At 73.7% G+C, this 57042-nt stretch carries 56 protein-coding genes (2 of these 56 running past the window's edge); 13 read left to right on the top strand and 43 right to left on the bottom strand.

All coding sequences use genetic code 11. The features are described 5' to 3' along the window. From Q6347_RS08155 to Q6347_RS08140, 4 genes are all read right to left on the bottom strand, one after another. On the bottom strand, positions 1-97 hold the 5' end (the start) of the coding sequence (locus Q6347_RS08155) for a TIGR03668 family PPOX class F420-dependent oxidoreductase (protein WP_304607113.1). 338 nt of this gene lie to the left of the window's left edge; only the first 97 of its 435 coding nucleotides appear in the window; the start codon lies at positions 95-97; its stop codon lies beyond the left edge, outside the window. A 6-nt stretch (positions 98-103) separates the two neighbouring features. Beyond that, positions 104-469, bottom strand: coding sequence for an iron chaperone (locus Q6347_RS08150; RefSeq protein ID WP_171248241.1), 366 nt, complete (start codon positions 467-469; stop codon positions 104-106). Between the two features lie 81 nt (positions 470-550). Continuing rightward, the gene (locus tag Q6347_RS08145) at positions 551-1930 is read right to left on the bottom strand and encodes an MFS transporter (protein WP_304607112.1); all 1380 of its coding nucleotides are present in this window, start codon (positions 1928-1930) and stop codon (positions 551-553) included. A gap of 63 nt (positions 1931-1993) precedes the next feature. After that, complete coding sequence (locus Q6347_RS08140; RefSeq protein ID WP_304604066.1) at positions 1994-2869, bottom strand: oxygenase MpaB family protein; 876 nt, start codon at positions 2867-2869, stop codon at positions 1994-1996. A gap of 47 nt (positions 2870-2916) precedes the next feature. Here Q6347_RS08140 and Q6347_RS08135 point away from each other — a divergent pair, with 47 nt between their 5' ends. Next, positions 2917-3876, top strand: coding sequence for an alpha/beta hydrolase (locus Q6347_RS08135; protein WP_304604067.1), 960 nt, complete (start codon positions 2917-2919; stop codon positions 3874-3876). Then, positions 3873-4679 (top strand): glycerophosphodiester phosphodiesterase, encoded by an 807-nt coding sequence (locus tag Q6347_RS08130; protein WP_304604068.1) that lies wholly within the window; start codon positions 3873-3875, stop codon positions 4677-4679. Before Q6347_RS08135 ends, Q6347_RS08130 begins: the two co-directional genes overlap by 4 nt. A gap of 77 nt (positions 4680-4756) precedes the next feature. Here the strand turns inward: Q6347_RS08130 and aroB are convergent, their stop codons facing one another. From aroB to Q6347_RS08075, 11 genes are all read right to left on the bottom strand, one after another. Then, positions 4757-5899: a 3-dehydroquinate synthase gene (aroB, locus tag Q6347_RS08125; protein WP_304607111.1), complete on the bottom strand. Its 1143-nt coding sequence runs from the start codon at positions 5897-5899 to the stop codon at positions 4757-4759. Further along, positions 5896-6423 (bottom strand): shikimate kinase, encoded by a 528-nt coding sequence (locus tag Q6347_RS08120; protein ID WP_304604070.1) that lies wholly within the window; start codon positions 6421-6423, stop codon positions 5896-5898. The genes aroB and Q6347_RS08120 overlap by 4 nt, the downstream gene beginning before the upstream one ends. Beyond that, complete coding sequence (gene aroC / locus Q6347_RS08115) at positions 6420-7637, bottom strand: chorismate synthase (protein WP_304607110.1); 1218 nt, start codon at positions 7635-7637, stop codon at positions 6420-6422. The genes Q6347_RS08120 and aroC overlap by 4 nt, the downstream gene beginning before the upstream one ends. A 77-nt stretch (positions 7638-7714) precedes the next feature. Continuing rightward, entirely contained in the window at positions 7715-8596 is an 882-nt protein-coding gene (locus Q6347_RS08110; protein ID WP_304607109.1) for a shikimate dehydrogenase, read from the bottom strand. Beyond that, complete coding sequence (gene mltG / locus Q6347_RS08105; RefSeq protein WP_304604073.1) at positions 8596-9744, bottom strand: endolytic transglycosylase MltG; 1149 nt, start codon at positions 9742-9744, stop codon at positions 8596-8598. Before mltG ends, Q6347_RS08110 begins: the two co-directional genes overlap by 1 nt. A gap of 42 nt (positions 9745-9786) precedes the next feature. Continuing rightward, positions 9787-10293: a Holliday junction resolvase RuvX gene (gene ruvX, locus Q6347_RS08100; RefSeq protein WP_304604074.1), complete on the bottom strand. Its 507-nt coding sequence runs from the start codon at positions 10291-10293 to the stop codon at positions 9787-9789. Beyond that, on the bottom strand, positions 10286-12982 hold the full coding sequence (gene alaS / locus Q6347_RS08095; RefSeq protein ID WP_304604075.1) for an alanine--tRNA ligase: 2697 nt from the start codon (positions 12980-12982) through the stop codon (positions 10286-10288). The genes ruvX and alaS overlap by 8 nt, the downstream gene beginning before the upstream one ends. 75 nt (positions 12983-13057) lie before the next feature. Then, positions 13058-13405 (bottom strand): hypothetical protein, encoded by a 348-nt coding sequence (locus Q6347_RS08090; protein ID WP_171248229.1) that lies wholly within the window; start codon positions 13403-13405, stop codon positions 13058-13060. Further along, positions 13402-13779: a DUF948 domain-containing protein gene (locus Q6347_RS08085; protein ID WP_171248228.1), complete on the bottom strand. Its 378-nt coding sequence runs from the start codon at positions 13777-13779 to the stop codon at positions 13402-13404. Before Q6347_RS08085 ends, Q6347_RS08090 begins: the two co-directional genes overlap by 4 nt. Positions 13780-13884: 105 nt before the next feature. Beyond that, positions 13885-14511 (bottom strand): 30S ribosomal protein S4, encoded by a 627-nt coding sequence (rpsD, locus tag Q6347_RS08080; RefSeq protein WP_171248227.1) that lies wholly within the window; start codon positions 14509-14511, stop codon positions 13885-13887. 234 nt (positions 14512-14745) lie between these two features. After that, the gene (locus Q6347_RS08075; RefSeq protein ID WP_304607108.1) at positions 14746-16137 is read right to left on the bottom strand and encodes a replication-associated recombination protein A; all 1392 of its coding nucleotides are present in this window, start codon (positions 16135-16137) and stop codon (positions 14746-14748) included. A gap of 184 nt (positions 16138-16321) precedes the next feature. Between Q6347_RS08075 and Q6347_RS08070 the strand changes: the two genes are divergently transcribed. Further along, the gene (locus Q6347_RS08070) at positions 16322-18097 is read left to right on the top strand and encodes an SLC13 family permease (RefSeq protein ID WP_171248225.1); all 1776 of its coding nucleotides are present in this window, start codon (positions 16322-16324) and stop codon (positions 18095-18097) included. 24 nt (positions 18098-18121) lie between these two features. Here the strand turns inward: Q6347_RS08070 and aspS are convergent, their stop codons facing one another. Next, positions 18122-19903: an aspartate--tRNA ligase gene (gene aspS, locus Q6347_RS08065; protein ID WP_304607107.1), complete on the bottom strand. Its 1782-nt coding sequence runs from the start codon at positions 19901-19903 to the stop codon at positions 18122-18124. A gap of 120 nt (positions 19904-20023) precedes the next feature. Here aspS and Q6347_RS08060 point away from each other — a divergent pair, with 120 nt between their 5' ends. Further along, positions 20024-20497, top strand: coding sequence for a PPOX class F420-dependent oxidoreductase (locus Q6347_RS08060; RefSeq protein ID WP_171248223.1), 474 nt, complete (start codon positions 20024-20026; stop codon positions 20495-20497). Between the two features lie 11 nt (positions 20498-20508). Here the strand turns inward: Q6347_RS08060 and Q6347_RS08055 are convergent, their stop codons facing one another. Further along, on the bottom strand, positions 20509-21573 hold the full coding sequence (locus tag Q6347_RS08055) for a hypothetical protein (RefSeq protein WP_304607106.1): 1065 nt from the start codon (positions 21571-21573) through the stop codon (positions 20509-20511). Positions 21574-21635: 62 nt separating this feature from the next. Between Q6347_RS08055 and Q6347_RS08050 the strand changes: the two genes are divergently transcribed. Beyond that, on the top strand, positions 21636-23039 hold the full coding sequence (locus Q6347_RS08050) for a hypothetical protein (protein ID WP_304607105.1): 1404 nt from the start codon (positions 21636-21638) through the stop codon (positions 23037-23039). A gap of 31 nt (positions 23040-23070) precedes the next feature. Here the strand turns inward: Q6347_RS08050 and Q6347_RS08045 are convergent, their stop codons facing one another. From Q6347_RS08045 to Q6347_RS08035, 3 genes are all read right to left on the bottom strand, one after another. Then, the gene (locus tag Q6347_RS08045; protein ID WP_369810821.1) at positions 23071-25212 is read right to left on the bottom strand and encodes an intein-containing Rv2578c family radical SAM protein; all 2142 of its coding nucleotides are present in this window, start codon (positions 25210-25212) and stop codon (positions 23071-23073) included. Between the two features lie 65 nt (positions 25213-25277). Then, a complete protein-coding gene (gene hisS, locus Q6347_RS08040) occupies positions 25278-26642 on the bottom strand; it encodes a histidine--tRNA ligase (protein ID WP_304604082.1) in 1365 nt (454 codons plus the stop codon). 55 nt (positions 26643-26697) lie between these two features. Continuing rightward, positions 26698-27426, bottom strand: coding sequence for an MBL fold metallo-hydrolase (locus Q6347_RS08035; protein ID WP_304604083.1), 729 nt, complete (start codon positions 27424-27426; stop codon positions 26698-26700). Between the two features lie 146 nt (positions 27427-27572). On the opposite strand from Q6347_RS08035, the gene Q6347_RS08030 reads away from it, so the two are divergent. The 4 genes from Q6347_RS08030 (at position 27573) to Q6347_RS08015 (ending at position 31769) form a co-directional block, all read left to right on the top strand. Then, a complete protein-coding gene (locus Q6347_RS08030) occupies positions 27573-28364 on the top strand; it encodes a peptidylprolyl isomerase (protein WP_304607104.1) in 792 nt (263 codons plus the stop codon). Next, a complete protein-coding gene (locus Q6347_RS08025; RefSeq protein WP_171248216.1) occupies positions 28361-29926 on the top strand; it encodes a DUF349 domain-containing protein in 1566 nt (521 codons plus the stop codon). Before Q6347_RS08030 ends, Q6347_RS08025 begins: the two co-directional genes overlap by 4 nt. 118 nt (positions 29927-30044) lie before the next feature. After that, a complete protein-coding gene (locus Q6347_RS08020) occupies positions 30045-30668 on the top strand; it encodes a hypothetical protein (RefSeq protein ID WP_304607103.1) in 624 nt (207 codons plus the stop codon). A gap of 24 nt (positions 30669-30692) precedes the next feature. Then, positions 30693-31769, top strand: coding sequence for a DNA polymerase domain-containing protein (locus Q6347_RS08015; protein WP_304604086.1), 1077 nt, complete (start codon positions 30693-30695; stop codon positions 31767-31769). Between the two features lie 9 nt (positions 31770-31778). On the opposite strand, the gene Q6347_RS08010 is transcribed toward Q6347_RS08015, so the two are convergent. The 12 genes from Q6347_RS08010 to pdxT form a co-directional block, all read right to left on the bottom strand. Continuing rightward, a complete protein-coding gene (locus tag Q6347_RS08010; RefSeq protein WP_304604087.1) occupies positions 31779-32330 on the bottom strand; it encodes a dihydrofolate reductase family protein in 552 nt (183 codons plus the stop codon). A 29-nt stretch (positions 32331-32359) separates the two neighbouring features. Then, a complete protein-coding gene (locus Q6347_RS08005) occupies positions 32360-33526 on the bottom strand; it encodes an ATP-dependent DNA ligase (protein ID WP_304604088.1) in 1167 nt (388 codons plus the stop codon). Between the two features lie 38 nt (positions 33527-33564). Continuing rightward, on the bottom strand, positions 33565-35916 hold the full coding sequence (locus tag Q6347_RS08000) for a bifunctional (p)ppGpp synthetase/guanosine-3',5'-bis(diphosphate) 3'-pyrophosphohydrolase (protein WP_304604089.1): 2352 nt from the start codon (positions 35914-35916) through the stop codon (positions 33565-33567). A 50-nt stretch (positions 35917-35966) separates the two neighbouring features. Next, positions 35967-36542: an adenine phosphoribosyltransferase gene (locus Q6347_RS07995; protein WP_304604457.1), complete on the bottom strand. Its 576-nt coding sequence runs from the start codon at positions 36540-36542 to the stop codon at positions 35967-35969. 11 nt (positions 36543-36553) lie between these two features. After that, positions 36554-37657, bottom strand: coding sequence for a protein translocase subunit SecF (secF, locus tag Q6347_RS07990; protein WP_171248210.1), 1104 nt, complete (start codon positions 37655-37657; stop codon positions 36554-36556). Next, complete coding sequence (secD, locus tag Q6347_RS07985) at positions 37657-39621, bottom strand: protein translocase subunit SecD (RefSeq protein ID WP_369810820.1); 1965 nt, start codon at positions 39619-39621, stop codon at positions 37657-37659. The genes secF and secD overlap by 1 nt, the downstream gene beginning before the upstream one ends. A 79-nt stretch (positions 39622-39700) precedes the next feature. Further along, the gene (gene yajC, locus Q6347_RS07980; protein WP_304604090.1) at positions 39701-40132 is read right to left on the bottom strand and encodes a preprotein translocase subunit YajC; all 432 of its coding nucleotides are present in this window, start codon (positions 40130-40132) and stop codon (positions 39701-39703) included. A 65-nt stretch (positions 40133-40197) separates the two neighbouring features. Further along, positions 40198-41301, bottom strand: coding sequence for a Holliday junction branch migration DNA helicase RuvB (ruvB, locus tag Q6347_RS07975; RefSeq protein WP_304604091.1), 1104 nt, complete (start codon positions 41299-41301; stop codon positions 40198-40200). Continuing rightward, complete coding sequence (ruvA, locus tag Q6347_RS07970; protein ID WP_171248208.1) at positions 41294-41917, bottom strand: Holliday junction branch migration protein RuvA; 624 nt, start codon at positions 41915-41917, stop codon at positions 41294-41296. Before ruvA ends, ruvB begins: the two co-directional genes overlap by 8 nt. Further along, the gene (gene ruvC / locus Q6347_RS07965; protein ID WP_171248207.1) at positions 41914-42510 is read right to left on the bottom strand and encodes a crossover junction endodeoxyribonuclease RuvC; all 597 of its coding nucleotides are present in this window, start codon (positions 42508-42510) and stop codon (positions 41914-41916) included. The genes ruvA and ruvC overlap by 4 nt, the downstream gene beginning before the upstream one ends. Positions 42511-42578: 68 nt before the next feature. Further along, complete coding sequence (locus Q6347_RS07960) at positions 42579-43337, bottom strand: YebC/PmpR family DNA-binding transcriptional regulator (RefSeq protein ID WP_304607102.1); 759 nt, start codon at positions 43335-43337, stop codon at positions 42579-42581. 7 nt (positions 43338-43344) lie between these two features. Continuing rightward, positions 43345-43977: a pyridoxal 5'-phosphate synthase glutaminase subunit PdxT gene (pdxT, locus tag Q6347_RS07955; RefSeq protein ID WP_304604092.1), complete on the bottom strand. Its 633-nt coding sequence runs from the start codon at positions 43975-43977 to the stop codon at positions 43345-43347. A 58-nt stretch (positions 43978-44035) separates the two neighbouring features. On the opposite strand from pdxT, the gene Q6347_RS07950 reads away from it, so the two are divergent. Continuing rightward, positions 44036-45409 carry a chloride channel protein gene (locus Q6347_RS07950; protein WP_304604093.1) on the top strand — a complete coding sequence of 458 codons (1374 nt, stop codon included), beginning with the start codon at positions 44036-44038 and terminating at the stop codon, positions 45407-45409. Here the strand turns inward: Q6347_RS07950 and Q6347_RS07945 are convergent. The 8 genes from Q6347_RS07945 to thrS form a co-directional block, all read right to left on the bottom strand. Then, complete coding sequence (locus Q6347_RS07945) at positions 45406-45984, bottom strand: NUDIX hydrolase (RefSeq protein ID WP_304604094.1); 579 nt, start codon at positions 45982-45984, stop codon at positions 45406-45408. The genes Q6347_RS07950 and Q6347_RS07945 overlap by 4 nt on opposite strands. Further along, positions 45981-46904: a pyridoxal 5'-phosphate synthase lyase subunit PdxS gene (gene pdxS, locus Q6347_RS07940; RefSeq protein ID WP_171248202.1), complete on the bottom strand. Its 924-nt coding sequence runs from the start codon at positions 46902-46904 to the stop codon at positions 45981-45983. The genes Q6347_RS07945 and pdxS overlap by 4 nt, the downstream gene beginning before the upstream one ends. A 105-nt stretch (positions 46905-47009) precedes the next feature. After that, on the bottom strand, positions 47010-47609 hold the full coding sequence (locus tag Q6347_RS07935; RefSeq protein WP_171248201.1) for a hypothetical protein: 600 nt from the start codon (positions 47607-47609) through the stop codon (positions 47010-47012). Next, the gene (locus tag Q6347_RS07930; protein ID WP_304604459.1) at positions 47606-48817 is read right to left on the bottom strand and encodes a glycosyltransferase family 4 protein; all 1212 of its coding nucleotides are present in this window, start codon (positions 48815-48817) and stop codon (positions 47606-47608) included. The genes Q6347_RS07935 and Q6347_RS07930 overlap by 4 nt, the downstream gene beginning before the upstream one ends. 8 nt (positions 48818-48825) lie before the next feature. Then, on the bottom strand, positions 48826-49776 hold the full coding sequence (locus tag Q6347_RS07925) for a phosphatidylinositol mannoside acyltransferase (protein WP_304604095.1): 951 nt from the start codon (positions 49774-49776) through the stop codon (positions 48826-48828). Then, entirely contained in the window at positions 49776-50411 is a 636-nt protein-coding gene (gene pgsA, locus Q6347_RS07920) for a phosphatidylinositol phosphate synthase (protein ID WP_304604096.1), read from the bottom strand. The genes Q6347_RS07925 and pgsA overlap by 1 nt, the downstream gene beginning before the upstream one ends. Before the next feature lie 68 nt (positions 50412-50479). Further along, a complete protein-coding gene (locus tag Q6347_RS07915; protein ID WP_171248337.1) occupies positions 50480-50977 on the bottom strand; it encodes an HIT domain-containing protein in 498 nt (165 codons plus the stop codon). Between the two features lie 67 nt (positions 50978-51044). Beyond that, positions 51045-53060, bottom strand: a complete 2016-nt coding sequence (gene thrS / locus Q6347_RS07910; protein WP_304604097.1) for a threonine--tRNA ligase — start codon at positions 53058-53060, stop codon at positions 51045-51047. A gap of 290 nt (positions 53061-53350) precedes the next feature. Between thrS and Q6347_RS07905 the strand changes: the two genes are divergently transcribed. The 3 genes from Q6347_RS07905 (at position 53351) to Q6347_RS07895 (ending at position 55211) form a co-directional block, all read left to right on the top strand. Further along, positions 53351-53827: an aromatic ring-opening dioxygenase LigA gene (locus tag Q6347_RS07905; RefSeq protein ID WP_304604098.1), complete on the top strand. Its 477-nt coding sequence runs from the start codon at positions 53351-53353 to the stop codon at positions 53825-53827. Positions 53828-53907: 80 nt separating this feature from the next. Next, the gene (locus Q6347_RS07900) at positions 53908-54678 is read left to right on the top strand and encodes a uracil-DNA glycosylase (protein ID WP_304604099.1); all 771 of its coding nucleotides are present in this window, start codon (positions 53908-53910) and stop codon (positions 54676-54678) included. Beyond that, positions 54675-55211 carry a DinB family protein gene (locus tag Q6347_RS07895; protein ID WP_304604100.1) on the top strand — a complete coding sequence of 179 codons (537 nt, stop codon included), beginning with the start codon at positions 54675-54677 and terminating at the stop codon, positions 55209-55211. The genes Q6347_RS07900 and Q6347_RS07895 overlap by 4 nt, the downstream gene beginning before the upstream one ends. A gap of 6 nt (positions 55212-55217) precedes the next feature. Here the strand turns inward: Q6347_RS07895 and Q6347_RS07890 are convergent, their stop codons facing one another. The 3 genes in view from Q6347_RS07890 to Q6347_RS07880 are tightly spaced (at most 7 nt apart) and all read right to left on the bottom strand, a layout consistent with a single transcriptional unit that may run on beyond the window. Then, positions 55218-56549, bottom strand: a complete 1332-nt coding sequence (locus Q6347_RS07890; RefSeq protein ID WP_304604101.1) for a chloride channel protein — start codon at positions 56547-56549, stop codon at positions 55218-55220. A 7-nt stretch (positions 56550-56556) separates the two neighbouring features. Further along, positions 56557-56889, bottom strand: a complete 333-nt coding sequence (locus tag Q6347_RS07885; RefSeq protein ID WP_171248195.1) for an SHOCT domain-containing protein — start codon at positions 56887-56889, stop codon at positions 56557-56559. Between the two features lies 1 nt (position 56890). Then, positions 56891-57042 carry the 3' portion of a DUF6325 family protein gene (locus Q6347_RS07880; RefSeq protein ID WP_304604102.1) on the bottom strand. 268 nt of this gene lie beyond the right edge of the window, so the window shows 152 of its 420 coding nt (coding positions 269-420); its start codon lies off the right edge, out of view; it ends in the stop codon at positions 56891-56893.

The following is a 57042-nucleotide window of genomic DNA, read 5'->3' as shown; positions in this document are numbered from 1 at the left end:
GCACCAGGTGCGGCACGTCGTCGGCGGAGGTGGCGAGCACCGCATGACGTGCCGCGGCGAACCGGCGGCGGCAGGTGGCCGCGTCGAGGGCCGGCACGGGCGTCTACACCGGCCGGCGCGTCCGGAGGGCGTCGATCTCCTCACGGCGCAGCGTCACCAGCCGGTCCACGACCTCGCCGGGCAGCGGATGGTCGGGCTGGAACGCGATCGACCCCTTCGTCACCCGGAAGTCGGCCAGCCGGTCGGCGAGCGCCACGATCGCCGCCGGGCTGAACGGATAGACACCGACGTGGTGCGCCCGGGCGACGACGGCGAGCAGCGGGCTGTCCCGGTACCGCAGCGCCGGCATGCCGTAGCCGACACCCTCGGTGGCCTCGGGCACGAGCCGACGCGCCCGGGCGACGACGTCGGCCACCGCGGACCGGTCGGGCTCGTCCAGGCCGGCCACGTACGCGGTCACCTGCCCCATGCGACCCATGCTGCGGGCGTCCCGCGTACCTCGCCAGCGGGTCGCACCGGCAGGTCCCGTGGGCAGGTCACGAGGGAGAGGTCAGCGCTCGGCGGGATCGGTGACCACGAGCATGAGCACCAGTCCGGCGAGCAGGACGACGACGATCGCGAGCGTGCCCCAGATCGTCGCACCGGTCAGGGCGATGACGGCGGTCCACAGCGCCGGGGTCAGGAACGAGACGGCGCGGCCGGTGGTGGCGTACAGCCCGAACACCTCCGACTCCCGGCCCGCGGGCGTGACCCGCGCCAGGAACGACCGGGAGGCGGACTGCGCGGGCCCGACGAACGCCGTCAGGGCGAGCCCGGCGACCCAGAACACCGGAGCCCCCAGGGGGTACAGCGCGACGATCGCCGTGCCGCACAGCACCAGGGCGGCCAGCGACCACAGGATCACCGTGCGCGGCCCCAACCGGTCGTCGAAGAGTCCCGCGGCCATGGTGCTCACGCCGGCGATGAGGTTCGCCGCGATGCCGAAGATCATCACGTCGTTGTCGCCGAAGCGGTAGGACACGGCCGCGACGATCGCGCCGAAGGTGAACACGCCGGCCAGCCCGTCGCGGTAGACGGCGCTGGCCAGCAGGAACCAGAAGGTCGTGCGCGCGGTGCGCCACAGGTCGACGACGTCCCGCCACAGCTCGACGTAGCCCGCGAAGAACCCCACCCGGGGCCTGTCCGCGGCCGGCGGGGCCTCGGGCACCCGGCGGAAGAGCGGCCAGGCGAAGGCGACGGCCCACAACCCGCACCCGATCGCGATCGCCCGGTAGCCCCAGCCGTCCGAGGTGTCCATCCCGAAGAAGTCCGCGCTGCTGGCCACGACCACCAGGACGAGCGCGACGATCCCGCCCATGTAACCCAGGCCCCAGCCCAGCCCGGAGACGCGACCCACGGTGGACGGCGTCGAGACCTGCGTGAGCATCGCGTTGTAGTTCACCCCGGCGATCTCCCCCGCCACGCTGCCCAGCGACACGAGCGCGGCCCCGAGCGCGAAGTACGCCGGCTCCGCCCGCACGAGGCCGAGACCGAACATCGCCACGACGAGCACGACCGTGCCCCCGGCGAGCCAGGCCTTGCGGCGGCCGGCCACGTCGGCCCGGCGGCCCAGCACGGGTGCGAGCAGCGCCACCAGCACCCCGCCGGCGGTGATCCAGGCGCCCAGCCCGCTGGAGAGCGTGGCCAGGGCGCTCTCCCGGGCCGGGTCGTCCGCGCCCAGCGCCGCCACGGACGGCTCCAGGAAGGCGTCGCTGGTCAGGTACAGGGCGGTGAAGACGAAGGTGACGATCACCGTGTTGAACGGCTGGGTGGCCCAGTCCCACAGGGCCCACGCCACCACGCGACGCCGCCGCTCGGTGGGCGGCAGCGTGGCGAAGGTGGCGGAGGCGTCGTCGTGGCCCGACGACGTCGTCGGTGTCGTGTCGCTCATGGTCGGTGAGTCTGGCGCATCCCGGGGGGTGGCGGGTAGCCCCGCGCGCTCGGGGTGCGGATCTCAGGCGGGTCGGCGGGGCGGCGGGTCTCCCGCGAGCGCCCACCGGATCGCGCGGGTGGCCAGGTGCCCGCCCGCCCGGACGGGCGCGGGCTCACCGCGCAGCGGCCACGGGGCCGGGGTCAGCTCCTGGGCCCACCGGGGCAGCGCCCCGTAGGAGGCCGCAGCGAGCAGGACGTAGGGGCCGCGGGCCGTCCACGGCAGCGGGGGTTCGGCGAGCAGGAACCGGGCGACGTCGCGCGAGGCGTCCGTGGCGGCGAGCTCGTCGCGGTACTCGTCCAGGGCCTTGCGCAGCTCGGTCCGCGAGCGTGGTGGCCGGTCCGCGCCGAGCCGCTCGGCGACGGTCGCGGTCTCGGCGAGGTAGGCGTCGCACCCGGCGTCGTCGAGCGGGCGGCGGCCGTACCGCTGGTGGGCGCCGAGGAAGCTGTCGACCTCGGCGACGTGCACCCAGCGCAGCAGCCACGGGTCGTCGGCCGCGTAGGGGCGTCCGTCGGGCGCGACGCCGGCGACGCGCGCGTGCACGGCCCGGACGACGTCGACCGCCCGCTGGGCGTCGTCCGCGGTGGCGAAGGTGGTCTCGGCGAGGAACGTGCTGGTGCGGCCCAGCCGGCCCCACGGGTCGCCCCGGTAGCCGGAGTGGTCCGCCACGGCCGCCATGGCCAGGGGGTGCAGCGACTGCAGCAGCAGGGCGCGGACCCCGCCGACGAACATGGAGGCGTCGCCGTGCACGCGGGCGATGGCGGAGTCGTCGGCGAACCAGCGCGGCCCGGGGCTCGTGTGGATGCGTTCGCGCGCGGCACGCCCGGCGCTGCCGCCGGAGACCTGTTCGAAGAGCTGCCGGCCGGCGCGGCGCTGGAGATGGCGCAACGGGGATCGCACGGACCCATTCTGCGCCAGGTCCGGGGATGCTCCGGTAGGTTGCCGGTGTGCGCGACGACACCGTGGCCACCACCTGGCGGCCGGACGAGCTGCTGGGCGGGCCGTTCGAGAGCACGCCGGTCGGCGGGGGCACGCTGGTGCGCTCGGCCACGGCTCCCCCGCGTCCGCGCGCCGTGGTGCTGCACCTGCACGGCTACAACGACTACTTCTTCCAGGACCACTTCGCCCGGGCGCTCGAGGAGCAGGGCGTCGCCCTGCTGGGCGTCGACCTGCCGGGCGCGGGACGCTCGCTGCGCGCCGACCAGATCCCGCACTTCGTCACCGACCTGCGCGAGCACGGCCCCGCGCTCACCGCCGCGGTGCACGCCGCCCGGGCGGCCGCGCACGGCGTCCCGCTCGTCCTGCACGCGCACTCGACCGGCGGGCTGCTGGCGGCGCTGTGGGCGCACGCCCACCGGGGCCGGGGCGACGTCGACGCCCTCGCGCTGGACAGCCCGTTCCTCGACCTGCACGCCTCGTGGCTGCAGCGCACCCTGGGCACCTGGGTGCTGGACGCCGTCGGACCGTGGTCGCCGACGGCGGTGCTGTCGACGACCCCGTCCGTGTACGCCACGCACCAGCTCGCGACGAACGGCGGCCGGTGGGACTTCGACGTGCGCTACAAGAGGCCCGAGGGTCAGCCGGTCCGTGCCGGGTGGCTGCGCGCGGTGCGCCGCGGCCAGGCCCGGGTGGCGCGAGGGCTGGCCATCGACGTCCCGGTGCTGGTGGCACGCTCGGACCGCTCCGGTCCGGACGTGGCGACCAACCCCGACCTCGACGTCCAGGACACTGTGCTCGACGTCGCGCAGATCGCCCGGCTGGCACCGCGCCTGGGCGATCGGGTCGACACCCTGACCGTGCCGGGCGGGGTGCACGACCTGCTGCTGTCCCGCGAGGAGCCCCGCCTGCGGTACCTCACCGGCCTGACGGGCTGGATCGACGACGTCGTGACAGGGTCGAAGCCATGAACGAGCACCGCAGCACCCACCCGTACCTCGACCCGCGCCCCGGCACCCCCGGCCGGCGAGTGGTCGCGCTGGCGCACCGGGGCTTCTCCCACGGGGACGAGAACCTGGAGAACTCGATGGCCGCGTTCGAGGCGGCCGTCGACCTCGGTTTCGGCTACGTGGAGACCGACGCGCACGGCACCCGCGACGGCGTCGCCGTCGCGCTGCACGACTCCTCGCTGGACCGCACCACCGACGGCAGCGGCGAGGTGGCCGACCAGACCTGGGACCAGGTGTCGCGCGCCCGGATCGGCGGGCAGGAGCCCGTGCCCCGGCTGGACGACCTGCTGGGCACCTGGCCGGACCTGCGGGTCAACATCGACGTCAAGGGAGACTCGAGCATCGAGCCCGTGGCCGAGGCGATCGAGCGCACCGCGAGCCACGACCGCGTGTGCGTCACGTCGTTCTCCCCGGGCCGGCGCCGGCGCACGCTGGCGAGGATGTCCCGGCCGGTGGCCACCAGCGCGGGCACGAGCGAGGTGCTCGGGTTCCTCGCCGGGGCACGGCTGCGGGTCCCCGGTCTCGTGCAGCGGGCGTTGCGCGACGTCGACGCCCTGCAGGTGCCGCCCGCGCAGGGCGGCGTCACGGTGGTGGACGCCGCCACGGTGGCCGCGGCGCACCGCGCGGGTCGGCACGTGCACGTCTGGACCATCAACGACCCGGACGAGATGCGCCGGCTGCTCGACCTCAACGTCGACGGCATCGTCACCGACCGCGCCGACCTGCTGCGCGACGTCCTGCGCGAGCGGGGCCTCTGGTCCTGACCGACCCGTTGTGGGCATGAAAAATGCGGGTTCCCGCTGCCGGGACCCGCATTTTTCATGCCCACAACGGGCGGGGGTCAGGCGCCGAGCTGGACGGTGACCCCCGGGTTGCCCGACGGCGGTTCCTTGGAGATCTCGGCGTAGGCGGCCGCGAGGACCGTCGGGTCGGGCCCCTCGAGCCGCACCGGCTTGGCGACGTCGTCGAGCACGACGAAGCGCAGCAGGTCGCCGCGCGTCTTCTTGTCGCGGCGCATGGCGGCCAGGAGCTGGTCCCAGCGGTCCCCGCGGTACGTCGTCGGCAGCCCGAGGGCCGTGAGGATCTCCCGGTGCCGGTCGACGACGGCGTCGTCGAGCTTGCCGCCGAGGCGTCCCAGCTCGGCGGCGAAGACCATGCCCACGGCGACGGCCGCGCCGTGCCGCAGCTGGTACCGCTCGACCAGCTCGATCGCGTGGCCCAGGGTGTGCCCGTAGTTGAGGATCTCGCGCAGGCCCTGCTCGGTGAGGTCCTCCCCCACGACGCGCGCCTTGACGCGCACCGACCGCTCGATGAGCTCGGTCAGGACGTCCCACGTCTCCTCGGAGGTGTTCGGTCCCTCCCACTCGCGGATCGCGTCGGCGTGCTCCTCGACCAGCTCCAGGATCCGCTCGTCGGCGATGAACCCGGTCTTGACCACCTCGGCCATACCCGCCACGAGGTCCCACCGCTCCAGCGACTCCAGCGCGGCCAGGTCGCACAGCACGCCGGCCGGCGGGTGGAACGCGCCGACGAGGTTCTTGCCCTCGGCGGTGTTGATGCCCGTCTTGCCCCCGACGGCCGCGTCGACCATGGCGAGCAGCGTGGTCGGCACGTGCACGACCCGGATGCCGCGCAGCCAGGTGGCCGCGACGAACCCGGCCAGGTCCGTCGTCGCGCCGCCGCCGACCGCGACGATCGCGTCCGAGCGGGTGAAGTCGGCCTGGCCCATGACCTGCCAGCAGAAGGCCGCGACCTGCGCCGTCTTCTGCTCCTCGGCGTCGGGGAGCTCGGCGGCGAACGCCTCGTACCCCTGCGCGGCGAGGTCCTCGCGCACGGCGTCCCCGGTGGCCTGCAGCGAGGCCGGGTGCATCACCAGGACCCGGCGCACCCCCTCCCCGAGCAGGGTCGGGATCTCCCCGAGCAGGTGGCGGCCCACGACGACGTCATAGGGCTTGTCACCGGGCACGGTCACGCGGACCGTCATGAGCGGACCTCCTGAAGGATCTCGTCGGCGACCTGCGCGGCGGTGCGCTCGTCGGACACCACCACCGTGGTCGCCAGTCGTTCGTAGGTGGGGCGGCGCGCCTGCATCAGCTCGGCCCAGCGGCCGCGCGGGTTGCCCACCAGCAGCGGGCGCGACCGGTTGAACCCGACCCGCGGGGCCGCCTGCGCCAGGGAGACGTCCAGGAACACGACGGTCCCCCCGTCGGCCGCGTAGCCCGTCAGGGCGCTCTGGGTGTGCGCGTCCATGACGGCACCGCCGCCCAGGGCCAGGACGCCGTCGTGGGTGGCGAGGGCCGTGGTGACGGCCTCGCGCTCGAGCTCGCGGAACCGGGGCTCGCCGTCGTCGACGAAGATGTCGGCCACCGCCTTGCCGGCCGTGCGCTCGACGTCGGCGTCGGTGTCCCGGAACGCGACGCCCAGGCGCTCGGCGAGGATCCTGCCGACCGTGGTCTTGCCGCTGCCGGGCGGGCCCGTGAGCACCACCCGCGGTCGCGTCGCCGTCATCGCAGCAGCTCGGGGATCGACGCCAGGTAGGCCTCGGCGTTGCGCCGCACCTCGGCGACCGAGTCGCCGCCGAACTTCTCCAGGGCGACCTGCGCGAGTTCCAGGGCGACCATCGCCTCGGCCACGACGGCGGCCGGCGGCACCGCGCACACGTCGGATCGCTGGTGGTGGGCGGTGACCTCCTCGCCGGTGGCGACGTCGACGGTCGCCAGGGCGCGGGGCACGGTGGAGATGGGCTTCATCGCGGCCGAGACCCGCAGCACCTCGCCGTTGCTCATGCCGCCCTCGATACCGCCGGCCCGGTTGGACCGGCGCACGATCCGGCCGTCGGCGTCCCGCTCGATCTCGTCGTGCGCCGCCGACCCGCGACGGCGGGCCGTGCGGAAGCCGTCGCCCACGCCCACGCCCTTGATCGCCTGGATCCCCATGAGGGCGGCGGCGAGGCGGGCGTCGAGGCGGCGGTCGGAGTGCGTGTAGGTGCCCAGGCCGGTCGGGACGTCGTAGGCGAGCACCTCGACGACGCCGCCGAGGGTGTCGCCGTCCTTGCGGCAGGCGTCGATCTCCGCGACCATCGCCTCGCTCGTGGGGCCGTGGAAGCAGCGCACCGGGTCGGCGTCCAGCGCGGCGACGTCGTCGGGCGTGGGCAGGTCGGCGTCCTCGGGGACCTCGACGGTCCCGATGGCGGTCACGTGGCTGACCAGCCGCACGCCGAGCGCCTGCTCGAGGAACTTGGCCGCGGCGGTGCCCAGCGCCACCCGTGTCGCGGTCTCCCGGGCGCTGGCCCGCTCCAGGACCGGCCGGGCGTCGTCGAACCCGTACTTGCGCATGCCCACCAGGTCGGCGTGGCCGGGGCGCGGGCGGGTCAGCGGCCGGTTGCGGGCGATCTCGCGCTCGTCGCCGGTGCCGGCGTCGCGCAGCAGCGCCTCGCGCGGCACGGGGTCGGCGGACATCACGTCGACCCACTTGGGCCACTCGGTGTTCGCGATCTCGATCGACAGCGGACCGCCCTGGGTCACGCCGTGGCGCAACCCGCCCAGGACGCGGACCTCGTCCTTCTCGAACTTCATCCGGGCGCCGCGGCCGTAGCCGAGGCGGCGCCGGGCGAGGGCGTCCTGGATGTCGGAGGTGAGGATCTCCACCCCGGCGGGCAGTCCGTCCATCAGGCCCACCAGGGCCTGACCGTGCGACTCCCCGGAGGTCAACCAGCGCAGCATGCTCGCGATTCTGTCACGCCCGCGGGGCGACCGACGTCGACGGTCGGATGGCGGACGTCACCCCCGGGCGGTCGTGCTCAGCCCGTCGGGGCTCCGAGCGCTCGCTGCAGCGCGGCGTCCATGGCCTCGACGGGCCCGGGGCGACCGGTCATCAGGCGCACCTGCTCCACCGCCTGGTGCAGCAGCATGCGCTCCCCGCCGACGACGGTCCCGCCGGTCGCCGCCCACGCCTGGGACACGGCGGTCGGACGCGGGTCGTAGACCACGTCGAGCAGCACGCCGTCGACGGCCGTCCCCCGCGATCGGAGCGACCCGGCGACCGGGTCCGCGGCACGGGCCGGCATGGTCGAGACCACGACGTCGGCGTCGGCGAGCACGTCGGGGGCCGTCGCGGTGTCGAGCACCTCGTACCGCGGCGTGACGCCCATCCGTGCGGCGGCCTCCTGCAACGGCACGGTCCGCCCGAGGTCACGCACGAGCACCAGCGGCGCCGTGCAGCCCAGCTCGCCGAGGGCGGCCAGCGTGGACGCGGCGGTCGCTCCCCCGCCGAGCACGACGGCGTCGCGCACCGGCACGTCGCGGGTGCCGTACCGCTCGGTCAGCCCCTCACGGACCGCCTGCACCAGCCCGTGCACGTCGGTGTTGGTCCCGGTGAGGGACACACCGGTCCTGGTCGGGGCGACGAGCACCGTGTTGACGGCACCGACCACCTGCGCCAGCGGGTCGACGTGGTCGACCATCCCCATCACCGCGTGCTTGAGCGGCATCGTGACGCTCAGGCCCGCCCACGCGAGGTCCAGACCGCGCACGACCTCGGGCAGCTGCTCCACGGTCGTGTCGATCGCGGAGTACTGCCACCCCTCGAGACCGAGAGCCTCGTAGGCCGCCGTGTGCAGGGTCGGCGACAGGGAGTGCGCGACCGGGTGTCCCACGACGGCCGCGCGCCTCACCGCTGCCATCAGTAGCCGTTCTCCGCTTCCCAGGCGCGCAGCTCCGCGACGTTCTGCTGGTGCTCCTCGAACGTCTCGGCGAACTTGGTCTCGCCCGTGTCGAGATTGACCGCGACCCAGAAGATCCAGTCACCCTCCGGCGGGTTCGCGACGGCCTCGACCGAGGCGGCTCCGGGGTTCGCGATGGGCCCCGGCGGCAGCCCGGCGTGCTGGTACGTGTTGTACGGGTTGCTCGGATCGTTGGTGTCGTCCCGGGTCAGCTCGGTGCCGGGGATCCCGAGACCGTAGGCGACCGCCGCATCGATCTGCAGACGCTGGCCGATGTCCAGACGATTCTCGATGGCCCGAGCCATCTTCGGACGGTCCTCGTCGGCCCGGGCCTCACGCTCGACGAGCGACGCCTTGATGAGCACGTTCTGCCGGTCGTCCTTGGCCACGCCCAGCGAGTCGAGCTCGGCCTTGGTCTGGTCGATCATCGTCGACAGCAGGTCGACGGCCGTGTCCCCCGGCTGGACGGCGTAGGTCTTGGGGAACAGCCAGCCCTCGGCGTCGCCGTCGGCCTCGCCGGGCAGCCCGATCTTCTTGGGCGAGTCCAGGGCCGCGGACAACTCGTCCTGCGTGATGGGCGTGACGGAGGCGATCTTGTCGACGACCTGCTCGACCGTGAACCCCTCGGGGATGGTCACGTTGGTCTCGACCTTCTCGTTCGCGACCAGCGCCTCGACCGCGTCGGCGGCACGCATCTGGGTGTACAGCTCGTAGGTGCCCGGCTGGATGCCGGACGCACCCGGCGTGGCGTCGAACGCCGCGTTGAACGCGCCCACGCTGGCGACCACGTCGGCCTCCACGAGCGCCGACCCCATCATCGCGCCCGTGGCGCCCTCGGGGATCTTGACCTGCACCGGGTCGACACCGGGTCCGGCGTAGTCCTCGGGCGCCGAGTCGAACAGGTCGAACCCCGACAGCGAACTGCCGAGCCGGTCGACGAGGAAGTAGCCGCCGACGCCGAGGACGCCGAGCAGCACCACGAGGATGACGGCCGTGCGACGCTGCCGCTGGCGCCTGCGCTTGCGCGCCGCGCGCTTGCTCGCCGCTGAGCGTCCCCGCGACGGCGAGGCGTGCCGCTGGACGGTGGTGGTCTCGAAGAGATCCGTCACGCCGGAAACATCCTTCTCATGGAACGGTCACTGGACATGCTCTCACGCCACCTCGACCAGCTCGCCGACCCGGTCCCCCGTGGTCCGCTCCGCCTCGAGTGCGTGTTGCAGAATGATAACGGCTGCGGCTTGGTCGATGACAGGGCGGTGCTTGGCCGTCTTCTTGCCCGCGGCCCGGAGCTGGGCATGGGCCGTCACCGTCGTCATCCGTTCGTCCACCAAGCGGACCGGCACCGGATCGACCGCGGCGGCCAGTCGGCCCGCGAACTCCCGGGCGTCCGTGGTCGCGGCCCCCTCGTTCCCCGACAGGTGCCGGGGCAGGCCGACGTAGACCACGGCGGCCGACCGCTCGGCGACCTCCGCAGCGATCCGCGCGACGTCCGCCGTCGGCCCCGGCGCACCGTCCGTGCCGGTCGGCACGGACAGCACGCGGCCCACGGTCTCGACCGGCGTGGCGACCAGCCCGTCCGGGTCGGACCCCGCCAGGCCGATCCGGGCCCTGCCGACGTCGACGCCGAGCCGGGCACCACGCGGCAGCGCGTCAAGCACCGGCGGCCTCGCGCACCTGGGCCCGGACGCCGTCGAGCGCCGCCGGGACCGCCCCGACGTCGGAGCCGCCGCCCTGGGCGAGGTCCGGCTTGCCGCCGCCCCCGCCGCCGAGGGTCCGGGCAGCGGTCTTGACGAAGTCCCCGGCCCGCAGGCCGGCGTCCCGCGCCGCCGCGTTGGTGGCGACGACGACGAGCGGACGACCGTTCGACTCCCCGGCGACCGCGACGACGGCGGCGTCCGACTCGCCGAGCCGGCCCCGGACGTCCAGCGCGAGCGTGCGCAGGTCGTCCGCGGAGCCGACCTCCCCGGCGTCGTGCGCGACGACCCGCACGTCGCCTTCGCGGGACGCCTCGGCGGCCAGCGTCGCGGCCTGCGCCAGCAGCTGTCCCTGACGCAGGGTGGCGAGCTCCTTCTCGGTGTCCCGCAGGCGGCTCATGAGCGAACCCACCCGGTCGGTCAGCTCCTCGGGCCGCGCGTTGAGCATGCCGGTCAGCTGACCGACCAGCGCGTGCTCCTTGGCGTGGAAGCCGTAGGCGCCGGCGCCGACCAGCGCGTCCACACGGCGCACCCCCGAGCCGATGGACGACTCCCCGAGCAGCGCCACCCGACCGACCTCGCCGGTCGCGCCGACGTGCGTGCCGCCGCACAGCTCGCGCGACCACTCGCCGCCGATGGAGACGACCCGGACGTTCTCGCCGTACTTCTCCCCGAACAGCGCCATCGCGCCCAGCTCCTTGGCCCGGGACAGCGGCATGACGGCGTCGGTGACCTCGAGGTTCTCCGTGAGGCGCTCGTTGACCCGCTCCTCGATCTCGCTGAGCTGGGCGGCCGAGACGGCCGTGGGCGAGCGGAAGTCGAACCGGACCCGGCTCGGCGCGTTCTCCGACCCGGCCTGGGTGCGGTCCTCGCCGACCATCTCGTGCAGCGCCTTGTGGATCATGTGCGTCGCCGAGTGCGCCCGACTGATGGCCACGCGCCGACCGGCGTCGATCGTGGCGGTCCCGGGGTCGCCGAGCGCCACGGTGCCCTCCACCAGACGGCCGCGGTGCACGGACAGCCCCGCCACGGGACGCTGCACGTCGTCGACCTCGATCGTGGCGCCGGAGTCCAGCGTGATGGTGCCCTGGTCCGCGAGCTGGCCACCGGCCTCGGCGTAGAACGGCGTCCGGTCCAGGACGACCTCGACGTCCGCGGGGGCCGTGGCGGCCGGCGCGGACGCGCCGTCCACGAGCAGCCCCTCGACGTGCACCGAGGCCTGGTGGTCGGAGTACCCGAGGAACTCGACGGGGGCCGAGAGCTTCTTGGACAGCTCCTCGTAGGCCCGCAGGTCCCCGTGGCCGGTCTTCTTCGCCAGCGCGTCGGCGCGCGCCCGCTGCTTCTGCTCCGCCATGAGGTCGCGGAACGCCTTCTCGTCGACCCGGACGCCCTGCTCGGCGGCCATCTCGAGGGTCAGGTCGATCGGGAACCCGTAGGTGTCGTGCAGCTGGAAGGCCTCGGCCCCGCCGAGGACGACCGGACCGCCCTCGGAGGTCTTCTTGGCGCGCTGCACCGCGGTGTCCAGGATCGTCGTGCCGGAGGCGAGCGTGCGCCGGAAGGCGTCCTCCTCGCCGTAGGCGACGTCGGCGATGCGCCCGAAGTCCGTCTCGAGCTCGGGGTAGGACGCCTTCATCGCGTCCTTGGAGACCGGCAGCAGGGCGGGCAGTGCCTGCTCGTCGACGCCGAGCAGTCGCACCGCGCGCACCGCGCGGCGGATGAGGCGCCGCAGCACGTAGCCGCGACCCTCGTTCGCGGGGCGGACGCCGTCGCCGATGACCATCAGCGCCGAACGCACGTGGTCCGCGACGACGCGCATGCGCACGTCGTCCTCGAGGTTCGCGCCGTAGCGCTTGCCGGTCATCTCCTCAACCGTGGCGATGACGGGGTAGACCTCGTCGATCTCGTAGAGGTTCTCCTTGCCCTGGAGGAGGTAGGCGATGCGCTCGAGCCCGGCGCCGGTGTCGATGCTCTTGTGGTCGAGCTCGCCCAGCAGCGGGTAGCTCTTGCCCTGTCCCTCACCGCGGACGAACTCGTCGAAGACGAGGTTCCAGATCTCCAGGTACCGGTCGCCGCCCGGGTCCACCGTCCCGCCCTCGGCCTCGGGTCCGTAGGCCGGACCGCGGTCGTAGTGCCACTCGGCGCAGGGGCCGGCCGGGCCGGGCTGGCCCGTGTCCCAGAAGTTCTCCTCGCGCGGCAGCCGCACGACGTGCTTCGGGTCCAGGCCGATGCCCTTCGTCAGGGCGTCGTAGGCCTCGGTGTCCTGCTCCCAGATGGTGACCCACATGCGGTCGCCGTCGAAGCCGTAGCCACCGGCGCCCTGCTCGGTCGTCAGCAGCTCCCACGCGAAGTCGATGGCCTCGCGCTTGAAGTAGTCGCCGAACGAGAAGTTGCCGTTCATCTGGAAGAACGTGCCGTGCCGCGTCGTGCGCCCGACGTTCTCGATGTCGTTGGTGCGGATGCACTTCTGCACGCTGGCGGCCCGGGGCCAGGGCGCCTTCTCGGTGCCGAGGATGTACGGGATGAACGGCACCATGCCGGCGATCGTGAAGAGGATCGACGGGTCCGGCGAGACCAGCGGGACGCTCGGGACGATCTCGTGGTCCTTCGAGCGGAAGTAGTCCAGCCAACGCTGGCGGATGTCGGCGGTGCGCATGGTGTCCTTCGTCAGAGTCGTTGCCTGGTGGCCCTGGGGCCATTGTCCCGCGCCGGAGCGGTGCCGGCGGCGGGCTCAGAACGAGTAGCCCAGCTCGTCCTCGTCGGCGCGCGTGGCGGCCTCCGGGTCGACGGCGGCGTGCCGGCCGCGGCGGGACCGGACGTCGACGTCGTCCGGGTGCGGCTGGCCCTCGGCGAGCAGCGCCGCGACGAGCTCGTCCTCGCGGGACTCGCGGGCCACGGAGAACTCGTGCCGGAACGTCTCCAGGAAGGTCCCGGTGCGGCGCGAGACGTCACGTCCGAGGTCCTCGGCACGTGCGGCGACGGCCTCGGGGGTGTAGCGGGCCACCAGCCGCCGACCACGCTGGATCACGACGACCGTGATCGTCACGCCCACGCCCACCCAGAACAGCCGCCGCGTCATCGCGACGCCCCGTTCCCGGTCGACGACCGCCAGGCCTTGCCCAGGCCCTGGCGCACGCCGTAGGAGAACGCGGCGACCTTGACCAGGGGGCGGCCCAGCGTCGAGGCGTACAGACCGGCCAGGGCCGAGACGTTCTCGCTCACCTGGGCGGCGGACGTCGTGATGACGTCGACCTTGACGAGCTGGTCGTTCGTCGAGGACACGGTGCTCGCGGCCTCGTCGAGGATCGGCACGGAGTGCTCCGTGAGCTCACGGATGCTGCGCGAGGTCTCGTCGAGCGTCCGCCCGAGCTTGACCAGCGGGACGGCCAGCAGGCCGACCAGCAGCACGAATGCGATGGCGGCGATCAGTCCCGCCACGTCCCCCACGGTCATCTCTCATCTCCTCGGTCGGGTGAGTCGCCACCCTATCCAAACGACGACGCCCCGTCCCCGATCGGGGGACGGGGCGTCGTGCCTGCTGAGCGCGGTGGCGCTGGATCAGCGGGCGTAGTACTCGACGACCATCTGGACGTCGCAGGTCACGGGGACCTCGGAGCGCTTCGGGGCGCGGGTCAGCGTCGTCGACAGCTTCTCCAGGTTGACGTCCAGGTAGCCCGGGACCTCGGGCAGCACGTCGCGGTGCGCACCGGCGGCGGCGACCTGGAACGGCGTCGTGGTCTGCGACTTCGGCTTGACCTGGAGGGTCTGGCCGGGCTTCACGCGGAACGACGGGCGGTCGACGATCTTGCCGTCCACCATGATGTGGCGGTGCGTCACGGCCTGGCGCGCCTGCAGGATGGTGCGGGCGAAACCGGCACGGAGCACCAGCGCGTCGATGCGGGTCTCCAGGTCCTCGACCATGACCTCACCGGTCAGACCCGGGTGCTTACGGGCGTTCTCGTAGACCTTGAGCAGCTGCTTCTCGCGCAGCGCGTACTGGGCGCGCAGACGCTGCTTCTCGCGCAGACGCACCGCGTAGTCGGACTCGGTGCGGCGACGGGCGCGGCCGTGCTCGCCCGGGGGGTACGGACGCTTCTCGAAGTGGCGGACGGCCTTCGGGGTGAGGGCCAGACCGAGCTTGCGGCTCAGGCGCACCTGGCGGCGCGACTTGCGGACTGCAGTCACAGTGTTCTTCCTGTCCTGTCGTGGTTCTGAGGTCACACCCGAGGCGCAGTGGTCCGTGGACCAGGACGTCGGGTGCGGGACCAGCCGACGGAACCCTCGTCGACAGCGTGACGATGTCGCAGGAGGAGTTCGCAGGGCCGAGGTCCCAGGTGGTCGCCGCGCGGGCAACCCGTCCATGCTACCCCATCGCCGCCGCGCCCCCGTGCCGGCCCCGCCGTCGTCACGCGACGCCGGTCAGGACCCGCCGTCGAGGATCTGCCGGATCCGGTCCAGCCGTTCACCGACCTGCCGCTCGAAACCCCGGTCGGTGGGTTCGTAGTACCGGCGCCCCGCCAGCTCGTCGGGCAGGTACCGCTGCGCGGCGACGCCGTGCGGCTCGTCGTGGGCGTAGCGGTACCCCTTCCCGTGGCCGAGCTTCTCCGCACCGGCGTAGTGGGCGTCACGCAGATGGGCGGGGACCACCCCGACGCGACCCGCCGAGACGTCCGCGAGCGCCGCACCGATCCCCGCGTACGCGCGGTTGGACTTCGGCGCCGTGGCGAGGTGGACCACGGCCTCGGCGAGCACGATCCGTCCCTCGGGCATCCCGACGAGCTGGACGGCCTGCGCCGCGGCGACGGCCGTCTGCAGAGCGGCGGGGTCCGCCATCCCGACGTCCTCGGCGGCCGAGATCACCAGCCGACGGGCGATGAACCGGGGGTCCTCCCCTGCCGCGACCATGCGCGCGAGGTAGTGCAGCGCGGCGTCCACGTCGGAGCCACGGATCGACTTGATGAAGGCCGACACGACGTCGTAGTGCTGGTCGCCGTCACGGTCGTACCGCACGGCCGCCACGTCGACGGCGCGCTCGACCGTGTCGAGGTCGACGGTGACCGGCTCGTCGGGGGCGACCTCGTCGCGGGCGTCGCTGAGGGCCGCACCGGCCGCCGCCTCGAGGACCGTCAGCGCCTTGCGCGCGTCGCCGCCGGCCATGCGCACGAGCTGCTCCTCGGCGTCGTCGGCCAGCGTCACGGCACCGTCGAGCCCGCGCTCGTCCCGGATCGCCCGCCGGACCAGGCCGCGCACGTCCTCGGCGGTGAGCGGCCGCAGGGTCAGCAGCAGCGACCGGGACAGCAGCGGGGAGTTGACGGAGAACGACGGGTTCTCGGTGGTGGCCGCCACGAGGGTGACCCACCGGTTCTCCACGCTGGGCAGCAGGGCGTCCTGCTGCGTCTTGGAGAAGCGGTGGACCTCGTCGATGAACAGCACCGTCTCCTCGCCGCCGGTGGCGAGGCGACGACGCGCGTCCTCGATGACCTGCCGGACGTCCTTGACCCCGGCGGTGACGGCGGAGAGCTCGACGAACCGTCGCCCGGAGCTCGTCGCGACGAGGTAGGCCAGCGTCGTCTTGCCGACACCCGGCGGACCCCACAGGATCACCGAGCCGGGCGCGGCCCGGCGCGCGGCGTCGTCGGCAGGTTCCACCAGGCGCCGCAACGGGGACCCGGCGACGAGCAGGTGCCCCTGACCGGTCACCTCGTCGAGCGAGGCGGGACGCATCCGGACGGCCAGCGGGGCGCCGGCGCCGCTGCGCGCGACCACCGGCGTGCCGTGCTCCCCGGTCGTCGCGGCGTTGAAGAGGTCCATGGGAAGGAGCCTAAGTCCCGCCGCCGACGATCGCACACCTGTTCGACGGCCGTCCCGGGTGCGGCGGCGCGGGGTGCCGCCGCGTGCGGGCGCCGCTGCTAACCTGTCGCGGCGATGCCCGGGCCGCCGGCCTCGTGGGAGGCCGCCACCCTCCCGACGCCGGAACGACAGACAGGGGCCGACCGTGACGCTGGACGCTTGGCTGACGCTCGCCGTGGTGCTGGCGGTGCTGGCGACGCTCGTGCGCGGTCGGGTCTCCCCGGCCGTGACGGTCTTCGCCGGCGCCGTGGCCGTGATGATCCTCGGGGTGGTGCCCGCCGAGGACGCGTTCTCCGGCTTCTCCAACGCGGCGCCGATCACGGTGGCGGCCCTGTACGTGCTGGCGGCCGGGATCGAGAAGACCGGGGCGCTGACCCCGGTGATGCAGTCCACCCTGGGCGAGGACGGCGCCTATCGCCGCCCCCTGGTGCGCACGCTGGCCCCGACGATGGCGGCCTCGGCGTTCCTCAACAACACGCCGATCGTGGCGATGCTCGTGCCCCAGGTGACCGCGTGGGCGAACCGCCGGCGGCTGGCCGTGTCCAAGATCCTCATGCCGGTCTCGTTCGCCGCGGTCCTGGGCGGGCTGCTCACCGTGATCGGGACCTCGACGAACCTCGTCGTGTCGGGCCAGATGTCCACGTTGGGCCTGGAGCCGATCGGGTTCTTCGAGATCGGCAAGGTCGGGCTGCCGATCGCCCTGGTCGGGTTCGTCGCACTGGTCGCCCTGGCGCCCGTGCTGCTGCCCGACCGCCGGTCGGCACGCGCGGAGATGGAGCAGGAGGGTCGGCGGTTCTCGTTCGAGATGATCGTCGAGCCGGGCGGCCCGGTCGACGGTCGCACCGTCGAGCAGGCCCGGCTGCGCGACCTGTCCGGCCTGTTCCTGGCGTCGGTGGACCGCGGGGACACGATCATCGCCCCGGTGCGTCCCGAGACCGTGCTGCGCGGCGGCAACCGGCTGCACTTCGTGGGGCCGATCGACCGCGTGGTCAACCTGCAGGAGATGCGCGGGCTGCGCTCGGCCGAGATGGAGCACGTGCTCGACCTGGACGAGCCCTCGGTGCGCTACTACGAGGCCGTGGTCGGCTCCCGCTCGCCGCTGGTGGGACGCACGCTGAAGGACGTGGGCTTCCGCGCCACCTACCAGGCGGCGGTGCTGGCGATCCACCGCTCCGGCCAGCTCGTCGAGAGCCGGCTCGGCACCGAACGGATCCGCCTGGGCGACACCCTGATCCTGGTCAGCGACCCCGACTTCCGCGACCGGTGGCGCGACCGTGCGGACTTCCTCCTGGTGGCCGGCCTGGACGGGCACCCGCCGTCACGGGCGTCGCGCAGCTGGATCCCGGTCGGCCTGCTGGCCGCGGTCGTGGTGCTCGCCGCCACCGGCCTGGTGCCGATCCTGCACGGTTCGCTGGTGGCGGCCATCGTGCTGGTGGCCTCGAAGGTGCTCTCGCCGCTGGAGGCACGCCGCGCGATCGACGTCGAGGTGATCGTCGTCATCGCGTCCGCCTTCGGGCTCGCCGCCGCCATGGAGGCGTCGGGCCTGGCCGACGTCGTGGCCCAGGGCCTGGTGGGACTGTTCGGGGACTACGCCCCCTACGGGGTGCTGCTCGGCCTCGTGCTGGCGACCGTGGTGCTGACCGAGCTCGTGACGAACAACGCCGCGGCGCTGCTGATGCTGCCGGTCGCGGTGAGCACGGCCGCCTCGGCGGGCCTGGACCCGCGGGGCGCGGCGATCGCGGTCGCCGTCGCCGCGTCCGCCTCGTTCCTGTCCCCCATCGGCTACCAGACCAACATGATGGTCTACGGCCCGGGCGGGTACCGGTTCACCGACTACGCGCGCCTGGGGTGGATCCTGACGCTCGTGACGGTGGTGGCCACCGTCGTGCTGGTGCCGACCTTGTGGCCGGCACCAGCCTGACGGCGGCGTGCAGGACGGGGCGCGTCAGGCCCCGTCGCCCTCGGGCTCGGCGTCCACGCCGGCCTCCTGGCGCTGCTCCGCGGTGATCGGTGCCGGTGCGTCGGTCAGCGGGTCGTAGCCGCCGCCGGACTTCGGGAAGGCGATGACGTCGCGGATGGACGGCGACTGCGTCAGCAGCGCGACGATCCGGTCCCAGCCGAAGGCGATGCCGCCGTGCGGCGGGGCGCCGAACTTGAAGGCGTCCAGCAGGAAGCCGAACTTCTCCTGGGCCTCCTCGTGACCGATGCCCATGACCTCGAAGATGCGCTCCTGCACGTCCCGGCGATGGATACGGATCGACCCCCCACCGATCTCGTTGCCGTTGCAGACGATGTCGTAGGCGTAGGCGAGCGCGTTGCCCGGGTCGGACTCGAACGTGTCGAGCCACTCCGGCTTCGGGGAGGTGAAGGCGTGGTGCAGGGCGGTCCACGCCGACGTGCCGAGCGCCACGTCCCCGTCGTCGGCGGCCTCTCCCGCCGGCTTGAACAGCGGCGCGTCCACGACCCACACGAACGACCACGCGTCGTGGTCGATCTGGCCGGTGCGCTCGGCGATCTCCACCCGCGCGGCGCCCAGCAGGGCCCGGGAGTCGGTGGTGCGGCCGGCCGCGAAGAACACGGCGTCACCGGGCTGCGCACCGGTGGCCTCGGCGAGCCCGGCGCGCTCCGCGTCGGAGAGGTTCTTGGCGACCGGGCCGCCGAGCGTGCCGTCCTCGGCGAACGTGACGTAGGCGAGGCCCTTGGCGCCGCGCTGCTTGGCCCAGTCCTGCCAGGCGTCGAACTGGCGGCGCGGCTGCGAGGCCCCGCCGGGCATCACGACGGCGCCGACGTACTCGTTCTGGAACACCCGGAACGAGGTGTCGGCGAAGTACTCGGTGAGCTCGACCAGCGGGTTGCCGAACCGCAGGTCGGGCTTGTCCGTGCCGTACAGGCGCATGGCGTCGGCGAAGGTGATCCGCTCGAACGGACGGGGCACCTCGACGTCGACGAGCCGCCAGATCTCGGCGAGCAGCTCCTCGGTCAGGGCGATGACGTCGTCCTGCTCGACGAAGCTCATCTCGACGTCGAGCTGGGTGAACTCGGGCTGCCGGTCGGCCCGGAAGTCCTCGTCGCGGTAGCAGCGCGCGATCTGGTAGTAGCGCTCCAGACCGCCGACCATGAGGAGCTGCTTGAACAGCTGCGGCGACTGCGGCAGCGCGTACCAGGAGCCGGGCGAGAGCCGGGCCGGGACGAGGAAGTCCCGCGCACCCTCGGGCGTGGAGCGGGTCAGCGTGGGCGTCTCGACCTCGACGAACTCGTGCGAGTCCAGCACGCGCCGCGCCGCGGCGTTGACCTTGGCCCGCAGCCGCATGGCGTGCGCCGGCGCCGGGCGGCGCAGGTCCAGGTAGCGGTGCTTGAGCCGGGCCTCCTCACCGATGGTCTCGGTGTCCGCGAGCGCGGTGGAGACCTGGAAGGGCAGCGCCTCGGAGGTGTTGAGCACCTCGACCTCGGTGGCGATGACCTCGATGTCCCCGGTCGCGAGGTTCGCGTTGGCGTTGCCCTCGGGGCGCCGGGAGACCTCGCCGGTGACGCGCAGCACGAACTCGGAGCGCAGCGGGTGGGCGACCTCCTCGTCCCGGATGACGACCTGGGCGATGCCGGAGGCGTCGCGCAGGTCGATGAAGGCCACTCCTCCGTGATCACGGCGGCGATCGACCCAGCCCGTGAGGATGACGGTCTGGCCGATGTGCTCGGCTCGCAACGAGCCGGCCGTGTGGGTGCGGAGCACGGAAGGTTCCTTTCGCACGATGTCGGGAGTCTCACCGTCGGGTCCGCCGACGGAGTGGGGCGCACGCGACGCCCGTGACATCCTACGGGGGCAACCGCCCCGGACTGCGAGGAGAGATCGATGGCCCGCCAGATTGCGACGAACACCACCGTGGGTCGCGAGGAGCTGACCGAGTTCCTGCGGTCCCGTCACCACGGGGTGCTCGTCACCACCCGCGACGACGGGCGTCCGCAGCTCAGTCCGGTGGCCTTCGGCGTCGACCCGGCGGGGCGCGTCGTGGTCTCGACCTACCCGGAGCGCGCGAAGGCGGTCAACCTGCGCAAGCGCCCGCAGGTGTCGTTCATGGCCCAGAGCGACGACTTCGGCGACGCCTGGGTGCAGGTGGACGGCACGGCGGAGGTCCTGGACATGCCCGAGGCCCTGGAGCCGCTGGTGGAGTACTTCCGGGCAGCGGCCGGCAAGGAGCACCCGGACTGGGACGAGTACCGCGAGGCGATGGCGAAGCAGGACAAGTCGGTGATCCGGATCACCGTGGAGCGGTGGGGCCCGATCGCGACCGGTGGGTTCCCGCCGCGGCTCGCCGACGAGGGCTGAGCGGCCCCGGTTCAGCCGCGCAGGCGCCGAAGGGCCCGCCGGGCCCGGGTCACCTGCGACGACGGCCGGGCCTGCAGCTCGACGAGCAGGTCCGCCACGGTGGCGACCGCCGCGTCGGCGACCTGGCGAGGCATCCGCCGGTCGGGGTCGACCCAGCGGGGCGCGGGCGGCTCGGGCACCAGGTCCTCGAGGTCACCGTGCACCCGGACCCCGCGGTCCCGCAGCCACCGGGTCCAGCGCTCGGTGCGTTCGACCACCCACGGGTGGTCGTGCGGCCCGATCGTGATCCGGGCGGCCGGTCTTGAGCCCATGCCGGGCACGACGACGGACTCGATGAGGGGCGAGGCGGCCCCTCCCCGTCGGGCGTCATCACCGAGCTCCCGGTTCAGCCGCCGGAGCAGCCGGGCCTGCGCGACGCCGATCGACTCGTTCACGCGGGCCGCCTCGCGCGGTGCGACGTCGGCCGGGACTCCCAGGGCGTCGAGGAACCTGCGCCAGAGCACGTCCGGTGACCCCGCCGCCGGTGCCGTCACCACGTGGAGCCGGTCGGCGGGCAGGTCCGCACCCCAGACGGTCAGCAGCCGGGGGACGTCGAACGACGCCATGAACCCGAGGCGGTTCTCGCGCGCACGACGCATGTACGCCGCGAAGGACCTCGTGCTGCCGAACTTGACCATCTCCTGCCAGCCGCTCGCCAGCTCCCGGGCGAGGTCGCGTGCCGTGACCACCACGTGCACCTCGTCCCCGGTCCCGCTCAGGTCCTCCAGGACGCGTCGGGCCTGCTCCTCGGACGCCGAGGAGAAGATCTCGTGGCTCACGACGACGTCCCCGCGGGACCGTCGCACGGCGCGCCGGAGCCTCGGCCAGGCGTCCCGCAGCGTGCGCGGGTCCAGCCCGTGGTCCTTGCCGGTGACGTCCAGGGCCGCCCGGTAGTGGATCTCGGGGTCGCGGAGCGGACCCAGCGGGTAGGTCAGGCCGTGGCGCCGCAGGGCTCGCTCGTTGAGCAGGAGCCGGGACTGCAGGGAGGTCGTGCCCGACTTCGGGGCACCGACGTGCAGGAAGATTCGTCGCGGCATCGCAGCACCATGACACATCCCCGTGCGTCGGGCGCGCCGTCGGGTGGCCCTACGATGCCTGCATGGCAGCAGGGCAGATCATCGGGTGGGTGACGGGCCTGGTGGTGGCCCTCGTCGTCGTCACGGCCGTCGTCTGGTGGGTGAGGCGCCGTCGAACGGAACGACGCCGGCGGCAGGACGAGCAGCTGCGGCGCCGCACCCAGGACGCCGGCCAGGTGCTCGTGCGCACCGACGAGCGCGCCCGCCTGGCCGAGGACGAGCTCTCCTTCGCCGTGGCCGAGGTGGGCGACGGCGTCCGGGACGAGTTCGGCCCGACGCTGCAGCGGGCGCGCACGCACCTCGGCGAGGCGTTCCACCTCAACCAGCTGCTGCACGACGAGATCCCGGACACCGACGCCGAGCGGCACACCTGGTCCGGGCGCATCGTCGCGGCGTGCGCCGAGGCCGAGACGCTGCTGGACGACGTCGAGCGGGCCCTGGCCGAGCGTCGCTCCGCGGTGCGCGCGACGCCGGACCTCCTGGAGCAGACCGCGACCCGTGCCGACTCCCTCGCCGACGCGGTGGCCGCGGCCCGCGAGGACGTCGAGCGGCTGCGGGGGCAGTACACCGAGCAGGCGCTGCGCCCCGTGGCGGACAACCCCGAGCAGGCCGAGCGGCTGCTCGACTTCGCCCGGCGCGGCGTGACGGCCGCGCGCAAGCGGCTGGCGGCGGGCCGCAAGGACGAGGCAGCCACGACCGCGCGTGCCGCGGAGGAGTCGGTGCGCCGGGCCGAGGGCCTGCTGGCGGCCGTCGACGACTTCGAGCACGAGGTGCTGCGTGCCGAGGCCGCGCTCGGCGCGGTCGTGGCCGAGTGCCGCGAGGAGCTGGCGCAGGCGCGCGCGCTCCCGCAGCGCACCGGGGCCGTCGACGAGGCGGTCCGCTCCCTCGAGGCGGCGCTGGCGGCCGTCCCTGCCGCGGGCCAGCCGTCGGACCCCGTGGGTGCGCTGACGCGCCTGCGCGGGGCCGCCCAGGGGTTGGACGACGCGGTGCGCGAGCACGAGGAGCGCGCCGCGCAGGCACGGCGTGCCGAGGCGGCCCGCGGCCCCGCGATCCAGGACGCCGAACGGCAGATCGCGGCCGCCCGCGGCGTCGTCGACGACTACCGGGCACCCGTCGGTCCGGACGCGCGGACCCGGCTGGCCGAGGCGGAGCGCGAGCTCGCGGCGGCCCGGGACGCCGCCGACGCGGAGCAGGCCGTGACCCGGGCACGGCGCGCGGCCTCGCTGGGGGCGGAGGCGGCGACGCTCGCCCAGCGGGACCTGCGGGCCCACCACGGGCAGGGCGGCTACGGCCAGGGCGGCTACGGCCAGGGGATGGGACTGCCCCGCGGCCGGTCCGGCTCGGACGTCTTCGGCGCGGTGCTGGGCGGCATGGTGCTCGGCGGGATCCTCGACGACATCGGCGACCTGGGCGACTTCTTCGACTGACGCTCGCGCACGGTCACGGCCGCGGTCACCGTCAGAACAGGGTCGCCGACCGCTCCCCCGGCGCGGTGGGCGCAGCGGCGACCATCGACCCGGCCGGGTAGTCGGCGTCGTCGTGGGGGCGCAGGTCGTCGTCGTAGCGGCCGGTGGCGCCGGAGGCGGCCCGGTGCGCGGACCCCGCGAACCCCCGCTCCTCGAGCAGGGGCCGCACCCGCTGCCAGAGCCAGTCCCGGTACCCGTCGTGCACGTCGGCACCTCGGGCGAAGACGCGCCGGTAGCCCGCCACCCGGTCTGGGTGCTCCCGGGCGAGCCACTGCAGGTACCACTCCCGCACGCCGGGCTTGAGCCGCAGCGGGACGACCGTCACGCCCGTCGCGCCCGCGTCGGCGATCGCGTCGAGCAGCCGCGTGAGGTGGTCCGTGGAGTCCGTCAGCCACGGCAGCACCGGGGCGACCATGACACCGCACGGCAGGCCCGCGGCACGGATCGTGCGGACGAGGTCCAGCCGGGCCTTCGGCGTCGGCGTGCCGGGTTCGACGGCCTGCTGGAGCTCGGCGTCGACGAACGACAACGAGACACCGAGACCGACGTCGACGTGCGTGGCGGCGTCGGCTATCAGCGGCAGGTCACGGCGCAGCAGCGTGCCCTTGGTGAGGATCGAGAACGGCGTCCGTGAGTCAGCGAGCGCCGAGATGATCCCGGGCATGAGCCGGTAGCGCCCCTCGGCGCGCTGGTACGGGTCGGTGTTTGTGCCCAGCGCGACCGGCTCGCGCCGCCAGGAGGGCCGGGCCAGCTCGGCGCGCAGCACCTGGTCGACGTTCGTCTTCACCACGACCTGGGAGTCGAAGTCGGTCCCCGCGTCCAGGTCGAGGTACTCGTGCGTCGGGCGAGCAAAGCAGTTGTGGGCGACCACACCGTTGGCCACGAAGTCGCCTGTTCCTGTCGTGATGTCGACCATCTCCTGGTCGAAGCCACAGGCCTCGACCATCACGACACCGAGGTCCACCGAGGTCTTCAGCGCCATACCCGTCACGGAGAGCTTGCGGACGATCGCGGGCCGGACGAGGTGGAAGAACCGTTCCCGCGCCGCGAGACCACCTCGCACACGCACGCGCGCCACGCCGTTCGGTTGTGGAGGCTCGAGCGTGTGGTCCAGGGCGAACCGCCGGAGGGAATCGGCCACCTGGGCCAGGATCGCCTCGTCCTTGTTGGCGATCCTCACGATCCCCCGGGAGCACGAACCCTCAGCGTCGAAGATCCCTGACAGAAAGCCCCTCGACCATTCCGCGCTCGGCACCGCCGGCCACTCGATCAGCCTTCTGATCGCATCGACGTCCGCCGACCGCGCGGTGTGCAGTGCGCTCATGGCGCGACGTGTCTCCGTCGCGGTCACGAACGGACGACGTCTCGTGACGATCCCGTCGAGGGCCAAGTACCGGGCGGTCCGGTCGAGACCCTCCCGGTCGGCCAGGGCGAGGCGGAACATGCACACGCGGGCACCGCCCCGCGATGTCCTCGGGTAGGTCTTCTCGACGATCATGCCGTCGCCGCGGATCATCCCGGTGAGATAACCGCGCCGGTAGTCGCGCGACTCGGTACTGCCTGTGCCGTCTTCCGGCCGGCCGGTACCGAACCCCATCAAGGAGTCGTTCGTCGTGAGGTGCGGGCGCTGCGTGCCTGGTGGCCCGGCGGCGACGTGCTTCCATCCACGACCCCGGGCCAGGAACCGGTGCTCGGCGCTCGCCACGATCTCGGTGCCGTCGCGCAGGATCACCCGGTAGGCGGGTTTCACCGACGTCCATCGCGCCAGCACCGTGGTCTCGACGAACCGTCGGTAGGTCCCCTGGCGGCGCGTGCCGACGATCCGGTCACCGACGGACACCTGGCCGATCGGCTTCTGCGTGCCGTCCGCCATCAGGACGAGCGTGGACGGAGAGACGCAGTAGGTGCACGCGTGAGAGCAGCCGCGGTAAGGGTTGACCGTCCACCGGAACGGCATGCGCGAGGCGGCCGGCACCTTGGACAGCGCACTCTTGGCCATCACCTCGTGGAAGGTGATGCCGGCGAACTCCGGGGTGCGCGTGCTGCGCACGAGGCCGAGCCGGGCCAGCCCCGGCCGCTCCAGACCGGGCAGCGCCCCGTCGTCGGCCGTCGTCGCCTGCCCGTCCCATCGCACCCCCGTAGTCGAACACGCGTTCGACGACGGGTCAAGGGACGCGGGTCACCCGCAGGGGCGGGGCCTCACTCCCCCGGGACGACCCGGGGGTGCAGGTCCTCGGCGGGCGGCGCCCAGGTCGTCGGGTCCGCCTCGACCTGCTCGCCGGAGCGGATGTCCTTGACCTGGTGCTCCTCGCCCGGGAACCAGACGAACGGGATCCCGCGACGGTCGGCGACCTTGATCTGCCTGCCGAACTTCGCCGCGGACGGGGCCACGTCGGTGGGGATGCCACGGGCCCGCAGGGCCGCGGCCACGGCGTCGGACTGCGCACGGTGGTCCTCGTCGGTCACGGCGACCAGCACGGCGGTCGGCACCCCGCGCGTGGCGGTCATGAGTCCGGCGGAGAGCAGCCGCGAGACGAGCCGGGAGACCCCCACGGACAGCCCGACGCCGGGGTAGGTGTTCTTGCCGTCGGACGCGAGCGTGTCGTAACGGCCGCCGGAGCAGATCGAGCCGAGCTGCTCGTGGCCGACCAGCACGGTCTCGTAGACGGACCCCGTGTAGTAGTCGAGGCCGCGGGCGATCTTGAGGTCGGCCACCACGACGCCCGGAGCGCGGGCACCCGCCGCCTCGATCAGCGCGCCGAGCTCGGCCAGGCCGGTCTCCAGCAGGTCCGTGGCGGCGTCGTACCGCGCCGCGAGCTTGCGCACGTCGTCGACCACGGTCGTGTCGCTGCCGTGGATCGCCGCCAGGTCGAGGCAGGCGGCGGCCTGCTCGGCCGTCGCGCCCTGCTCGGCGACGAGCAGCTCGGCGACCTTCTCCACGCCGATCTTGTCGAGCTTGTCGATCTGGCGCAGCACGCCCTCGACGTCGCTCAGGCCCAGCCCGCGGTAGAACCCCTCGGCCACCTTGCGGTTGTTGACCAGGACCCGCACGGGCGGCAGCCCGACCTCGCGCAGGGCGCCGAGCGCCTCGGCCATGACCAGCGGCACCTCGACCTCGTAGTGGTAGGGCAGCTCGCCCGCGCCGACCACGTCGATGTCGGCCTGGACGAACTCCCGGAACCGACCCTCCTGCGGCCGTTCACCACGCCAGACCTTCTGGATCTGGTAGCGCTTGAACGGGAAGGCGAGACGTCCCGCGTTCTCCAGCACGTACCGGGCGAACGGGACCGTCAGGTCGAAGTGCAGCCCGAGCTGCTTCTCGCCACGTCCACCGTCCGCGGAGGTGTCCTCGCCCTCCTCCTGGAGGCGGCGCAGGACGTACACCTCCTTCGACGTCTCGCCCTTGCGCAGCAGCTGGTCGAGCGGCTCCACCGCGCGGGTCTCGATCCCCGCGAACCCGTGCAGCTCGAAGGTGCGGCGCAGCACGTCCAGCACGTGCTGCTCCACCACGCGACCGTCGGGGAGCCATTCGGGGAAACCGGAGAGAGGGGTGACGCGAGCCATGGGGACGATCTTCCCACGATCCCGGACGGTGCCCGGGCCACGTCCACCGCTGCCGTCAGGCCGGCAGGAACGGGTTGGCCGCCAGCTCCCGGCGCACCGTGGTCGTGGGTCCGTGCCCCGGGACGACGCCGAGCGCCGGGTCGAGGGCGCGGACGACGTCGCGCAGCGTGGCGAGCATCGCGTCCACGTCCGCGCCCGGCAGGTCGGTGCGCCCCACCCCGCCGGCGAAGAGGACGTCACCGCTGAGCACGACACCCGGTCCGCCGTCGCTCCCGTCGACGAGGTAGAGGGTCGACCCCTCGGTGTGCCCGGGGGCGTGCACGGCGTGCAGCGTGACGTCCCCGGCCACGATCTCGGTGGTCGACCCGTCGAAGGGCTCGACCGTCGCCGGGACCCGGTAGTCCCGCGGGTCGCGGCCGAAGTCGCCGAGCGCCTGCGCCAGCGCGCTGCTGACGCTCGTGGCCGCGGCGTCGTCCCCGCCGCGCAGGATCGTGCCGAACGGGTCGTCGATCCGGTAGGCGTCGGCGGCGTGCAGTCGGAGCGGCACGTCGAACCGGGCGCACAGCGCCGCGGCGTCCCAGGTGTGGTCGACGTGCCCGTGGGTAGCCAGCACGGCCCGTGGCACGAGCGAGCGGTCCGCGACGAGCTGTGCCACGCGGTCGGCCGTGCCGGCCCCCGCGTCGACGACGACGCAGTCGCGCCGGCCGTCGTCGCGGACGGCGTCGGCGACCACGACGCAGCAGTTGGTGCCGAACACGGGGGCGACCACGACATGCACGTCCATGGCGCCCACCGTAGTGCCGGACGGCGGGCCGTCACCGCCCGCGGGCCCGGATGCCGGAGTTCGTGCGGATGACCTGGGTCGCGAGCCCTAGACTGTCGGAGGCGCACGGTTGTCGTGCGCCGAGGATCCGAGGAGGCCGACGGACGGTGGCGCCGAGCAAGCGCGAGCGCGAGTACGCCCGGAAGCGCGAGGCGAAGTTCGCCGCGCGCCGACGCGCCAAGCAGGAGCGCCGTCGCCGCATCGGCATCGTCGTGGCGATCGTGGCGATCCTCGGCCTGGTCGGCGGCGGTGCGCTGGTCGCGGGGCTCACCGCGTCCGAGGACGCCCCCGTCGCGTCGGGCGTGGAGACCCCGGCCGGCGCGGCGTGCCCGCTGGGATCGACGGAGGCGCGCGACGGCGGTGAGCTGCCCGACCCATCGGTCGCCGAGGACCGGTCCTGGACGGCCTCGCTCGACCTGTGCGTGGACGGGGTCACCGAGACCGTCGAGCTGGAGCTGGCGGGAGCCGACGCACCGCAGGCGGTGGCGAGCTTCGTCGCGCTGGCCGACCAGGGCTACTTCGACGGCACCCAGTGCCACCGCCTGACCACCCAGGGGATCTACGTCCTGCAGTGCGGCGACCCGACCGCCACGGGCACCGGTGGCCCCGGCTACTCGTTCGGCCCGGTGGAGAACGCGCCCGCGGACGACGTGTACCCGGCCGGCACCCTGGCCATGGCCCGCCGCGGCGGCGACGCCGCGTCGATGGGCTCGCAGTTCTTCCTCGTCTACGAGGACTCGACCATCCCGTCCGACGCAGCCGGCGGGTACAAGGTGTTCGGCACCGTGACGTCCGGCCTGGACCTGATCCAGGCAGTCGCTGACGCGGGCACGGCCGACGGAGCCGGTGACGGCTCCCCGGTCAGCCCCGTCATCATCGAAGGAGTGGAGACCCAGTGAGCGAGAGCACCCCCGGCTCGGCCGGCCCCGAGAACGTCGAGGCCGCCGAGCAGGCACAGGCCGAAACTCCTGGCGCCGGGACCGAGCGGTCGACGAACGCACCGTCCGACCCGGCACCGTCCGACCCGGCACCGTCCGCGCCCGAGGCCCCCCGGCCGTCGGCACCGAAGCCCTCGGCGCCGAAGCCGGGCCCGCCCGGAGCAGGCGCGCCCAAGCCGTCGGCGCTGCACCGGCCCACGCCCCGGACGGCGCCGACCCCCACCACCCCGGCCGCCCCGGTCCCCCCGGTGCACGACGCCGCCGAGACCGCTGCGGCCGCCGCCTTCGGCCGGGTGGACGACGACGGCACGGTGCACGTGCGCGAGGGCGACGGAGAGCGCCCCGTCGGGCAGTACCCGGGTGTCCCGGCCGAGGAGGCGCTGTCGCTCTACGTGCGGCGCTACCTGGACCTCGTGGCGAAGGTCGCCCTCTTCGAGACCCGCCTGGACAGCGCCGACCTGGCGATCCGCGAGATCGACCAGACGCTGGCCAAGCTGGCCGAGGAGACCACCGAGCCGGCCGCCGTCGGCGACCTGGACGCCCTGCGGAAGCGGGTGGAGCAGGTCCGCTCCCGCGCGGGCGAGCGTCGCGCGGCCCTGGAGGCCGAGCGGGTGGCCGCCAAGGAGCGTGCCGTCGAGGCCCGGACCGAGATCGTCGAGGCCGCGGAGAAGATCGCGGCGACCGACCCGGAGAAGATGCAGTGGCGCCCGGCGGGCGAGGAGCTGCGCAACCTGCTCGAGCGCTGGAAGGAGTCGCAGCGCACCGGCCCCCGCATCGACCGGCCGACCGAGGAGTCGCTCTGGAAGCGGTTCAGCCAGGCGCGCACCGCGTTCGACCGCGAGCGCCGGCACTTCTTCGCCGAGCTGGAGCAGCGCAACGCCTCCGCGAAGGCCGCCAAGGAGCAGATCGTGGCGGAGGCCGAGGCGCTCCAGCACTCCACCGAGTGGGGTCCCACGACCCGCGAGTACCGCGACCTGATGAACCGCTGGAAGGCTGCGGGCCGGGCGCACCGCAAGGACGACGACGCGCTGTGGGCCCGCTTCCGGGCGGCCCAGGACGTCTTCTTCGGTGCCCGGGACGAGGCGAACGCGGCGATCGACGCCGAGTACGGCGAGAACCTCAAGGTCAAGGAGGCGCTGCTGGCCGAGGCCGAGGCGCTGGTGCCCGTCAAGGACGTCAACGCCGCCAAGGAGGCGCTGCGCGGCATCCAGGACCGCTGGGAGGAGGCCGGCAAGGTGCCGCGGGCGGACCTGTCCCGCGTCGAGGGTCGCCTCCGGGCGGTCGAGAGCGCGATCCGGGACGCCGAGGACGACAAGTGGCGCCGGACGAACCCCGAGACGCAGGCGCGCGCGGAGGGCGCGGCCGCCCAGCTCGAGGAGGCGATCTCCGGCATGGAGTCCGAGCTCGCCGACGCCGAGGCGGCCGGGGACGAGCGCTCCGCCGACGAGATCCGGGGCGCCATCGCGGCGCGCAAGGCGTGGCTGGAGCAGATCGTCAAGGCTGCCGAGGACTCGCGCGGCTGACGCACGTCCTGTGGACGCCGCCCGGCGTCCACAGGACGACGGCCGCCGGGCGGTCGGCGCGGCGACGGGTCCCTAGGGTCGCTGGCTGAGACCGCGCGTCCAGCCCGGAGGTGACCGCGTGCCCGCCGTCCCGACGTCGGCCCCCCGTCCGTTGCGCGAGCTGCTGCACGGGCCGGGCCCCGCACCGCCGGTCGTCCGCCCGGGGGACGTCGGCGGCCGGGCCGCCTGGCAGACCCTGGTGCACGAGGGCGTCCTGCGGGTGCTGCGGGTCGACGCCGCGTGCCCGGCGGGCCGGGTCGTGGACGCGGCGCTGCGCGCCTCGGTGCTCGCCCCCGAGGTCCCGGCCGGCGCCGTCGTCACCGCACGCACGGCCGTCTGGGTGCACACCGGACGCGGCCGGCCGGAGATGCTGGACCTCACCTACCCGGCGGGCCGCCACCGTCCCGAGCGGCCCCGGGGTGCACGGCTGTGGCAGGGCCACCTGCTCGGTCCCGACACCCGGCGGCTCGGGGGCGTGGCCGTGACGACACCGCAGCGCACCCTGGTCGAGCTGGTGCTGCACGGCGCCCGGAACCCGGAGACGACCCTGCTGGCCGCCGCGCTCCTGCGGGCCGGCGCCGACCCGGGGCGTGCGCGACGCGCGATCGAGGCCCGGTCCCGGGTCGCCGCGCGCGGACCCGCGCACGCCGCCCTGTCCGCCGCGGCCGCGACGCTCGTCGGCGTGGAGTCCGCGCACCGGTGACGGCCCCGGCGTAGGTTGGGGTCCATGCCTTCCGCGGGAGCCGTCGAGGTCGAGGTCGCCGGTCGTCGGGTGCGGGTGTCCAGCCCGGACCGGGTCGTGTTCGGCGACCTGGGAATCACCAAGCTCGAGGTGGTCGAGTACTTCCTCGCCGTCGGCGACGGGATCCTCGGCGCGCTGCTGGACCGGCCCACGACGCTGGAGCGGTGGCCCAAGGGCTACTCCCCCGACGCCGTGATGGCGACCCGCCAGGACTCCCACGGCGACGCCTTCTACCAGAAGCGGATCCCGAAGGGCGCGCCGGACTACGTGCGCACCGCGCGGATCGCCTTCCCGTCCGGCCGCACGGCCGACGAGGTGGCCCCGACCGAGCTCGCCGTGATCGCCTGGGCGGCCCAGCTCGGCACCCTGACGTTCCACCCGTGGCCCGTCCGGCGGGACGACGTCGAGGCCGTCGACCAGCTCCGCATCGACCTCGATCCTCAGCCCGGCACGGACTTCGCCGACGCCGCGCGCGCCTCGCTGACCTTGCGCGAGGTGCTCGACGAGCTCGACCTGGTCGGCTACCCGAAGACCTCCGGGGGCCGAGGGCTGCACGTGTTCGTGCCCGTCGCGCCGCGCTGGAGCTTCGTCCAGGCCCGACGCGCCACCATCGCGATCGGTCGCGAGCTCGAACGACGCCTGCCGGACGCGGTGACGACCCGCTGGTGGAAGGAGGAGCGGGGGGAGCGCCTGTTCGTGGACTACAACCAGATGGCGCGCGACCGCACGATCGCCTCGGCGTACTCGCTGCGGCCCAACCCCCGGGCCACGGTCTCGACACCGCTGGACTGGGACGAGGTCACCGAGGTCCACCCGGACGACTTCACCCTGCGCACGGTGCCCGAGCGGTTCGCGGCGCGGGGCGACCTCTTCGCCGCCCTGCGGGCCGACCGTGACCCGGCCCTGGACTGCTCGTTGGAGCCGGCGCTGGAGCTGGCGCGCCGGGACGAGACCGAGCACGGGCTCGGCGACCTCCCCTATCCCCCGGAGTACCCGAAGATGCCGGGCGAGCCGCTGCGGGTGCAGCCCAGCCGGGCGAAGGACCGGCCGCCGGACGACTGACGGTCCTCGTCAGGGCCGGGTGCGGTACCGGAGGAAGACCGCGCCGGCGGCGAAGGGCCGGCTCTCCACGAGCTCCAGGGCCGTGCGCATCCCGTCCGGGAAGGCGCGGGTGCCACCGCCGAGCACGTGCGGGGCGACGAACATCTCGATCTCGTCGACGAGGCCCGCGCGCAGCGCCTCGGCCGCGACCGTCGGGCCCGCCACCTCGACGACGCCGTCCGCGCCGGCCGCGATCTCGGCGAGGCGCTCGGTGGTGAGTCGCGGTTCGAGGGTCGTGCGGGGAGCCGCGAGCGCGTCGAGCGAGTCGGAGCAGACGATCTTGTCCCGCCCCGCCCACAGGTCGGCGAACTCCTGCTCGACCGCGGAGTCCGCCTCCCAGTCGTCCCAGACCTTCAGCGTCTCGTACATGGCGCGGCCGAGGACGAACGTGCTCAGCTCACGGACACGGCGGTTGACGAAGGCGTGCATCTCCTCGCTCGGCGCGGTCCACCGGAAGTCGCCGTCGGGGTCGGTGACGTACCCGTCGAGGGAGCAGGTCATGCTGAATCTCACGGTTCCCATGCCGTGCCGACCTCCCGGGACCCCGGAACTCATCGGTCGATGCCCGGGGCATCGGGCAGGATCGTCGCCAGGTCGTACCCGACGGGTTCGACGAGCTGGTCGTACGTGCACGAGCCGGGGTCGCGGTCTGGTCGCCAGCGCTTGAACTGCGCGGTGTGCCGGAACCTCCGCCCCTCCATGTGGTCGTAGCCGACCTCGAGGACCCGCTCGACCCGCAGCGGGGTGAACGACAGGTCCTTGCCCGCGCTCCACCGCGACTGCGCGCCGGGCCGCCGCTCCCCCGCGCTGCCGTCCGCGACGGCGGGATCCTGCCAGTCGGCCCACGGGTGGTCGCCCGCCGCGGACGTCCCCGGCTCGACCCGCAGCGGTGCGAGCTCGTCGTACAACGCGGCGCGACGCGCGGCGGGGAAGGACGCGGCGACCCCCACGAACTGCAGCGACGGCCCGGCGTCCTCCCCGGCGCCGTCCAGGTAGAGGCCCAGCAGGAGCGAGCCCACCAACGGCCGGTCGGCCGTCGAGGTCTTGTGCTCCCGCAGACCGGCCAGGACGACGTCGGCCGTCCGGGCGTGCTTGACCTTCCACCACCCCCGCTTGTTGGGCTGGTACGGCTCGTCGTCGCGCTTGGCCACGACCCCGTCCAGCCCCGCCCCCTCGAACGCCGCGAACCACTCGCGGGCCGTGGCCGCGTCGTCGGTGCGCGGCGTGGCGTGCACCCGGGGGTCGTCCAGCCCGAGCCCGTCCAGCCGGGCGAGCCGCTCGGCCAGCGGACGGACCGACAGGTCCTCGTCGTCGAGGGCCAGCACGTCGAAGACGACGAGGGTGGCGGGGACCTCCTCGGCCAGGCGCCGGACCCGCGAGTCGGCCGGGTGGATGCGCTGGCTCAACGCGTCGAAGTCGAGGTGGGCGTCGGGACGGCCCGGGCCGGGCGGACGGGCGACGACGATCTCGGCGTCGACGACGCACCGCGACGGCAACGCCTCCCGCACGGCGTCGACGACCTCCGGGAAGTAGCGCTGCATCGGCCGGGCGTTGCGCGAGTCGATGCGCACCTCGTCGCCGTCGCGGTAGACGATCGCGCGGAACCCGTCCCACTTGGGTTCGTACACCCAGGCTGCGCCGTCGTCCGGCTGGTCGGGCACCGCGGCGACCGACCGGGCGAGCATGGGTCGGATCGGCGGGCGGAGCGGCAGGTCCATGCCGGTGAAACTACGCCCGTCGGGGCGTCACCGCCCGGTCAGGCGTCGGCGGGTGCCTCGGGTGCGTCGGAGCCGACGTCCTCGGCCTTGGTGCCGGTGATGCGGTAGACGTCGAAGACGCCGTCGATCTTGCGGGCGGCGGCCAGCACCTGCTGCAGGTGCGCCGGCTCGGCCATCTCGAAGACGAACCGGGAGATCGCGATGCGGTCCGTCGACGTGGAGACCGTCGCCGAGAGGATGTTCACGTGGTGGTCGGACAGCACCCGCGTCACGTCCGACAGCAGCCGGGACCGGTCGAGGGCCTCGACCTGGATCTGGACGAGGAACATCGTGTTCGCGCCGTTGGTCCAGGACACGTCGACGATCCGCTCGGGCTGCTCGCGCAGCTGGGCGAGGTTCGCGCAGTCCGCGCGGTGCACGCTCACGCCCGCACCCCGCGTGACGAACCCGACGATCTCGTCGCCGGGGACGGGGGTGCAGCACTTGGCGAGCTTGACCCAGATGTCGTCCATGCCCTTGACGGCCACGCCCGGGTCGCCGGTGGAGCGCGAGCGGCGCACGGCCTGACCCGGCCGCGCGACCTCGGCGGTGTCCTCGGCCGTGCCGTCCTCCCCGCCGAGGGACTTCACGAGCGTCTCGACGACGTGCTGGGCGGAGACGTTGTTCTCCCCCACCGCGGCGTACAGCGCGGAGACGTCGTCGTAGCGCAGGTCGTTGGCCAGCCCCACGAGCGCCTCGTGGCTCATCAGGCGCTGGATCGGCAGGTTCTGCTTGCGCATCGCCCGCGTGATCGCGTCCTTGCCGCGCTCGATCGCCTCGTCCCGGCGTTCCTTGGTGAACCACTGGCGGATCTTGTTGCGCGCCCGGCCGGACTTCACGAAGTTGAGCCAGTCCTGGGACGGTCCGGCCGTCTCGGCCTTGGAGGTCAGCACCTCCACGACGTCGCCGTTCTGCAGCGGCGAGTCGAGCGGCACCAGCCGTCCGTTGACGCGTGCGCCCATGGTCCGGTGACCGACCTCGGTGTGCACCGAGTAGGCGAAGTCGACCGGGGTGGCACCGGCCGGCAGCGCCATGACCTCACCCTTGGGCGTGAAGACGTAGACCTCGGCCGCACCGATCTCGTAGCGCAGGGAGTCGAGGAACTCGCCCGGGTCGGCCGTCTCGCGCTGCCAGTCCACGAGCTGGCGCAGCCAGGCCATGTCGTTCGCCCGCGGGTCGTTCGACCCGCCCTTGCCGGCGCGCGCCGTCTCCTTGTACTTCCAGTGCGCCGCGACGCCGTACTCGGCGCGGCGGTGCATGTCGTGCGTGCGGATCTGGATCTCGACCGGCTTGCCGCCGGGTCCGACGACCGTCGTGTGCAACGACTGGTACATGTTGAACTTCGGCATCGCGATGTAGTCCTTGAACCGGCCCGGGACCGGGTTCCACCGCGCGTGCAGCGCACCGAGCGCCGCGTAGCAGTCGCGCACCGAGTCCACCAGGACACGGGTGCCGACCAGGTCGTAGATCTCCGTGAAGTCGTGCCCGCGCACGATCATCTTCTGGTAGATCGAGTAGTAGTGCTTGGGGCGGCCCGTCACCGTCGCGCGGATCTTCGCCCCACGCAGGTCCGCCGAGATCTGCTCGCGCACCACACCGAGGTACTCCTCGCGGGCGGGGGCCCGCTCGGCCACGAGGTGCACGATCTCGTCGTAGACCTTCGGGTACAGGGTCTGGAAGGAGAGGTCCTCCAGCTCCCACTTGATCGTGTTCATGCCCAGCCGGTGGGCCAGGGGCGCGTAGATCTCCAGGGTCTCGCGGGCCTTGCGCGACGCCGAGGACCCGGAGACGTACTTCCAGGTGCGGGCGTTGTGCAGGCGGTCGGCGAGCTTGATGACCAGGACGCGGATGTCCTTGGCCATCGCCACGACCATCTTGCGCACGGTCTCGGCCTGCGCCGCGTCGCCGTAGGTGACCTTGTCCAGCTTCGTGACGCCGTCGACGAGCATCGCGATCTCGCTGCCGAAGTCCCGCGTGAGGTCGTCCAGCGAGTAGTCGGTGTCCTCGACGGTGTCGTGCAGCAGCGCGGCGGCCAGCGTGGCGCCGTCGAATCCCAGCTCGGCCAGGATCGTGGCGACCGCCACGGGGTGGGTGATGTACGGGTCGCCCGACTTGCGCTGCTGACCGCGGTGGGCGCGCTCGGCGATGCCGTAGGCACGCTCCAGCACGCTCAGGTCGCTCTTGGGGTGGTTGGTGCGCACCGCCTGGAGCAGCGGCTCGAGCGCCGGCGTCGAGGGGGTCGCACCGCCCAGACCGAGGCGCACGAGGCGGTTGCGCACCCGGTTCCCGGCTCCGGTGGAGGAGGATCGGGGCGCGTCGGCGGCAGAGCGGGTCTGCGTGTCGTCGCTCACGAGCACCTCCTTCGCCCATCGCCGCCGGGGTGACCTCCGGGACGGCAAGTCTACGTCCCCACCCGCAACAGGGTCTCGACGGTGTGGTCACCGAGCCGGGCCCGACCGCCCAGGGCGGCCAGCTCGAGCAGGAACGCCAGTGCCACGACCGTCCCCCCGCAGCGCTGCACCAGCCGGGCGGCGGCCTCGGCCGTCCCACCCGTGGCGAGCACGTCGTCGACCACGAGAACACGCGCACCGGGCTGCAGTGTTCCCCGGCGCAGCTCGATGGACGCCGTGCCGTACTCCAGCTCGTAGTCCTCGCGCTCGACCGGCGGCGGCAGCTTGCCCGCCTTGCGCAGCGGGACGAAGCCCACGCCGAGCCGGGTGGCCAGCGGCGCGCCGAGGAGGAACCCGCGCGCCTCCATCCCGGCGACCACGTCGACGCCGCCGTCGGCCTCCACCAGGGAGGCGAACGCGTCGGTGACGTCGGCCAGGGCCGCACCGTCCGCCAGCAGGGGCATGATGTCCCGGAAGACGACCGGCGGGTGCGGGTAGTCCGGGATGTCCTGGATGAGCGAGCGGATCTCGGCCGCCCTGGCCGGACCGAGCCCGGCCAGGGCGACCACCGAGATGTCGTCCTCGATCACGGGTGACGTCACCTGCCGCCGCGCTTCCGGCGCGGCTGGGACCCGTGCCCCTGGTGATGCCCCGGGATCAGCTGGGACCGTCCGGCGGCCACGGCCGCGAGCTCGGCCTCGTGGCCGCCCTCGTCGGCCAGGCGACCCCGCTCGGCCAGCACCTCCTCGGTGTGGCGGCGGATCTTCGGCTCGCGCTGGCGCAGCGACACGTCCAGCGGCGTGGCCAGGAAGATCGACGAGGCCGCACCGACCGCGATACCGACGAACAGCGAGAGCGAGAGGTCCCGCAGGGTTCCCGCGCCGAGCACGAAGGCACCGAGGAAGAGGATGCCCGCCACCGGGAGCAGGGCCACCACGGAGGTGTTGATGGACCGCACCAGGGTCTGGTTGACGGCCAGGTTGGCCCGCTCGGCGTAGGTGTTGCGCGACTGGTCGAGCACACCGGTGGTGTTCTCGCGCACCTTGTCGAACACGACCATCTTGTCGTAGAGCGAGAAGCCCAGGATCGTCAGGAAGCCGATGATCGTGGACGGCGTGACCTCCCAGCCGATCAGGGCGTACACCCCGGCGGAGATCAGCAGGTCGCTGAGCATCGCCAGGATGCCGGCGACCGACATCCGCCAGGCGCGGAAGTACACGGCCATGAAGGCCGCCGCGAGGAGGACGAAGACCGTCACGCCCCACAGCGCCTTCTCGGAGACCGACTCGCCCCACGTGGGGCCGACGAACGAGGAGTCGACGTCCGCGGCCTCGACGCCGTACCCGGCGGCGAGGGCCTCGACCACGGCCGTCTCGTCGGCGCCGGAGACCTGCGAGGTCTGGACCCGGACGGCGTCGCCGCCGACGACCGCGACGCGCGGCTCGTCCTCCGGCAGCACCTCGTGCACGGCGTCGACGGCGACCGACTGCTCGGTCGTCGACGTGCCGTTGACCGTGAACTCCGAACCGCCCCGGAAGTCGATCCCGAGGGTGAGGCCCTTGGTGAGCAGGATGATGATCGAGGCGATCCCCAGGACGCCGACGATCGAGAACCAGACCCGCCGCTTCGCGACGATCGGGTAGGAGCGACGACCCGTGTACAGGTCGTTGCCCCACTGGGCGAAGGTCATGCTGCCGGCCATCAGCGGCTCTCCTCGTTCTCGCCGGGGACGGCGTCGTCACGGCGTTCGTCGGTCCCGGGGTCGTCCGGCGGCCCGTCCGCGGCGGCCGCACGGCGCTGCGCCGCGCGGCGCTCGGCGATCGTCATCCGGCGACCGGAGTCGTCGGTGCTCGGCGCCGGCGAGGCGGTGGCCCCGGCGAAGGCGGGCACCGGTTCCTTCTCGGGCTCCTCGGAGGTCTCCGGTGTCGGCTCCGGCGTCGAGAAGCGCCCCGCCCCCACGTACCGGGGGCCGCTGGTGCTGCGCAGGCGCTCGGGCGAGAGCCCGGACAGCGAGTGACCGTCGCGGAAGAACGGCACCTTGGTCAGCAGCTGCAGCGTCGGGTGCGTGAACCAGAAGACCACGGCGATGTCGATGATCGTCGTCAGACCCAGGGTGAACGCGAAGCCCTGCACCCCGCCGACGGCGAGGAAGTAGAGCACGATCGCGGAGATCAGCGTGACCGACTTGGCGGCCAGGACGGTGCGCTTGGCCCGTCGCCATCCTCGCTCGACCGCCATCGCCATCGAGCGTCCGTCACGCATCTCGTCCCGGATGCGTTCGAAGTACACGATGAACGAGTCCGCGGTGAAGCCGATGGCCACGATCAGACCGGCGACGCCCGCCAGGGACAGGCGGTAGTCGATCGTCCAGGACAGCAGCGCGATGAACACGTAGGTGATGGCGCCCGCGATGAGCAGCGAACCGACGGTCACCAGACCCAGGGTGCGGTACTGGAAGAGCGAGTAGACGACCACCAGGGCCATACCGATCAGACCCGCGATGAGACCGTTGCGGAGCTGCTCGGAGCCGAGCGTGGCCGAGATCGTCTCCTGGCTCTGGACCTCGTAGGCGATCGGCAGCGAGCCGAAGCTCAGCTGGTTGGCCAGCGTGGCCGCCGAGTCCCGGGTGAACGACCCGGAGATCTGCGCCTGGCCGTCGGTGATGATCACACCGGGCGCCAGCGACGGGGCCGAGATGACGAGCCCGTCCAGGACCATCGCGAACTGGTTGCGCGGGGACTCCAGGCTCTGCAGCCGCTCGGTGACCTGGCGGAACTCCGTGGTGCCCTCGGCGTCGAACTCGATGTTCACGACCCACTCGTTGGTGGTCGTGCCGTTGGGGCCGGAGCCGAGCCCGGAGCTGGCGTTGCTCAGGTGCGTGCCGTCGACCTCGACCGGGCCGAGGACGTACTTCAGCATGCTGCCGTCGTTGGAGCAGGTGACCAGGACCTGGTCCGGGTCCGCCCCGCCGCCACCGGCCAGGTTGGCCGGGTCGGTGCAGTCGAGGGCGTCGAACTTCTCCTGCACGGCGGGCGTGATCTGCGCGAGGTCGGAGGCGTCGGTGGGGTCGACGTCCTGCGCCTCGGTCGCGATCTGCTCGTCGAGCGCGGCGAGCTCCTCCGGGGTGGCTCCGGCCGGGGTCTCGCCCTCGGCCGCGTCGCCCTCGCCCTCGGCCGCGTCGCCCTCGCCGGACCCGTCGGCGCCCTCGGACGCCTCCGCGGACGGCTGCTGGGACGGGATCCCGAGCTCGTAGGCCAGGACCGGGCGGAAGCGCATCTGCGCCGGCTGGGAGACGAGGTCGATCGTCGCCTGGGACACCTCGCCAGGGATGGAGACGACGATGTTCTCGCCACCCTGGTTGACGATCTCGGCCTCGACGACGCCGGAGGAGTCGATGCGCTGCCGGATCACGTTGATCGACTCGTCGATCGCCTCCGGCGTGAGCTCGGAACCATCCGTCGACGTCGGCGTCAGGATGATCTGGGTCCCGCCCTGCAGGTCGAGAGCGAGTCCGGGTGCCAGGCTGGCGCCGCCGGGGTTGTCGTCGCTCTTGGGGTCCAGGTAGGTCCCGACGAGGAGGGCCACGAACGGCACCACCATCGACAGGAGCGCGAAGACCACGAGCGTGCGTACCGGACGCGAGCGCCGCGTGCTGGAGTTGGCCACTTGGTTCTCTTCCCGTGTGCGCGCCGCCGGAGCGGAGCGTGATGGCGCCGGTCGGGTCAGGGCCCGACCGGCGCGGAGGTCACTTGTCCTCGGTCTCGCCGTGCTCCCGGCGCTTGTCCTCCTGGACCTTCCGCTCCGCGGTGTCCAGCTCCGACAGGTCGTCCGGCACCTCGACGGGACCGTCTGCGGGGGCGATGCTACCGGCTTCCGACGTGTCCTCGGTCACCTCGTCGTCCTCGGAGTCCGCCACCGGCTGGTCCATCCGCTTGACGACGGCGGCCCGCAGCCAGCGGGTCTGCGACCCCGGGGTGGACTCGAGGGTGACGATGTCCGACTCCTCGTCGATGTCGACCACGGTGCCGACGAGCCCGGAACCCGTCATGACTTCCTGGCCGGGGGCGAGCGAGGACCGGAACTCGGCCTGCTGCTTCTGCTGCTTGCGCGTCCGCGAGCTCATGAACAGCATGAGCGCGGCGAGCGCGACGAAGAGGATGATGATCGTGGGGTCCACGGGGATTCAGTCCTTCTATCGGAAGATCGTGTGTTCGTCTCAGTCTAGGGTGCCGTGCGGCACCCTCAGACCTCGTCGAACAACGTGCGCGACGTCGCCCCGGTTCCCTCACCGCTCGCCGACGCCGGTGCGGCCCACGTCCCCGCCGGCGGCTCCAGCCCCAGGTGCTCCCACGCCGCGGCGGTCGCGACCCGCCCGCGGGGGGTGCGCGCGACCAGTCCCTCGCGCACGAGGTACGGCTCGGCGACCGTCTCGACGGTGTCGGACTCCTCGCCGACGGTCATCGCCAGCGTCGTCAGCCCGACCGGCCCGCCGCCGAACCGGCGGCACAGCGCCGCCAGGACGGCGCGGTCCAGTCGGTCCAGGCCGATCGGGTCGACCTCGTAGACCTCCAGCGCGGCCCGGGCCGCCCGCAGGTCGAGCACGCCGTCGCCGCGCACCTGCGCCCAGTCCCGGACGCGGCGCAGCAGGCGGTTGGCGATCCGCGGGGTGCCGCGCGAGCGGCCCGCGATCTCGTGCGCGGCCTCGTGCTTGATCTCGACACCGAGCAGCCCGGCCGAGCGCAGGATCACCCGTTCCAGCTCGGCCGCCTCGTAGAAGTCGAGGTGCCCGGTGAACCCGAAGCGGTCGCGCAGCGGGGCCGGCAGCAGCCCCGACCGGGTGGTGGCCCCCACCACCGTGAACGGCGGCAGGGTCAGCGGGATCGCGCTGGCACCGGCGCCCTTGCCCACCACGACGTCGACCCGGAAGTCCTCCATCGCGACGTAGAGCAGCTCCTCGGCCGGGCGGGCGAGCCGGTGGATCTCGTCGATGAACAGCACCTCGCCCTCCTCGAGCGAGGACAGCACGGCGGCGAGGTCGCCCGCGTGCTGGATCGCCGGGCCGCTGGTGACCCGCAGCGAGGTCCCCAGCTCGGCGGCGATGATCATGGCCAGCGTGGTCTTGCCCAGCCCGGGCGGACCCGACAGCAGCACGTGGTCCGGGGCGGTGTCGCGCGCCATGGAGGCCTGCAGCACCAGGGAGAGCTGGTCGCGCACCACCCGCTGCCCGACGAAGTCGTCGAGCTTCTTGGGCCGCAGCGCCGCCTCGGCCGCGCGCTCGACCTCGTCGGCACCCGCGCCGACGAGCCGTTCGCCGAGGTCCTGGGGGTCGATCGCGCCCTCAGCCATGGCGCGGCCCCAGCTGCCTCAGAGCCGCGCGGAGCACGGCAGGAACGTCGGCGGCGGCGATCCTCTCGGTGCCGGCCTCCGCCAGCGCCTTGTCGACGGCGCCCTCGGCGATCTTGGCGGACCAGCCCAGACCGACCAGCGCCTCGACGACCTGGTCGCGACCGTCGCCGCCGGTCGGGGCGGTGCCGCCGTCCTCGGTGCCGGCCGCGTCCGTCGGTGCACCGAGCCGCCCGGAGAGCTCGAGCACGATGCGCTGGGCGCTCTTGGTGCCGATCCCGGGCACGCGCCGCAGCGCGGCCGTGTCCTCGTCCGCCACCGCGCGGCGCAGGGCGGACGGGGTGAGCACGGCGAGCATCGCCAGGGCGATCCGCGGGCCGACCCCGGACACCGACTGCGCGGTCTCGAACACCTCGCGCTCCTCGGTGTCGGCGAAGCCGTAGAGCGTCAGCGAGTCCTCGCGCACCACGAGGGTCGTGTGCAGCAGGGTCCGCTCCCCCACGCGCAGACCGGCCAGCGTCGACGGCGTCGCGTGGACCAGGTGGCCCACGCCGCCGACGTCGACCACCGCGCGGTCCAGGGCGACCTGCGCCACGGTGCCGGTCAGGGAGGCGATCATCGGACGTGTTCCTTCCGTGGGGTGCGCGGGGCGCGCTGCCGCCCGCGTGCGCGGTGCTCGGCCGCCGCCCAGGCGCGCTGCGCGGGGGTGAGCTCGTGGTGGTCGCCGCCCTGCAGGGCACCCGCCGGGCGCCACAGGTGGGTGATGGCGAGCGCGAGGGCGTCGGCGGCGTCCGCCGGGCTCGGTGCGGTGTCCAGCCGCAGGATCGAGGCGACCATGCGCTGGACCTGCGCCTTCTCCGCCCGGCCGGAACCGGTCACGGCGGCCTTGACCTCGCTGGGGGTGTGCAGGGCGACCGGGACGCCGCGCCGGGCGGCGGCGACCATCGCCAGGCCGGCGACCTGCGCGGTGCCCATGACGGTCCCCCGGTTGTTCTGGGCGAAGACGCGCTCCACCGCCACGACGTCCGGGGTGTGCTCGTCCAGCCAGCTCTCCAGGCCGTCGGCGATCGTCAGCAGGCGCAGGTCCGTGCTCGTGCCCGGCGCCGAGCCCAGCACACCGACGCCCACGAGGGCGGCCCGGCGCCCCCGCCGGGAGTCCACGACCCCGACACCGCACCGGGTCAGCCCCGGATCCACTCCCAGCACTCGCACGCCGTCACTGTCTCACGCACCCCCGACAGGGCCGCCGAGGCGCGCCCGCACCTGCGGTGCGCTGCGCGTCAGTCCTCGTCGAGCGCGGCCATGACCTCGTCGGGGGCGTCGAAGTTCGCGTACACGTTCTGCACGTCGTCGCTGTCCTCGAGGGCGTCGATGAGCCGCATGATCTTGCGCACCCCCTCGACGTCGACCTCGACCTGCATCGACGGGTGCCAGATCGAGTCCGCGGAGTCGTACTCGATCCCGGCGTCCACGATCGCGGAGCGCACGTCGACCAGGTCGGTCGCCTCGGACAGCACCTCGATGTAGTCGCCCTGGTCGATGACCTCCTCGGCGCCCGCGTCCAGCGCCGCCAGCATGACGTCGTCCTCCGTGACGCCGTCGGCCTTGGGCACCACGACCTGACCCTTGCGGGAGAACAGGTAGGACACCGAGCCGGGGTCGGCCAGCGACCCGCCGTTGCGCGTGAAGGCCGTGCGCACCTCGGCCGCGGCACGGTTCTTGTTGTCGGTGAGGCACTCCACGAGGACGGCGATGCCGTTGTTGCCGTAACCCTCGTACATGATGACCTGGTAGTCGACGGCGTCGGCGCCCTCACCGGAACCGCGCTTGACCGCGCGGTCGATGTTGTCGTTGGGGACGGACGACTTCTTCGCCTTCTGGATGGCGTCGAACAGCGTCGGGTTGCCCGCGGGATCGCCGCCGCCGGTGCGGGCCGCGACCTCGATGTTCTTGATCAGCTTCGCGAAGAGCTTGCCACGCTTGGCATCGATCGCCGCCTTCTTGTGCTTGGTCGTGGCCCACTTCGAGTGACCGGACATGACCTGACTAACTCCTTCGCGTGGCGTTGACTTCGCGGACGAACTGCGCGTGCACCCGCCAGTCCCCGGTGACCTCCGGATGGAACGCGGTCGCGAGCAGTCGCCCCGAACGGGCTGCCACGATCTTACCGGCGGCCTCGCCGAGACCCGCGCCGGCGGTCGAGCGCTCGGGGATGCGGGCGAGCACCTCCACCCCCGGACCCGCCTCGGTGATCCAGGGCGCGCGGATGAACACCGCCCGCACCGGACCGCCGTCCAGCCCCTGCATCGGCAGGTCCGCCTCGAAGGAGTCGACCTGACGGCCGAACGCGTTGCGCTGGACCGTCACGTCCATCCCCCCGAGCGTCTGCTGGCCCTCGATCCCGCCGGTGATGCGGTCCGCCAGCAGGATCATGCCCGCGCACGAGCCGTAGACCGGCAGGCCGGCGGCGATCGCGGCGCACAGCGGGTCGCGCAGCTCGAACACGCGCAGCAGCTTGTCCATCGTCGTGGACTCCCCGCCGGGCAGCACGAGGCCGTCGACCGCCTCGAGCTCGGCGCGGCGGCGGACCGGCACGACGCGCGCACCGGCGCCCTCCAGGGCCCGGGTGTGCTCGCGCACGTCCCCCTGCAGGGCGAGTACTCCGATCGTCGTGGTCACCGCGGCAGTGTACGCACCACGGCGCCGCGGCCGAAGCCGGTCGTCTAGCATCGAACAGGTGCACACCCCCGGTTCCCGCTCGTGGCGCGCCGGTCTGGTGCCCACGGGGCGCCCCGGTGCGCACGAGGTGCGCCCCGCGGCGCTCGTCGTGGTCGCCGTCGCGGCCGGCGCCCTCGGCGCCCTCGGCGGGGTCGCCCTCCGCGCGCTGGTGGGGCTGCTCACGCAGGTGTTCACCGGCTCCGCCGACCCGTCCGCGCACGGGGTGGGGGTCGGCCTCTCGCACCCGGCGGTGCCCTGGCTCGGTGCCGGGGTGCTCGTCGCGGCGCCCGTGCTGGGCGGGCTCCTGCAGGGACCGGTCGTGCACCGGTGGGCTCCCGTGAGCGCCCGCGGGCTCGGGGTGCCCGAGGTGATGCTCGCCGTCGCCCGCGACGGGGGCCGCGTGCCGCCCCGGGTCGCCGCGGTCAAGGCGTACGCCGCCTCGGTCTGCCTGGGCTCGGGAGGCAGCGTGGGCGTGGTCGGCCCGACGGTCCAGATCGGTGCCGTGCTGGCCTCCGGGGCCGGCCAGCTCCTACGCCTGCCGGACCACCGGTTGCGCGCCGTGGTCGCCGCCGGCGCGGCGGCGGGCATCACCGGCGCGTTCGACGCCCCGCTCGCCGGGGCGCTCTTCGCGGTCGAGCTCGTGCTGCTCGAGATCAGCGGCGGGGCCCTGGCCGTGCTGGCGCTCGCCGTCGCCACCGCCGTCGGGGTCGGGCACCTGCTCGGCACCGGCGGGCCGCTGCTGGCGCTGCCCCCGCACACCGTCGCTGGCGGGCCGGCGCTCGCGGCCGTGGGCGTGCTGGGCGTGGCCGCCGGGGCGACCGGAGCCCTGTTCACCCGCTTCCTGTACGCGACCGCCGACGTCTGCGACCGGCTGTGGCGCGGCCCGGAGTGGCTGCGCCCGGCCGTCGGCGGGCTGCTGCTCGGCGGGCTGCTGCTGTGGTGGCCGCAGCTGTACGGCGTGGGCTACGGCGCGGTGGCCGACGCGCTGGCCGGCCGGTTCGTCCTGGCCACGCTGCTGGCCCTGGTGGCTCTGAAGATCCTGGCGACGAGCCTCACCCTGGGCGTAGGCGGCTCCGGCGGGGTGTTCGCCCCGGCCCTCTTCGTCGGGGCGATGCTCGGCGGCGCGTGCGGCCAGGTGGTGACCACGGTGTGGCCGGGGTCGGGCACCGACGCCGCCGCCTTCACCGTCATCGGGATGGCGGCCGTCCTGGCCGGGACCGTCCGGGCACCGGCCACCGCGGTGGCGTTCGTCGTGGAGGTGCTGGCCGTCCCCGAGCTGCTGGCCGCGCTGCTGGTCGCGGTGCTGCTGGCCGCGGTGACGAGCCGGCTGCTGTGCGCCGACACGGTCTACACCCGCAAGCTGACCCGACGCGGGGTCGCGCTGCACCGCTAGTCGCGGTGCTCGAGCGCCTCGTCGTCGTTCTCCTCACCCAGGTGCCGCACGACGCCGTCCCAGCCCGCGACCAGGTGGTCCAGCAGGTCCGGCAGCACGCGGGGGAACACCTCGCGCGTCTCGGCCCGCAGGTCGTCCGCGCTGAGCCAGCGCATCTCGTCGAGCACGTCCCGCTCGACGTCGGTCCACCCGTGGTCGGTCGGCTCGTGACCGTCCTCGACGCGGGCCACGAAGAACACCTCGTCCTGGCGGCAGGTCTCGGCGAAGAAGTGGAAGAGCCCGGCGCGGGTCATGACCGGGCCCTCCAGGTCGGCCGGTCCGAGCTCCAGGCCGGCCTCCTCGCGCAGCTCGCGCAGCGCCGCCTGCTCCTCCGTCTCGCCGGCGTCGATGCCGCCGCCCACGGTGAACCACCACGACCGGGTGGGGTCGTCGGCGTCGTGGCCGCGCACCAGCAGGGCCCGGCCGGCCCCGTCCAGGACGATGACGCGGGCGGCGCGCCGGTGGCGCCGGCCGTCGTCCCCGGGCACCCAGTCGGGGCCCAACGAGGACGACGCCGGCGTCTCCGGCGAGCTCACCAACCGCGCTCCGCGAGCCGGACCGGCTCCGGGTCCTCGTCGACGTTGATGCCGACCATGGCCTCGCCCAGACCGCGGGAGACCTTCGCCAGGACGTCCGGGTCGTCGTAGAAGGTCGTCGCCTGCACGATCGCCTTGGCGCGCGCCACCGGGTCGCCGGACTTGAAGATGCCCGACCCCACGAAGACGCCCTCGGCGCCGAGCTGACGCATCATCGCGGCGTCCGCCGGCGTCGCGATGCCGCCGGCCGTGAACAGCACGACGGGCAGGCGACCGGCGCGGGCGACCTCCGCCACGAGCTCGTACGGCGCCTGCAGCTCCTTGGCCGCGACGAACAGCTCGTCGGCGGGCAGCGAGCTGAGCCGCTGGATCTCGCCACGGATCTGGCGCATGTGGGTCGTGGCGTTCGAGACGTCGCCCGTCCCGGCCTCGCCCTTGGAACGGATCATCGCCGCACCCTCGGTGATGCGGCGCAGGGCCTCGCCGAGGTTGGTGGCGCCGCACACGAACGGCACGGTGAAGGCCCACTTGTCGATGTGGTGGGTGTAGTCGGCGGGCGTGAGCACCTCGGACTCGTCGACGTAGTCGACGCCGAGGGACTGCAGCACCTGGGCCTCGACGAAGTGCCCGATGCGCGCCTTGGCCATCACGGGGATGGAGACGGCGTCCACGATGCCCGCGATCATGTCCGGGTCGCTCATGCGGGCGACGCCGCCCTGAGCGCGGATGTCAGCGGGGACCCGCTCGAGGGCCATGACCGCGACGGCCCCGGCGTCCTCGGCGATCTTCGCCTGTTCGGGGGTGACGACGTCCATGATGACGCCCCCCGTGAGCATCTCGGCCATCCCCCGCTTGACGCGGGCCGTGCCCACCTCGCCGACGCCCGTCGTGCCGGCAGGTGTCCCGGTGGTCTCGCTCAACGCAACCTCACAGAAGTTCTTCGAGCACGCCGCGACCTCCGGGCCGCCCGCGTGCCGGCGTGGTCCCACGCCGTAGGCCCCATCCTACGGCGGTTCGCCCGCGGGTCAGGCCCGCTCGAGCCCGGCCGGCATCTGGTCGTCGAGCTCGACCGTGCGGGGAAGCGGTGCCCGGCCCGCCAGCCGCAGCCAGCGCACGACGCGGGGACGCCGGGCACGGCGCGCCTGCGCCACGGCCTCGTTGTGGAAGCGCCGGGCGAGCTGGGCCCGGTACCAGGCCGAGTACAGGTCGCCCAGCAGGTCGTCGCCGACCTCGGTCACCCGCAGCTCGGCCACCTCGTCCGGGTCCTCGAGCACGGACCGCAACGTCATGGACAGCGCCGACTCGGCGCGCTCGCGCTCGGGCGGGAGGCCGCGCAGCGAGAAGGCCTCGCTGGGGCGCGGGTCGGCGGTGCGGTCGGGCACGTCCAGGGCGGCCAGCGCGGCGTCGGCGAGCAGCACGGCGCTGGCGGGATCGAGCAGCCCGGCGGACGCCAGGTCGACGGACACCCGCCCGCGCCGGTCCAGCTGCGCCTGCAGCGCGTGCCGCGAGGCGACGACCTTGCGGTGCAGACGGTCCAGCCGCGAGGCCGTGACCCAACCCAGCCACAGCGCCAGACCCACGAGGACGACGACGACGAGCGCCGTCTCGGACCAGCTCCAGCTCATCGGTCGACACCCCCGCGGGTCCGGGGGCCACGACCCAGCAGCCACGGCGGGCGCCCGGCCAGGAGGTCCTCGTGCACGGCCCCGTCGCCCAGCGCCTCGGAGGCGGCGAGGGCCATCTCGTAGACCGCCAGTACCCGCTCGGTGACCTCCGACCAGTCGAAGGTGCGCACGAACCGCCGGGCCCGTTCGCGGCGTTCCTCGGTGCCCGCCGGGTCCGCGAGCGCCGCCAGGACCGTCGCGGCCAGGTCCTCGGCGTCGCCGGTGCGGAAGAGCCGACCCGCCGTGCCGTCGTCCAGCACCCGGCGGAACGCCCCCAGGTCGCTCGCGACGACGCCGGTGCCCGCGCTCATCGCCTCGACGAGCACGATGCCGAAGCTCTCGCCGCCGGTCTGCGGGGCCACGTACAGGTCGGCCGACGCCAGCAGCGTCGCCTTGTCGGCGTCGCTGACGCCCCCGAGCCACTCGAACGACGACGCGTGCCCGCCCAGCGCGGCCTCGGCCTCGGCCCGGCCCTCGTCACCGCGCCCGGCGACGAGGAAGCGCGTCCCGGGCACCTCGGCGAGGATCCGGGGGGCCGCCGCCGCCAGGACCTGCAGCCCCTTGCGCGGTTCGTCGAGCCGGCCCAGGAAGGCCACGGTGGGCGCCTCGGGCGTGCCCTGCCAGCGTGGCGCCGGGGGCACGTCGAAGTGGTCGACGTAGACCCCGTTGGGCACCACCACCGCGTCCCCGCCGAGGTGGTCGATCAGGGTGCGTCGGGCGTCCTCGGACACGGCGATGCGCGCCGAGATCTTCTCCAGCGACTGCCGCAGCAGCGGGTGGGCGATCTGCAGGGCCCGCGACCGCACCTGCGAGGTGTGGAAGGTGGCGACCACCGGTCCGTCGGCGACCCACAGGGCCAGCATGGACAACGACGGGGTCATGGGCTCGTGCAGGTGGAGCACGTCGAAGCGGCCCGCGTCGATCCACCGGCGCACGCGCGCGGCGGCCCGCGGGCCGAAGGCGAGGCGCGCCACCGAGCCGTTGTAGCGCACCGGCACGGCCCGGCCGGCCGGGGTGACGACGTCGGGCACCTCGGTGTCCTCGTCGGCCGGGGCCAGGACGGAGACCTCGTGCCCACCCGCGCGCAGCGCCTCGGCCAGGTCGCGCACGTGGAACTGCACCCCGCCGGGGGCGTCGAAGGAGTACGGGCACACGATGCCCACGCGCAGCGGTCGCATCACGCCTCACCCGCCCGGGCCTTGGTGCGGGCGTACCGTTCGGGGTCGAGGTCGTCGACGAACACCTTCTGCAGCATGTGCCAGTCCGCGGTGCGCTCGACGAGGAACTCCCCGACGGCGTCGACCCACTCCTGGGTGAGCAGCGCGACCTGCTCGGCCCGATTCTGACCGGCGGGGACGGGGACCGGGGGCATGAAACGGATGACGGTCCCCCAGGCCGACCCCGCGCGGCGGCGGCGCTCGCCGTGCAGGCGTTCGTGGAAGACACCGGTCGGCACCAGCGGGGCGCCGGTGGCCAGCGCCAGCGCCGCGGGGCCGGCGGCGACCCGGGCCCGGTGGCCGCACAGGTCGACCTCGACGCCGCGGGACGTCAGGTCCCGGTCGGCCAGCAGCGGGAGGAGGCGGGGGCCGTCCTCGGCGCCGCGCACCAGGTCGCGGAACACGCCGTCGTCGCCGAGGGCGAGCACGTCGATCCCGATCGAGCGGCGGAACGCGACGAACTCGGTGAACAGCGCGGCGGGTTCGAGGCGTTCGGCGACCGTCAGCACCGGTGCCAGGTGCGGCGTGGCCCAGGCCCCGGCGAGGTCCCAGTTGCCGCAGTGGCTCAGCGCCATGACGACCGAACCGCCCGCCTCCACCACCGGGCGGACGTTCTCCTCGCCCTCGACGCGCACCCGGGCGGCGATCTGGTCGGGGTCGGCGCCCTGGAGCGTGAACGCCTCGCGGAAGTAGCGCAGGTAGCGGCGCATCCCCTCGCGGGACAGCCGGCGCAGCGCCCGCGCGTCCAGCTCGGGCCGGACGCGGGCGTAGTTGGCCTCCAGCCGGCGCACCCCGGCACCGTGGCGCCACCAGGTCAGGTCGGCCGCCACCGTGGCGGCGGCCCGCTGCAGCGGTTCGGGCACCCGGTGGGCGTGCCGCCAGGCGAAGGTGTAGAGCGCCGCGACGTCCATCAGGCATCCTCCAGGGGACGGCCGCCCAGGTGGATCTGACGGCGGACCGTCATGATCCGCTGGACGACCGTGACGAGGCTGGCGACCGCCAGCAGGGACAGCACCACGACGAGCACGAGGACCGGCAGGCCGACCTGGACGAACCCGGTGGGCGCCAGGGCGATGACCAGCCGGTCGGTCCGCGCGGCGATGCCCACGTCCGCGCTCGCCCCGACGGACTCGGCGCGGGCCCGGGCGTACGGCACCACCGAGCCCAGGGCGAGGCAGGCCAGCGCGGCCACGGTGCCCCAGGTGGCGTAGGGCACGTCGGGGTGGAGCACGAACCAGAGGGTGATGCCGACGAAGACCGCGCCGTCGGAGATCCGGTCCAGGGTCGAGTCGAGGAAGGCCCCCCAGGGGCCGCTGCGGCCGGAGAGGCGCGCCATGACCCCGTCCAGGGAGTCCAGCAGCGCGAAGAGCCCGATGAGCACCCCGCCGAGCAGCAGGTGCCCGGTGGGCAGCAGGGTCAGGGCGACCACCGTGACGACCACCGTGCCCGCCACGGTCACGGTGTCCGGCGAGACGCCCCGGCGGAGCAGCAGGTGCGCGAGCGGGGTGAACAGTCGCTGCATGGTGGCCCGCAGGCGGCCGAACATGGGTGTTGCTCCTCGGTCTGTGGTGTGCCGGCTCCGGCCGGCGACGCCAGGGTAGCGGTCGGCCCGGCTCAGGCGTCGGGCCACGCCGCGGCGAGCCGGGCGCGGGTGTCGGCGAGCAGCTCCGGCAACGACTTCGTGCGGCCCACCACGGGCAGGAAGTTCGCGTCCCCGAGCCACCGCGGCACGACGTGCTGGTGCAGGTGCGCGGCGATCCCGGCACCCGCGACCTCCCCCTGGTTCATCCCGAGGTTGAACCCGGCCGGCGCGTAGACGTCCCGCACGACCTGCATCGCCGTCTGGGTCATCGTCGCCAGCTCGAGGGTCTCGTCGTGGGTCAGGTCCGGGTAGTCCGACACATGCCGGTACGGCAGCACCATCAGGTGCGCGCTGTTGTACGGGTACAGGTTCAGCACGACGTAGCACGCGGCCCCGCGGGCGACGACGAGGCCGTCCTCGTCGTCGCCCGTGGGGATCCGGCAGAACGGGCAGTGCTGCACCGAGGAGTCGGCGGGCTTGTCCTGCCCGCCGATGTAGACCATCCGGTGCGGCGTCCACAGCCGCGCCATGTCGTCCTCCGGCGGGCCGAAGCGGTCCGCCGGCACCTGCTCGGGTCCGGTCGCGGGATCCGTCACGTCAGACCTGCTCGCGGTCGCGGACCGCGGTCACGATGCGCTGCACGGCCTCGTCGACCGGCACCCCGTTCTCCTGGGTCCCGTCGCGGAACCGGAAGGAGACGGCGCCGGCGTCGGCGTCCTCTCCCCCGGCGATGAGCACGAACGGCACCTTCTGCTTGGCGGCGTTGCGGATCTTCTTGCCGAACCGGTCGTCGGAGGTGTCGAGCTCGGCCCGCACGCCCTCGGCACGGAGCTTCGCCACGACGTCGCCGAGGTAGTCGTCGAACGCCTCGGCCACGGGCACGGCGAGCACCTGCACCGGGGCGAGCCAGGCCGGGAAGGCGCCGGCGTAGTGCTCGAGCAGGACGGCGAAGAACCGCTCGATCGAACCGAACAGCGCCCGGTGGATCATGACCGGCCGCTGCCGGGTCCCGTCGGCCGCGGTGTACTCCAGGTCGAACTTCTCCGGCAGGTTGAAGTCGAGCTGGATCGTCGACATCTGCCAGGTGCGGCCGATGGCGTCCCGGGCCTGGACCGAGATCTTCGGGCCGTAGAACGCGGCACCGCCCGGGTCGGGCACGAGGTCCAGACCGGAGGCGGTGGCCACCTCCTCCAGGGTGCGGGTCGCCTCCTCCCAGGCCTCGTCCTCGCCGACGGACTTCTCCGGGTCGCGGGTGGACAGCTCGAGGTAGAAGTCGTCGAGTCCGTAGTCCTTGAGCAGGTCCAGCACGAACGTCAGCGTGGTGGACAGCTCGTCGCGCATCTGCTCGCGGGTGCAGTAGATGTGCGCGTCGTCCTGGGTGAACCCGCGCGCGCGGGTCAGGCCGTGCACGACGCCGGACTTCTCGTACCGGTACACCGTCCCGAACTCGAACAGCCGCAGCGGCAGCTCCCGGTAGGACCGCCCGCGCGAGTCGAAGATCAGGTTGTGCATCGGGCAGTTCATCGGCTTGAGGTAGTAGTCCTGCCCCGGCTTGCGCACGACGCCGTCGTCGTCGAGCTCGGCGTCCAGGTGCATGGGCGGGTACATGCCGTCCGCGTACCAGTCCAGGTGCCCCGAGGTCTCGAAGAGCCGGCCCTTGGTGATGTGCGGGCTGGCGACGAACGAGTAGCCGCCCTCGATGTGCTTGCGCCGCGAGTAGTCCTCCATCTCCGTGCGCACGATGCCGCCCTTGGGGTGGAACACCGCGAGCCCGGAACCGATCTCGTCGGGGAAGCTGAACAGGTCCAGCTCGCTGCCCAGGCGTCGGTGGTCGCGTCGCTCGGCCTCCGCGAGCCGCTCCAGGTAGGCCTTCAGGTCGTCCTTGGTCGGCCAGGCGGTGCCGTAGACCCGCTGCAGCTGCGGGTTCTTCTCGCTGCCGCGCCAGTACGCCGCGGCCGAGCGCATGAGCTGCACGCCGTTGCCGATGAGCCGGGTGGACGGCAGGTGCGGGCCGCGGCACAGGTCGGACCAGACGACCTGCTCGCTCTCGCGGCCGGCGCCGCGGACGTTGTCGTAGATGGTCAGCTCGCCGCCGCCGACCTCGACGGAGGAGCCGTCCTCGTCGGACGCGCCTCCCTTGAGGCCGATCAGCTCGAGCTTGTACGGCTCGGCGGCCAGCTCGGCCCGCGCCTCGTCCTCGGTGACCACGCGCCGGCGGAAGGTCTGGCCCTCCTTGATGATGCGGGCCATCACCTTGTCCAGCTTCTTGAGGTCCTCGGGCGTGAACGGCTCGGCGACGTCGAAGTCGTAGTAGAAGCCGTCGGTCACCGGCGGACCGATGCCGAGCCTCGCCTCGGGGTTGACCTGCTGCACCGCCTGGGCGAGGACGTGCGCCGCGCTGTGCCGCAGGACCGCCAGCCCGTCCGGCGAACCGACGGCGACCGGCTCGACGACGGTGCCGGGCACGACCTCGCGGGACAGGTCCAGCAGCTCGCCGTCCACGCGCATGACCACGACGTCGCGCCGGTCGGCGAAGAGCTCGGTGCCCGTCGTCGCCTGCTCCACCGTCACCGCGGTCGTGGGGTCGGTGGCGTTCGCTACGGCGTCGGACACGGTGGTGCTCCTTGCGCTGGTGGTTCGGGTGGGCGGCGGCCCGCGGGCCGCCGGGCGACATCGCCGGTGGCGACGCCCCTCGATCGTACCGACCCGGCGCGGACGCCGGTGCCCGCGACCCGGGCCGCCGCCGGGTGCGGTGCGGGACCGACGCCCGGGACATCCATGTGAAGTAATTCACAAGAAACGTCCTCGCAGGTCAGGCTATGTGGTCTTACCATGGAGCCAGACGCCGGATCGGCGCCGCACACCGGCCGCGAGAGTCGCGACCCGGACCCTCGGAGGGGAACATGACCACCATCGCCCGCACCACCAGCACCACCCCCACCGGCAACCGCGGGGTGCGCATCGTGGGAATCGTCGCCCTGATCGCCGGCCTCGTGATGATCGTCGCCGGTGCGGTCACGTGGGCGACCGTCAGCTCCCAGCTCAGCGCGCAGAACATCACCGTCTCGGAGGACGCCGCCTTCCTCGCCGGGGACGAGGTCGACGGACCGTTCTCCGCCTACGCCCAGGCGCAGATCATCGACAAGCACGCGCTGGACGCCACCGACGGGCTCACCTACGCCGAGCTCGACCGGGAGGACCCGCGCCGCGACACCGCGATGAACGCCTCGTTCCTGCGGGCCTCGCTGTTCACCTCGGTCGTCGCCTACGGCGTCAGCGCCCTGGTCATCGGCCTCGGTGTCCTGTTCGGCCTGCTGGGCTGGTCGGTGCGCTCCCTCGCCGTCGAGGCGCCGCCGGTCAAGACCGCCGCGGAGGCCTGACCGACACCGCACGCAGGGCCCGCTCCCCCGTCGGGGAGCGGGCTCTCGCCGTGTCCGCGGGGACCGGGCAGGATGGCACGGTGGACCCCTCCGACGGACCGCCCGTCGACCCGCCCTCGGCGGCCCGGACGGCACGCACCCTCGCCGAGCTCGACGCGCACCTGGTCTCCTGCCGCGCCTGCCCCCGCCTGGTCGCCTGGCGCGAGCAGGTCGGCCGGGAGAAGCGCGCAGCGTTCCGCGACGAGACGTACTGGGCCCGGCCGGTCCCCGGTTTCGGGGACGCGCACGCGTCCGTCGTCGTCGTCGGGCTCGCCCCCGCGGCCCACGGGGCGAACCGCACCGGCCGGATGTTCACCGGCGACCGCAGCGGGGACTTCCTGTTCGCCGCGCTGCACCGCTGCGGGCTCGCCAACCAGCCCGAGTCGACGGGCCGGGGCGACGGCATGGCCCTCGACGGCGTCCGCCTGGTGGCGCCCGTGCGGTGCGTGCCGCCCGAGAACCGCCCCACGCCGCAGGAACGTCGGCGCTGCGCGCCCTACCTCGCGCGCGAGCTGGAGCTGCTCGCCCCGACGCTGCGGGTCACGGTGGCGCTCGGCGCCATCGGCTGGAACGCGCTGCTGGGCTCGCTGTCCGAGCAGGGCTGGTCGGTCCCGCGTCCCCGGCCGCGGTTCGCCCACGGAGCCGAGCTCGCCCTGCAGCACCTCGACGGCGGGCCGCGGCGCCTGACCGTGCTCGGCAGCTACCACGTCTCGCCGCACAACACCTCGACCGGCCGGCTGACCCCGTCGATGCTCGACGCCGTGCTGGGCCGGGCGGCGACCCTCGCCCGGCACCCGAGGGCCGCGACGTGACCAGCATCCCCGACCGCACCGAGCCGCCGCTGCGCGCCGACGAGACCCGCACGCTGCGCGCCTTCCTCGACTACCACCGCGACACCCTGCGCCGGAAGACGTCCGGCCTGACCGCCGACCAGCTGCGCACCCCGCTGCCGCCGTCGGACATGACGCTCGGCGGGCTGCTCAAGCACCTCGCCTACGTCGAGTCGCACTGGTGCAGCGTCGTCCTGACCGGCGCCCCCGCCCTCGCCCCCTTCGACACGGTCGACTGGTCGGCCGACCCGGACTGGGACTGGCACTCGGCGGCGGACGACTCCCCCGCCGCGTTGCGCGAGCTGTACGACACGACCGTCGCCGCCGCGGACCGGCTCCTGGACGCGGCGCTGGCGGTCGCCGGTCCGGAACAGCTGTCCGCGCGGGAGGACCGGCACGGCGGCGGCCGGTTCAGCCTGCGCTGGATCCTCGTGCACCTGGTCGAGGAGTACGCCCGCCACAACGGGCACGCCGACCTGCTGCGCGAGGCGGTCGACGGCTCGACGGGCGAGTGACGCAGGTCAGACCGGGCGGCGCCGCTCCGTCGCGATGATCTGCTCGGAGACGAACGCCACGACGACGGCGAGCAGGACGACCGGCGTCATCGCGGCCGCGTTGGAGCCCAGCAGCACCACCACCAGGACCGCCGAGGCCACGGGGTAGGGAAGGATCGCGGCCGTCGCGGCGGCCATCCCCGCCGCCATGGCCGGGATCACCCCGTAGCCCGGCAGGCCGGAGACGAGCACGCCCGCCGCGGCGCCCAGGAGCACGGCCGGGAAGATGGCGCCGCCGCGCAACGCGCCGAGAGACACCCCGTACCCGATCGACTTGAAGGCGAGGAGCGCGACCAGCACCGGCGCGGACCATGCGCCGGGGTCGGCGGCGAGCGGCTCCAGCAGCCCCTGACCGCTGAGCGCCACCTCCTCGGGGGACCGACCGGTCAGCAGGGCGTAGGCACCCGCGCACCCGCCGACGACCAGCGCCGCACCGACCGCGGCGGACAGCGGCCGGTCCGCCGCCCGTCGCGCCGTCCAGCGGCCGAGGTGGTGCACCTGCCGCACCGCGAACGCGGTGGCCACGGCGAACGGCACGGTCCACAGCACGTCGCCGAGGTCGGGCCGGTCGGGGCCGGCGAGGTCCGGCAGCGCGAGCGAGGGGATCTGCAGACCGGTCCAGGTGCCCATGCCGGTGAAGACCAGGGACCCGATCCCGGCGGACAGCAGGCAGGGCAGCACGACACGGGCGAGACGGGGACCGGCCAGCCCGGCCGCCTCCAGGACGAAGATCGCGGCGACCAGCGGGCTGCCGAAGATGGCCGCGAGCGCCGCGGCGGCGCCGGCGACCGTGATCAGCGCACCGGCCCCGGGCGCCCCGGACGCCGCGACGGGTCGCACGAGCAGCAGGGCGACGGCCGACCCGAGGGCGAGCAGCGGCGCCTCCGGACCGAGCACCACGCCGAGCGGGAGCCCGCCGAGCGCCGCGAGGAGGATCCCGGGCACGAACCGTGCGGGCACGGGGTCGATGCCCAGGCCGTCGATCGGGACGTGACCCCCGTGACCGGGCAGCCACCGGACGGCGACACCGACGAGCACACCACCGAGCAGCAGCCACGGCAAGGCCCACCACCAGGGCGCCACCTCGTGGCCGAACGTCGCGGGCCACGTCTCCCAGACCGCGTGCTCCAGGGCGTGCAGGAGCGCGAGGAACCCGAAGGCCACCAGGGACACCGGGACACCGATGCCCGCGGCGAGCAGCAGCACCCCCACGTAACCGCGCGTGCGGGCGGCACGCTGCTCGGGGGTCAGGTCCTCCTCGGCCGGGGCGGGGTCCGACGGCGGCTGCTCGGCTGTCACCGCCCGGTCAGCCGAGGACCTTGGCCTTGGCGGCGGAGAACTCCGCGTCGGTCAGCAGTCCGGCCGAGCGCATGTCGCCGAGCTGCTGGAGCTGGGACATGGTCTCCGTGGCCGGGGCCACGGCCTGGGTCGGCTGCTGCTGCGCGAGCAGCTGCTGCATCTGTTGCTGCTGCGCGAAGTGCGCCTCCTGGGCGTGGTACGCCTCCGCGGAGGCCTGCTGGGTGCCCCGGGCCCCCGCCCGGTCGTCCATCCGCCGGCTGACGGCACCGGCGGTCCCCGCGATCACGGCGGTCCGGGCCATGGTGCCGATCAGGCCCGGGCGGCCGACTCTCCTGACCATGTCAGTCCTCCTCGTCCAGCACGCTCGTCAGCTCCTCGATCGCGGCCGCCGGCACGGTCATCATGTCGATGACGCGCCCGCCCGCGTCCCGGACGGCACCGGCCAGGCCGGTCGCCCAGGTGTGCTCGAACACGAGCATCCCGACCGCCGTCC

Source organism: Isoptericola sp. b408, assembly GCF_030588085.1.
GTDB lineage: Bacteria > Actinomycetota > Actinomycetes > Actinomycetales > Cellulomonadaceae > Isoptericola > Isoptericola sediminis.
Note: the sequence above shows the minus strand (reverse complement) of the source record. Positions and strands in the feature narration are given on the sequence as shown.

Bases quoted from the DNA above. Each gene is read 5' to 3' on its own strand.
- Q6347_RS08150 (WP_171248241.1), bottom strand. From the start codon at position 469: ATGGGGCAGGTGACCGCGTACGTGGCCGGCCTGGACGAGCCCGACCGG.
- Q6347_RS08145 (WP_304607112.1), bottom strand. From the start codon at position 1,930: ATGAGCGACACGACACCGACGACGTCGTCGGGCCACGACGACGCCTCC.
- Q6347_RS08130 (WP_304604068.1), top strand. From the start codon at position 3,873: ATGAACGAGCACCGCAGCACCCACCCGTACCTCGACCCGCGCCCCGGC.
- aroB (WP_304607111.1), bottom strand. From the start codon at position 5,899: ATGACGGTCCGCGTGACCGTGCCCGGTGACAAGCCCTATGACGTCGTC.
- Q6347_RS08120 (WP_304604070.1), bottom strand. From the start codon at position 6,423: ATGACGGCGACGCGACCGCGGGTGGTGCTCACGGGCCCGCCCGGCAGC.
- aroC (WP_304607110.1), bottom strand. From the start codon at position 7,637: ATGCTGCGCTGGTTGACCTCCGGGGAGTCGCACGGTCAGGCCCTGGTG.
- Q6347_RS08110 (WP_304607109.1), bottom strand. From the start codon at position 8,596: ATGGCAGCGGTGAGGCGCGCGGCCGTCGTGGGACACCCGGTCGCGCAC.
- alaS (WP_304604075.1), bottom strand. From the start codon at position 12,982: ATGCGCACCGCCGACATCCGCCAGCGTTGGCTGGACTACTTCCGCTCG.
- Q6347_RS08090 (WP_171248229.1), bottom strand. From the start codon at position 13,405: ATGACGCGGCGGCTGTTCTGGGTGGGCGTGGGCGTGACGATCACGGTC.
- Q6347_RS08085 (WP_171248228.1), bottom strand. From the start codon at position 13,779: ATGACCGTGGGGGACGTGGCGGGACTGATCGCCGCCATCGCATTCGTG.
- Q6347_RS08075 (WP_304607108.1), bottom strand. From the start codon at position 16,137: ATGGACCTCTTCAACGCCGCGACGACCGGGGAGCACGGCACGCCGGTG.
- Q6347_RS08060 (WP_171248223.1), top strand. From the start codon at position 20,024: ATGGCCCGCCAGATTGCGACGAACACCACCGTGGGTCGCGAGGAGCTG.
- Q6347_RS08055 (WP_304607106.1), bottom strand. From the start codon at position 21,573: ATGCCGCGACGAATCTTCCTGCACGTCGGTGCCCCGAAGTCGGGCACG.
- Q6347_RS08050 (WP_304607105.1), top strand. From the start codon at position 21,636: ATGGCAGCAGGGCAGATCATCGGGTGGGTGACGGGCCTGGTGGTGGCC.
- hisS (WP_304604082.1), bottom strand. From the start codon at position 26,642: ATGGCTCGCGTCACCCCTCTCTCCGGTTTCCCCGAATGGCTCCCCGAC.
- Q6347_RS08035 (WP_304604083.1), bottom strand. From the start codon at position 27,426: ATGGACGTGCATGTCGTGGTCGCCCCCGTGTTCGGCACCAACTGCTGC.
- Q6347_RS08015 (WP_304604086.1), top strand. From the start codon at position 30,693: ATGCCTTCCGCGGGAGCCGTCGAGGTCGAGGTCGCCGGTCGTCGGGTG.
- Q6347_RS08010 (WP_304604087.1), bottom strand. From the start codon at position 32,330: ATGGGAACCGTGAGATTCAGCATGACCTGCTCCCTCGACGGGTACGTC.
- Q6347_RS08005 (WP_304604088.1), bottom strand. From the start codon at position 33,526: ATGGACCTGCCGCTCCGCCCGCCGATCCGACCCATGCTCGCCCGGTCG.
- secF (WP_171248210.1), bottom strand. From the start codon at position 37,657: ATGGCCGGCAGCATGACCTTCGCCCAGTGGGGCAACGACCTGTACACG.
- ruvB (WP_304604091.1), bottom strand. From the start codon at position 41,301: ATGGCTGAGGGCGCGATCGACCCCCAGGACCTCGGCGAACGGCTCGTC.
- ruvA (WP_171248208.1), bottom strand. From the start codon at position 41,917: ATGATCGCCTCCCTGACCGGCACCGTGGCGCAGGTCGCCCTGGACCGC.
- Q6347_RS07960 (WP_304607102.1), bottom strand. From the start codon at position 43,337: ATGTCCGGTCACTCGAAGTGGGCCACGACCAAGCACAAGAAGGCGGCG.
- Q6347_RS07935 (WP_171248201.1), bottom strand. From the start codon at position 47,609: ATGAGCTGGAGCTGGTCCGAGACGGCGCTCGTCGTCGTCGTCCTCGTG.
- Q6347_RS07925 (WP_304604095.1), bottom strand. From the start codon at position 49,776: ATGGACGTCGCGGCGCTCTACACCTTCGCCTGGCGGCACGCCCACCGG.
- pgsA (WP_304604096.1), bottom strand. From the start codon at position 50,411: ATGTTCGGCCGCCTGCGGGCCACCATGCAGCGACTGTTCACCCCGCTC.
- Q6347_RS07915 (WP_171248337.1), bottom strand. From the start codon at position 50,977: ATGGCGCGGCTGTGGACGCCGCACCGGATGGTCTACATCGGCGGGCAG.
- Q6347_RS07905 (WP_304604098.1), top strand. From the start codon at position 53,351: ATGACCACCATCGCCCGCACCACCAGCACCACCCCCACCGGCAACCGC.
- Q6347_RS07885 (WP_171248195.1), bottom strand. From the start codon at position 56,889: ATGGTCAGGAGAGTCGGCCGCCCGGGCCTGATCGGCACCATGGCCCGG.